We start from the raw sequence: 57,671 nt of genomic DNA on the forward strand, positions 1-57,671 counted from the left end.
CCCCCAACTGATCTCATCCAAGCCCATCAATTGTTCCATTGGAACTCCATCTTTAAGGAATGGGGAAACCGTCTGGTGGGTCCTCAATAAAGTAGAGGTATAAATCTTGTCAAAAGGGATATCTTTATAAGCATCATAGAAAGCTTGGGCTTGCTTAAATCCATTTTCATTTAATGGACTGTCCACACCTCTGCCCTGCACAATACCTTTTAGATTTAAATCGGTTTGACCGTGACGTATAAAATAAAATGTTTTCTTCAATTTAACTCCGACTTATGAATTTACGACAGGCAAAGAATAATATTGTTTCTTTGGATTGGTTTCTTCAAATACAAAATCTTTATAATCTGTGACCACATTATAAAGAGTATCACGTTCGATCGGATGACGACCAACATTCTTGATCAATTCAACCAGTTCTTTCGTACTCATGGCAGGAGTTTGTTCCTCTGCGCCAGCCATACTATAGATCTTGGTGGTATCATCTAAAGTTCCATCGATATCATCTACTCCAAAACTTAAGGCCATCTGTGCCGTATTTCTAGAGATCATCGCCCAATATGCTTTGATGTGGGCGAAATTATCCAAATAAATCCGCGCAATGGCGTAATTCCTTAAGTCTTCAATTACCGATACTTCAGGGACATGATCCATTTGGTTATCCTTATTCCTAAATTTCAAAGGAATAAAAGTTTGGAATCCACCGGTTTTATCCTGTAATTCCCTTAAGCGTTCCATGTGGTCCACGCGGTGCCAATATTCTTCAATATGGCCATATAACATGGTAGCATTGGTATGCATCCCTAGTTTATGCGCCTGTTCATGAATATCCAACCATTGTTCGGCATTACATTTATCATTGGCAATTTTCTCGCGAACTTCAGGATGAAAGATCTCAGCTCCTCCCCCGGGCATGGAATCCAAGCCACAGGATTGCAAGAATTTCATGCCATCGTAATGGCTTAATTTTGCTTTCTTGAAAATGTAATAGTATTCTACTGGGGTCAGACCCTTGATATGCAGTTCAGGACGATGCTCTTTGCAACGTCTAAAAAACTCGGCATAAAAATCAAGATTTTGTTTAGGGACAACTCCCCCTGTGATATGGACTTCGGTAACTGGTTCATCATCATATTTCTTTACGATGTCCAACATAGCATCTACATCCATTTCCCAACCATCAGTCCTATTCTTGACTAATCTCGAATAAGAACAAAATTTACAGTCATAAACACAGACGTTGGTGGGTTCTATATGGAAATTACGATTGAAGTAGGTGTAATCTCCGTGTTTTTTTTCTCTGATATAATTTGCTAATACGCCTAAATAGCCTAATTCCGCGTTTTCATAAAGGTATACCCCCTCTTCAAATGTAATACGCTCGGTATTAAGTACCTTCTCTGCAATTAGCTTTAATTCATTCGATAAATTTTTGTCGTTCAATAAAAACGATAATTTTTCTGTTGCTTCCATTTCGCGGTCCTTACTATACAAATGTAGGAAAACATACCCGAAAAAGCTAAATTTTGGAGGCCTAAGCTTCTACAAATTGTTGCATATCAATCAGGCGTTTGTAAAGACCATTTTGTGCGATCAAATTCAAATGTGAACCAACTTCAACGATTTGCCCAGCTTCCAATACGATAATCTTATCTGCATTTTGGATCGTACTCAATCGGTGTGCAATAACAACCGTTGTCCTGTTCTCCATCAGCTTGTACAAAGAATCTTGAACCAAACGTTCAGACTCGGTATCCAAAGCTGAGGTAGCTTCATCCAATAACATGATAGGCGGGTTTTTCAATACTGCTCGCGCAATACAGATACGCTGACGTTGTCCACCAGATAATTTAGACCCACGGTCACCAATATTCGTTTGATAGCCAGCTTCCGTACCCATGATGAATTCATGCGCATTGGCAATCTTTGCTGCTTGAATTACCTGTTCTTCCGTAGCTTCGGCATTGGCAAAGGCAATGTTATTGAAAATGGTATCATTGAACAAGATAGACTCTTGGTTTACAACGCCAATGATCCTTCTGAGCGAATCTTGCTTCAAATCCTTGACATCAACTCCATCAATACAGATCGCCCCTTGCGTAGCATCCATAAATCGAGGGATTAAATCTACCAAGGTTGATTTCCCTCCTCCTGATGGACCTACAAGTGCTACAGTTTCGCCCTTATTGATCGTAAGGTTAATATTTTTCAAGACTTGGTTCTCTTCATAAGCGAAATAGACATTATTGAATTCTATTTTGCTATCAAACCTATCTATATCTAAAGCATTTGGTTTATCAGCTACTTGGTTTTTCTCATCGATCAATTGCAAAACACGCTCACCGGCAGCAATACCATTATGGATATTGCTAAAGGCATCGGTCAATGCTTTTGCTGGACGCATAACCTGCGAAAAGATAGCGATGTAGGCGATGAATTCAGAGGCTTCCAAATCACCTTGACCACTTAGGACAAGATGACCACCATATAGCAATATGACTGCAACCATGGCTACTCCCAACAATTCAGAAACTGGAGATCCCATTTGTTGACGACGTACCATCCTCCGATTGATCTTGGCATATTCATCATTCTCGGCATTGAACCTCCCTTTGATGAAATCAACAGCATTAAATGATTTGATGATTTTTATACCAGATAAAGCTTCTTCCAATAAAGTAATCATATTGGCATAAATCTTTTGCCCCTGTTGTGCCTGATGCTTTAAAGTCTTTACGATCTTGGAGATAAAAAATGCCGAAACGGGAATGACCAACAAGGAAAACACAGTCAGTTTAGCCGAAATCAAGAACAACATCACCAAATAAGCAATCAGTTGCAAAGGCTCCTTGAAAGCGACCTGCAAGGTTCCGGTAACCGAAAATTGAACTACCTGAACATCTGAAGCGATTTTGGAAATGATATCTCCCTTTCTTTGATTTGAAAAATAACCAAGGTGCAGGTTCATTACATTGTCAAATACCGATTTCCTCAGGTTTAACAAGGTATGTATCCTTAGGTTTTCCATAATCCTTTGGGAAAGGTATCTGAAAAGGTTACTGATAAAAACAGAAGCTACAATGACAATACACACATATTTCAAGGCATCGTATGCACCTAAACGATCGTTCAGGTCATAAGCATAGTAATTGAAATAACCCATTACGTCGAAGCCTTCAGGCTTGGCAACGGGTTCTATTACGGCATCTTGGGAATTAAATAAGGTATGTAATAGCGGTGCTAGTAATGCTAAATTCAAGGTGCTGAACACCACCATTATCAATGTACATATGATATAAGGAATAGCATATTTTTCTATGGGTTTCGCGAACGAGAGCAGTCTAAAGTATGTCTTCATGCAGATTACTAAGATTACAAATGTAATAAAAATTGTAATCTAAGCGGTTTTCCTATCCTAATGGGAATGAATTGTTGCAAACAAATGTCAAAAATAGAGATGACAAAAACATTCTTTCTAACCATTAAGCTCACAATATTACAGCGAATAATTCTCCTTGAATCAATAAGATTTAGTTTTCATAATATTGAAAGTTCTCCCGGGTGACAATGTCTATTGGCATATATTGTAACTTCACGACCTTTCTTTTTGCAATAAAGAACTCGTACAAGGCTAAAAAGGCTTTATAACCTTGTTCCAAAGGTTTCTGGCAGATCAAGAAATCTATGATGCCATCTTTCAGGAATTCAATGTTCTTAGTATGATAACCATTACCAACCAATTTGATATGGTCTAGGCCTCTGCTTTTGAGATAATTTGCAACGATATATGCCCTTGAATTGGTTACATAAATAAGTTTAGGGTCCTTATTCAGTAGGTAATCGTCCATGAATACCGAAAACTCGTCATTTTCATTGATTTCAATATTGAAGCTATCAATAGAGCAATTGTATTGGCTATCCAAAAAGTATTGCTCAAAACCACGGATCTTTTCCTCCAAATGCTGGATGGAATCTTTCTCACGCACCACATTTACGACTAAAATTTCATCCTTGGGCTTAATGAGATATTGACAGAGGTGCCCCACTACCCTTCCGGACTGGATCAGATCTTGGCCAATATAACTTAATGGGTGTACTTTGGGGATTTGGGATTCAATAAAGACAAACTGAATTCGACGCTCAACACATTTGGCGGCAAATTCCCTGGTTTCATTGATAAAGATGGGAGCTACAATTACCCCATCAATATGTTTGTTCAAAAGCTCTTCACTCTGTTCTATAAAACTCAAGCGGTCTTCCATATCGAAGAAATAATAGCGTAAATCCACGCCAAAATCCCCGAATTCAGAAAGCGCCTCCTTTATACCTGACACTGGAGCATTCCATTGATCTGCTTCCGAACATTCTTTGGGAATCAGGATACCAAACTTGTACACTCTTTTGGATGCTAATCTCTTAGCTAAAATGTTTGGCTTATAATCCATTTCTTTGATTATGGACAATATCTTTTCCTTAGTTTTTTGCGCTACGCCGGTTCGATTGTGAAGGACTCTATCGACTGTGGCTATGGAAACATTTGCTCTGCGAGCAATCTCTTTTACACCAGATAATTCAGATACTTTCATGCGTCTAGATAATTAAAGAAAATTTTTTACTCTTTGTTGTATTACACTATCATTTAAACGAAAATACACTTTTATATCTTTAATTATTATTTTCTTTTAAATTAATTTTCAATGAACAGGTTTTTACATATTAAAATCAAGGGTAAACCGATACTTAACAAAAATTTTGGTCTAACTTGACTAGGTTAAGTAAACATTAAATAATGGGATGAAAGCATCAGATGATAGAAAATGCTGAAATCTGAGGAAGAAAAATGAAGGAAACTTACTTAAAGTAATTAAATGTATATTGATAAGGAATACAGCAAACAAGCTGACTTTCTTTGGGTTAAAAAAATTAAGTAAGTTCGCATTTTCCTAATAATTATTTTTCAATTGAGATCCTGAGGTTTATTCGGCTTTAAGTTTATGCTTTTGGAGCATTGAATAAAATTAAAAAAGATTTAAAAAAAGTGGATGTTTAAAATACTTTTGATTTTATTGAAAAACAGTCATTAATTATTCATAAAGTAGCTTTATTATTTATCATAATTGAAATAAAACCATTAAGATTTTATAATTTTATCGCCAAATTAAATTAAATAATGGAAATAGAAGTAGCGAAACGACTTCAACGAACTGAAGAATACTACTTTTCGAAGAAGTTGAGAGAGATCGATGAGATGAACAGGAACGGTGCGCAGGTAATCAACCTTGGTATCGGCAGCCCTGACTTGCCTCCTCATCCCGAAGTGATAAAAACGCTTCAGGAGCAGGCCGCATTATCAACCACTCATGGCTATCAAAGTTATAAAGGCGCCCCTGCCCTTAGAACTGCCATGGCGGATTGGTATGCTCGATATTATCGCGTTTCACTAAATCCTAATACGGAAATCCTTCCATTAATTGGTTCTAAGGAAGGGATCGTCCATATTTGCATGACTTATCTGCAAGAAGCTGATGAGGCTTTGATCCCTAATCCAGGCTATCCTGCCTATTCAAGTGCGGTAACCATCACTGGAGCGACTCCGGTAACCTATAACTTAAAGGCAGAGAATAATTGGTTACCTGATTTCGAAGAACTTGAATCAAGAGATCTAAGTCGGGTTAAACTGATGTGGATCAATTACCCGCATATGCCTACTGGTTCATTGGCAGACCTTGCTTTCTTTGAAAGAATCATTGAATTTGGAAAGAAACACCAAATCCTGATTTGTCATGACAACCCATACAGTTTTATCCTGAATGAGCATCCACAAAGTATCATGGAGGTGCCAGGTGCATTGGATGTGGCAATTGAGCTTAACTCGCTTAGTAAGTCCTCTAATATGGCAGGTTGGCGTATCGGCATGCTGATCGCGAATGAAAACAGGATCGGACAGATCATGAGGTTCAAGAGCAATATGGACTCTGGGATGTTCCTGCCGCTTCAATTGGCTGCTGCCAAAGCGCTGAGTTTAGATAAAGAATGGTACACGCAACTGAACCAAGAATATAAGCTAAGACGTGAGAAAGTTTTTGAAATCATGGATCTTTTGGGCTGTACATACGACAGAAACCAAGTTGGCCTATTTGTTTGGGCACGGATTCCTGAAGGGTTTGAGAACTCCTATCAGCTTTGTGATGATATTCTGTATAAGGCACATGTCTTTATTACTCCTGGAGGGATATTCGGTTCTGAAGGTGAGCAATTTATCCGCATCAGCCTATGTGCAAAAATCGAGGTTTATGAAAGTGCTATTGAGCGAATCAAAAAAGCATTAGTCTAGATCTTAGACCCTTTTTATTAATTTTTGAAGAATTTGAAATGAATATAGCAATCGTCGGAATAGGTTTGATCGGTGGTTCCATCGGTATCCGACTTAAAGAAACCACACTCTTCGATAAGATCATCGGAGTAGAAAAAAGCGAGGCAAATCAGAAAAAAGCCCTTCAATTGGGCTTGGTGGATGAAATCCAAACTTTAGATCAGGCTTTAAAATCCTGTAAAGTAATTGTATTGACTGTTCCTGTTGACGCCATCATGGTCTTGCTGCCAAAGTTATTGGATATTGCCACAGACCAGGTAATCATTGATATGGGTTCGACCAAATCGAATATCCTGAATCTGATCAAAGACCATCCTAACCGAGGCAGATACGTTGCTGCCCACCCTATGGCTGGTACTGAATATTCTGGTCCTGAAGCAGCTATCCCGAATTTGTTCAAGGATAAGATGATGGTTTATGTAGAAGCCTTCCGCTCGGATGAAGATGCATTTGAATTGGCAGACAGCGTAACGGAACAGTTGGAAATGAAAACTTCTTTCATGACTGCTGAAGAGCATGATATGCATACAGCTTATGTGTCGCATATCTCCCACTTGACCTCCTTTGCCTTGGCGTTGACCGTCCTTGAAAAGGAAAAATCACAAGGTAGAATCTTTGAACTCGCTGGATCAGGTTTCCAATCGACCGTACGTCTAGCGAAATCATCGCCTGATATGTGGACCCCAATCTTCAAGCAAAACAGGACCAATGTGCTGGAAGTTTTGGAGGAACATATCAAACAACTGCAGCATATCTACGAAAAGATTGAGAACGAAGATTATGATGCAGTCCATAAATGGATCAAGAAATCCAATAAAATTAAACGTATCATTAAATAAGAGCTTATGTTGGAAAGAAAAACCTTAAGCAACGATTTGGTAAAATTAATCCCCATGATCAAGAATGATTTTGAATGGGTATTTGCTGCTGCATCTGATCCAGAAATCTGGGCGCAACATCCAGACAGCAATCGGTACACCCCGGTGGGTTTTACCAGATATTTTCAAAAACTGATTGATACTGATATCCCCTATTTGATCATTGACAACAAAACTGAACAAGTTATTGGTGCCACTTCATTCTATCATTATGATAGAAATGAAAAATCAATTGCGATTGGCTATACCTTTCTGGCCAAGGAATATTGGGGTGGAGAATACAACCAGTCTGTTAAAAACCTGATGATGGATTTCGCCTTTGAAAAAATGGACAAAGTAATTTTCCATGTCGCATCTGAAAATACGCGTTCTCAAAGAGCTTTGGAAAAAATCAATGCAGTAAAAGAGAATGAATTTGAGGAAATTGGCAGTATGAAATTTACTTACGCCATTTACAAAGACAAGAGATAATCAAAATATCAAACTGAATTTCAATCCCTTACAATAAAAAGTAGGGGATTTTTTTTATGTTTATTTCATTTCAAAAATATAATATCGTAATATTGCGATACAGAGGTTTGATATGGGAATTACTAAGAGTGAGATCTTTACAGAGGAACAAAACAAGCTGGCCAATTACTTTAAGGTTTTGGGGCATCCAGCAAGGATTGCTATACTTCAGCATATCGTGAAGCAAAAGGGCTGTATCTGCAATGATTTAGTTGACGAGCTGGGATTGGCTCAAGCCACCATATCGCAGCATCTGAAAGAGCTCAAAAGCGTAGATATCATTCAGGGTAGCATAGAAGGAAAGAGTGTATGCTATTGTATCAATGAAACGGTATGGAACGAGCTTCAAAATGTAATCCATCATTTCTTTGAAAAACCTTTTAAAAATGAAAAATGCTGTTAGCATTTTTTTTACCCTTAAGCATCGCAATATTACGATATATAAGTAAAAACAAATAATATGAAACTATCAGAAATAAAAGAAATACTTGCCACACTGGACAATGTGGAGTTTCAATTAGAAAATGGAGTCCAAGTTCCTGAACATTTCCATGTCACTGAAGTCGGAAGCATCCACAAGAATTTCATTGACTGTGGTGGAACTATCCGTAATGAGAAAGTGGTCAATTTTCAGTTGTGGAGTGCCGACGATTTCGACCATCGTCTAAAACCCGGAAAATTATTGGACATCATCAAATTATCGGAAGAAAAGCTTCTGATCGAAGATGGGGAAATTGAAGTAGAATATCAGGCAGAAACCATCGGAAAATATGATTTGGATTTCAACGGAAAGCAATTTATCCTGAAGAATAAGCAAACTGCTTGCTTAGCTGAGGATGCATGCGGTATTCCTCCAACAAAACAAAAGGTAAACTTAGCTGACCTGACTGTAATTGAGGGCTCTTGCTGCGTTCCTGGTTCGGGTTGCTGCTAAGACCAATATTTTTAAGGAACAAAAAAAAAAGAAGGAATGGCGATTAACCATTCCTTCTTTCTATTAGGACCATCAGCATCAAGCTGAGGACAAATCGTTCATCATCGACCTCCTGCTGGGTTAGTTTATTTACAGTGAATTTACGTCCAAAGAAGGAAGGTTCCTTTACAATTTCAAAGACCGGTTCATCCCGGTCATTTCGCAGGATATAAGCTGGATTGAAAACATAGCCAGAAAGTATCCCGATCAATGGAAGCTCTCCGAAAAGACCATCCCAAAACTTTACCCAAGGGTTCTTTTCCTTGATGGTATGGTCTTGTACATCATTTGAATCCATCAGATTAAATGTAGATCGCCAAAGGGATTTGATTGACTTCCTCCTCACCTTTCCAATTACCTTTCCGGTACGGTCAGAGATCGTGAAGGTTTGCTGAAAATCGATGAGCTTGTTCGAACGGAGCTCATACAGCAACTCAGCCTTGCTTTCATCCCTATAAACCATGATATGATCGCGCCAAGAGAAAATTTTCTCTCGGACATAGTAAATGCTGTTGCCATTGGCATCCTTCGCCGAGAAATCATTCGCGAGACTCGTAACACGAAATTGGAAATGTAAAGGATATTGTAAGTCTTTCATAAAATAAAAATATGGAATAGAATTGATATTTGAATATGACCATATTTCACATTTTCTTAATAGACTAAATGTTTACTTCACCTAAACCTAATTAATAAGTAATAATCCGATAACATCACCTATATATTTTTGAAAAGATTTTTGGATTCCAGATTTAAAATTGGGGTTCAACAAACAATAAATTAGCTTTTTGAACGGTTTTGAAGGCTGGGCTTCTTGGCGTCGTACTGGGATTCCAACGATAAAACCGGGACCATCTATACTTGCAAATATCCCGGTTCGTTATGTTTATTCAGACAATGAACAAAATAATCCAAGCCTATTGGATTGGGTCAATGCATATATGGGTGGAAAAATGCCTAATCAAAATGTGAAAGTTTGGTTTCAACCATAATGCTTATTTTTAATAATTACTCTTCCTATCAATAATTATTAGATAGGAAGAATTACTGTAATCAACCTTATGAAGAAATTATTCATTACCCTTAGTCTAGGAATCTGTTTGTTTTCAAACTTCAATTCCTTCGCCCAAGTTAAACCAATCGCATTTCTTCCAAATGCCCATTCCCATAACGACTATACTCGAAACAATCCTTTTAACCAAGCTTATGGCTTAGGTTTTGGATCAATTGAGGCAGATTTATTCTTAAAAGATGGAGAGCTTTTTGTTGCCCATGACCCTGAAGACATTACAAAGGAAAGGACCTTTACCAAACTGTACTTAGACCCCATCCTTGATGCTTTTAAACACAGTGCTGATGGATACCTGTTCCCTAAAAAAGGTCAATTGCAATTATTGATTGACCCTAAAACTGAGGGTGCCCCCATATTGGAACACCTTACAAAGTTGTTAAAACCGCATCGTGAACTTTTTGACAGCAAAAATAATCCTAAGGCGGTCAAGCTTGTGATAAGTGGGAACCGTCCTAAGCCTGCAGATTTCCATAAATACGATGAAATCTTCTTTTTCGATGGAACATTGAATGAAAAATACAATCAAAAAGAACTAGAAAGAATAGGATTGGTGAGCGCTAGTTTTGGTTCTTTATCAAAGTGGAATGGCCTTGGTCGATTAACTGACAAGGATTTGCAAAAGGTTAAATCTAAGGTTGATTCAGTACACAACCTGGGAAAGAAAATCAGATTTTGGGCGGCACCAGATACCAAAACTACTTGGTATGAATGGCAAAAAATAGGGATAGATTTTATCAATACAGACAAACCATTCGAGTTAAGTGAGTTCTTGGTCAATGAACCGAAAACAGCATATCAAGAAAACTCTCCATATACGCCCTATCAGATTAAAGGGAACTTCAAAACTGGTTTAAAGCCAAAAAACATTATACTTTTGATCAGCGATGGTGCTGGACTATCCCAACTCTGGGCGGCTGCCATGGCAAACAGAGGTAATTTGAATGTGCTCAACATGCCTTATACAGGTTATCTTAAAACACAGCCTACTGACAATTACCATACGGATTCAGCGGCTGGAGGTAGTGCCATTGCCACTGGACACAAAACAAAAAACAGATACATCGGCGTGGATAGTCTTGGCAATAAAGTGGCGAATTTACCTGATCGCTTAAACAGCATTGGAATGCGTACTGGTATTGTTTCCAATGATGATATCACAGGTGCCACTCCCTCTGCTTTTTTCACACATGTCAACGAAAGGGACCTTTCGGATAGTATTGCAAATGATATCCTAACCAGTAAGTTGAACTTATTTATCGGAGGCTCTAACCAATCTTTTACAAAACAAGACAGTTCACTGATTAAAAAGTTAAGATCTAAAGGTTTTGAAATAGGAACTTCTTTGGAAACCGTTCAAAATAGTTCAGCTAAGCAACTATTGGTATTCCAAGAAGATCAAGTTGACCATAAATGGAATAAATTGGACAAGGAGCAATCGGAAATCAAAACTTCATATCGCTTTATCGAACATGCCTTAGAACCTTCGATTGACTTCCTTAAAAAAGGAAACAACAAAGGTTTCTTTTTAATGATTGAGGGAGCTAAGATTGATGGTGGCGGACATAGCAATTCCACTGGATTCTCCATTACCGAATACTTGAGTTTCGATAGATTAGTTGGTCAAGCGCTGGAGTTTGCGGAGAAAGACCAGGAAACTTTAGTCATCGTCACTTCGGATCATGAAACTGGAGGAATGATTATCCTAGATGCAGATCCTAAAACAGGAAGAGTATTGGCGAATTTTGCTACTAATGACCATACTGGAATCCCAGTTCCTTTGATGGCTTTTGGACCTGCTGCTGAACGCTTCCAAGGTTTTTTGGACAACACGGATATCGCAAAGATTATTTATGAATTAAAAGGGCTAAACTAGTCGGTCCTTCAAGCATAAAAAAAGCTAGTCTTATTTGGAAACTCAACCAAAGCAGACTAGCCTATTTTTATTTATATTTCTCTTATCTCTTCAAAGAATTCGGATTAATATTTCCATTTCAATCTGTCAAATACTTTAGACCACATCCAAATCGGCCCAATCGTCAATAGGTTCAAAAATGAAGCATTTCCCTTTTTTACTTTATTGCTGCTCAGGTAAAGCCCTAGCAATCCGATGATGGCAATGATACTACATACCAAGATCACTGTTGGTCCACCGTCGCGTTCAACATATTCCAGTTGTACGATGAAATAACTCATGATCCCAATCGTGAATAATACCGCATAAGACAATGTAGGAGCTAGTTTCAAATAGCAATAGATTACGATAGCAATAAAAAACGATCCCCAGTTCAAAAAGGTATGGGCATTCATCTTCACCAGAAAGTCTAACTGCGGAAAAGGAATCATCCAGATTAAGCCCATGATCCCGAAGAAGGCCAAAAACAAAGATATGGCATATATTGCATAGTTTCCTGTTCCATAAGTTTGATCCAATTCGTAAAAATGTTTCTCTACAGGTCTGGAAAACTCTACCTTTTTATTGGTTTCATTAGCCTTTTTCTTCATGCCAGCAAAGTTAACTATTCTTCGCTAACATTTTATCCTTTCTATACGCATAATAAAACACCACTGGCAATACTGCAAAAGATAGAATCAAACAGATCAACAACCCTCCAACGATCATAATCGCTAATGGTTTCTGTATCTCCGATCCCATTCCACTCGAAAGGGCTGCTGGTAATAGTCCCATGGAACCCATTAAGGCAATCATCACAATGGATCTGATCCTACTTTTCACCCCAAGATCAATAGCTTCTAACAGTGGCTTCTTCTTCAGGTACTCTTTCATTACGGCAATCAAGATGATACCATTGATCGTATTTACACCGAACAGGATAATCAATCCAATACCGGCAGAAATCCCAAAGATGGTTCCTGTGATCCATAAGGAAAGGAATCCTCCGATAAATGCAAATGGAATGGTGATAGCAGCAATGGCTGTATCTTTCATGTTTCCAAAATTGCTATAAAGCAATATGAGGATTAAGACCAAGGAGATGGGAATAACCGTCATCAATTGCTTGGTTGCACGTTCCTTACTCTCAAATTCACCTGCCCATTCCATATAGTTCTCTTTTGGGAGTTTTATGGAACTAGCTACCACTTCTTTGGCCTCTTCAATCGTACTTCCCAAATCCCTTCCTGAAATGCTAAAACCAATACCGATATAGCGGCTATTTCCCTCGCGATAGATAAATGCTGGTCCAGTCACATAACCGATACTGGCAATTTCCTGCAATGGGATATTTTCTCCTGTGCTGGTCGGAATTAAGATATTCCCTATTTTTTCTGGTGTATCTCGATATTCTTTATTGAAACGCAGCACCACATCAAACTGTCTGTCTTTTTCATAAAACTTGGTGGCAGCCTGTCCACCGATGGTCATGGCAATTACTGCCTGAACATCCTTGGTGAAAATGCCATACTTTGCCATTTTAGAATCATGGAGTTGGATCCGCAATTCAGGCAATCCGATGTTCTTGTAAACATTGATATCAGTTATCCCCCGGACCTTTCCTATCGCATCTGAAACTTGGTTCGCATAGTCTTCCAACTTATATAGATCATCACCAAAAATCTTGATTACCAAAGAACTCTTAACGCCTGCAACATATTCCTCTACGTTATCTTGGATTGGCTGACTAAATCCGAAGTTAATCCCTGGATACTGATTCAATTTCTCTCTTAGCTCTTCAATGATCTCCTCCTTATTCAATCCTCGTTTCCAAGTATTCTGTTCGGTCAATTGCACATTGAACTCAATATTAAAAAATCCTGTAGGATCTGTTCCATCATTAGGTCTACCCGTCTGGGTTAAGATAAAATCAATTTCAGGACTGGTTTCAACCATCAATTTCTTCATCTCTTTGGTCAATCTGCTAGATTCGTCCAGATTAATGCTATTGGGTAAAGTAGCTCTAATATAGATTGCACCCTCATTTAATTGCGGCAGAAATTCAGAACCGTAATTCATGAATTTTATCGAACATAGCGCTAGGATACCAACAAATAGGACAAGCGTTAATTTCTTGAATTTTAAAGCATAGCTATAAAGGCCATAAATGGATCTGTGGAAGAATCTTGTCACTATGTTTTCCTTCTCTTCCATTCCCTTTGTAAATAGCAATTTACACATCGCTGGAACATAGGTCAAACTCAATATCAAAGAACCTAACAATGCATAGCCTAAGGTATAGGCTAATGGAGTAAACATTTTGCCTTCTACCTTTTGGAAAGAGAAAATGGGCAATAAGGCAACAATGAGAATCATTAAGGCAAAGAAAATATAGGATGCCACGCTTCCTGCACTTTTCTTGATGACCCCCATCTTGGACATCTTAGCGAACCGCTCTGGACCTACCTTATGCGACAGGGTCGCTAAAGCGACAAATACCGTTTCCACGATCACCAATGTTCCCTCCAATAATAAACCGAAATCCAAAGAGCCCATTGAAATCAAATTCGCTGGCAGCCCCTGGATCTTCAGCATTATTATGGCAAATAAGAATGAAAGCGGAATAACAGAAGCCACAATAAAGGTGGATTTCCAATTGTAAAGGAAAATAAATACGATCAGCGACACCAATAAAACACCTTCTACAATGTTTTTAGACACTGTCTTCACGGTACTGTCGACTAATTTAGTTCGGTCAACGGCTGTTTCGATCTTTACATTATCAGGTAATGTCCTGGTATTTAACTCTTCAATCTTCTCCTTTAGCAATCCAATAACCTCGGAAGGGTTCTCCCCTCTCAACATTACAACGATCCCTTCTACAACATCTTCTTGATCATTGTATCCTACGCGACCCAACCTTGGTTTATTGGAAACTACAACTTCTGCAACGTTTTTTATCAAAACGGGTGTAGAGCCATTTAATTTGACTGTAATATTTCCTATATCTTCGATCTTGTCCAATAATCCAACACCGCGCACTACATAAGCCTGATCGCCTTGTTGGATAACATCTCCACCCACATTGATATTGGATTTTGACACCGCCTCATACACATCAAGCGGAGTCAAACTGAAATTCTTTAATTCTGTTGGATTGATCTTGATTTCATAAATTTTCTCCTCACCTCCAAAACTGATTACGTTGGCAACACCCGGTACAGATAAAAGCTCCCTCTCAATCACCCAATCTTGGATAGCAGAGATTTCTTTAATGGGCAGATCACTTTTAATAATATACCTGAAGATCTCCCCAGTAGCACCGGAAGGAGGTTCGACCTCAATTTCAGTACCTTCAGGAAGATCGATGCCTGCCAATTTATTCGAAACATATTGTTGCGCATAAAAGTCATCAACCCCATCATCAAACTGAACAGTGACAACGGAGAGACCAAACAAGGAAATCGAACGGATATTAGACTTCCTCGGAATGCTGTTCATCTCCTTGGAGATTGGCAAAGTCACCAACTTCTCGACCTCCTCTGCACTTCGACCAGGCCATTGGATGATAATCCTTGCCCTAGTATTGGTAACATCAGGAAAGGCCTCAATCGCGGTATGTTTCAACGCATATATCCCAGCAAACAGGAGCGCAAAGGTTGCAAATAATATAAAAGTGGTGTTCCTTAATGAAAAGGTGACTATATTCTGAACAAACTTCTTCATTCTTACAATCCCTTAATCTGTTCAAAAATCAACAAAGCATTACTACCTATAACCTTCTCATTCTCGGCTAATTTATTGCTTACATAAGTAACCTCTTCATTACTTGAAATGACATCAAGCTTCTTCGCTTCTAATTGGCAATCTCCTTTGTAAACCACCATGAAATTCTCATTATTGCTGAAAACAAGTGATTTATTCGGAATAGCTAATGCAGTTTCTTCTGATTTGACCTTGTCGATGATGATATCGGCACTTAAGCCTGGCATCAAGTTTAGGTTTTGGTTTTCCAAAACCACCCTAGCCTTCATGACATGCTCATTGGCATCAAAAACATTGTATATTTTATCAATCTTTCCTGTATAAACCTGGTCTGGATAAGCAATGGTCCTGACCTTTACCTGATCCCCAGTTTTTATAAACCTCAGATTACTCGCATAGACATTCAACATCACCCATACTTCCTTCAGATTCGAAATAGAAAACAATGGATCGCTTTCTTGGGTGATAATCTGTCCTTGACTGATATCTTTCTGAATGATATATCCATTTTTAGGCGCTAGGATTTGAAATGTACCCTCACCTACAGCATGATAGAGCTGCAAGGATTGATTAATGCGTTTCAATTCAATCTTGGCACTTTCCAACTCATGCTCCACCTGCAACATCTCCGGTTCAGATATCATCCCATCCTTCAAGAGATCTTTCTTGGTAACCAATAGCTTTGCCAAGAGATTGATCTGGTTTTGCTGTGCATTTTTCTGTTGAAACAAGCTCTGGATTTCCGTTGATTTGATCGTCGCAAGGACCTGCCCTTTTTTGACCTGATCACCAAGCTCAAAATCGACCCTATCAACTACCCCCAATAACAAACTTCTAAAGGTCACCAGGTCATTTTCGTTATATTCAATCTTCCCAGACAAGGTTAATTGCTCTACAATGGGGCTTTCCTTGACCGTAATAATCTCTGTAGACTTCTTCAATTGATCACTGATACAGAAAGCTTTTGCGCTGTCCTGTATATCGATTTGTTGCTGCTGGCTGCTTCCACAGCCAGTGCAACATGCAATCAGGGTAATTAAACCTAAGGGTAAACTTTTAATATTTTTCATTATTATAGTTCTTGGCCAACGACATACTGTAGTTGCTCAAATGTGATTAAATAACTTTCCTGTAATTCCAGATAGGCTTGCTGTGCCTCACGAAAGGCTTGTGAGAAATCAATGAATTCAATTAAAGTAACCTGTTGGTCCTTTAGATATTTGATATAATTCTCCAGAACCTGTTGCTGAGCTTCTGTATTATTGTCTTTCCAATTCGTCAAGTTCTCCCGATATAAAGCCAGTTTATTCAATAACTTGTCGATTTCATTCCCAATCTCCAATTGTCCAGCATTTAACTGAGCCTGTCCTTGTACTACTTGTATTTTTGCAGCTTGTATATTTCCCTTATTTCTATTGAAAATGGGCAGATCAATATTGACCCCAATACCGATGAAATTACTCATCACATTTCCCCCGCGCTCATAATTCATCAATAGGTTCAAGTTTGGAGTCCTTTGTGCTTTCTCTAAGCTCAATTGCCCTTCAGAAAGCTGAATTTCATTAGCCATCGAGCGCAGATAAATATTTTGGGATTTAGCTTGATCCTTGAGGTCAGAAGATAACAGGGGCTTCTCTTCGACCTGAAACTGATCGAATGATAATTGTCCCGCATTCAAATCCGGCAAGTGGGTAAGGGTTTTTAACTGTTGGAGGATCTCATTTTTCTGGCTCTTCAAATCCAAGAGCTCCTTCTGTATACCAACCAACTCGGTATGCACCCTCAAATAGCTTACTTGGGAAACATGCTGCTTTTCAGCTTGGACTTTATATTGTTCATTCAACTTAGAAAACAATTCCAAAATGGAATGCAATTGTTGTTCTTCTAACTGAATTCTTTGCAGACTATAAAAATTGGTTCTTAGATCTAGTTTTAGCTGCCTCAGGATTTCTTCAAACTCCAATTGGGCCGAAGTCTTTTCCAAAGTTTTTATGGCAACTCGCTTCTTTCGTTTTCCAGCAGTCTCGATCAATTGTTCCAAACCCATATTGATCTGTTGCTTGCTGCCAAAATTGCCAATTATATTGGGCATGGTTTCAAAGGAACTATTTGCCCAAAGGTTTAGATTATCCACAGTAAGGTTAGGATTGGCCCACAACTTTTCCTGCACGATCAAGGCTTCCGCTTTATCAATATGAAACTTGTTCGCGATTAACTGCAAATTGTTCTTCAGAAACTGGGCTTCTAAATCCTTAAGGGAATAAGTCTGAGCTTGCAGAATAACAGCAAGGCTGCTCAATATGAAAACTAGATAGAATTTCTTCACCATTAATCTTTTCTGCAAACCTATAATTTGCAGATTAAGGTGAGTTTTAAATTAGATTAGAATTTGATTAGAATTTTAAGGAGACCTGTGTGCCGACCCCTTCACTATATAATTGCATGTCAATTTTGTGCAGCACAAAAATAATATTGGCCATAGAGAGTCCAATTCCTTTTCCTGCATATTTTCCGGTATTCTCACCACGGTAGAAATTCTCCTTGACCATATTTAGATCCTCTTGCGAAATCCCGATTCCTTGGTCAACTACCAACACCTCCAACCTTCCATGTTCTTCATGAATTACAACAGTTATCTTTTTATTATCCGAATACTTTATTGCGTTCTCAATGATATTATTGAAAGCTAAAGCTAATAATTTCTCATTTCCATCCCATTCCAATAGATTGGCTTTCTCCACCTCGATCTTCACTTCAATATCAGCTTGGTAATAAAGCACCGCATTTTCAATGACCTGCCAAATGATCTCATCGACCCTTAATTTAGAAAACTCAAAATTTGTTTTAGCACCAGAAAGCAACATCATGTTTTCCAAAGTCTCTTCTAGGTCATTGGTATATTGCTTGAGCTGTTGAATGACATCCTCGTATTCTTCCTTACTCCGCTCTCGTTGATTGGTCACTTCCAAAGTACCCAGCAATGCGGTGATAGGAGTCCTGAGCTCATGCGAAACATAATCAATGAAATTCTTCTGCACGTTAAAGGTCTGTGAAATACGATCAACAAATAAATTATAGGTATTCACCAAATCCTGGATCTCGGAATAGGAGCGATCTAAATGGATGGGTTTTTCAAAATTCTGGCTATCTCGGTCTTTGATCTGTTTGATCACATTCACGATCGGTTGGTAGGCGATATAGCCCAAGAATCTGGAGAAGAAGTAAATGATGCTTAAGCCAACAAAAAATGCAATGATCAATATATGCAACAAGGATTGCATCTGCTTATTGAAACCGTCCTTGGATTCCCTGGTGACAATCACGAAATCACCTTCATTGTCATTATAGAAGATTCCATTATAGAAGAAATGTTCTGTATTGAAGAAGGCGTTCTTTTCTGTTCTTGCTTGTTTTAAAAAGTCTTTCGAGATATCAGAAATAACAGACATATCGCCAGCCTTCCTCTTATCTAGGCTGTCAAATACGACGATATCCCTTCTTGAAATCGTCTTCTGCAGCTGCTTTTGGATATTCTCGTGGTCCAAGCTGCTCAATTCATCTCGCTCCAGATAATAGATCGCTGCCAGCAGGGATTTACTTTCCAAAGCATGCTGTTCAGACTTTTCCATCTGCACGTAATAGGCAAAATAGATGGTAACTGAAATCAGCAGTGTGACCACACTAAAAATACAGATAGAATATAAGGCTAACCTATGCTTTAACTTCATGAATCGTACTTAAACATATATCCAATCCCTTTAACGGTCTGGATAAACTTCTGATCTTGACTTTCAACTTTATTCCGCAGATAGGATATATAAACATCCACTACATTGCTATGATTGTTAAAGGTGATACCCCAAACAGCATTTAAAATTTGCATGCGGCTAACCGTCTTATTTCGGTTTTCAATCAGGTACATGAGCAATTTAAATTCCCGCGGTGAAAGATCAACCAATTCGCCCTTTAAATATACTTTATACTGATCTGTATCAATTTGCAACTCATCAAATTCCAATATCGGGTTCTTTGGCTTATCCTGCATCTGGTATTGCTTCCTTCTGCTCAATGCATTGATACGGGAAAGCAGTTCCTCAAAATGGAAAGGTTTGGTCAAATAATCATCAGCACCATAGTCCAAGGAGGTAACCTTGTCCTGAATGCTATTCAGGGCACTCAGCATCAGTACAGGCGCATACACCTGTTTATAGCGTAAGGTCTGCAATAGCTGCACCCCATCTATACCCGGCAACATGATATCCAAAACGATCACATCCCAATCCACCTTCAGGTTCTCCTCCAACAGGGCATCTTCCGCATTCTTGCAGAGGGTAACCAAAAAGCCATTTTCCTCTAATCCTTTAATCAAAAAGGAGCTTATCCGATGATCATCTTCAACAACTAATACTTGCATTTCTTTTAATTATTTCAAATTTAGCCATTTAGCCTATACCTTAATGCTATTTTATTGAATTCTAATCAAATTCTAATATCCCAAAAAAGAAAAAGCCCATCAATTGATGGGCTTTCCAATAAATTCTATTTGAATTTTATTTCGCATAAGAAACCGATCGTGTCTCTCTAATAACTGTCACTTTAATCTGACCTGGATAAGTCATTTCTGTCTGGATACGGTTTGAAATATCTGCCGCCAAGATTTCAGCTTGTGCATCAGATACTTTTTCACTCTCTACCACAACACGCAATTCACGTCCTGCTTGGATAGCGAATGTTTTCTCCACACCTGGATAAGACAATGCTAAATCTTCCAATTCTTTCAAACGTTTGATGTAACTTTCCACAACCTCACGTCTAGCTCCTGGACGAGCACCTGAAATAGCATCACAGGCTTGGACGATAGGAGAAATCATAGAGGTCATCTCGATCTCATCGTGGTGTGCACCGATGGCATTGCAAACATCAGGATGTTCCTTATATTTCTCTGCCAATTGCATTCCCAAGATCGCGTGAGGCAATTCCGGATTATCATCGGGCACCTTCCCAATATCGTGCAGCAATCCTGCTCGCTTCGCATGTTTCACATTAAGCCCCAATTCCGCAGCCATAGTCGCCGCAAAATTAGCTACCTCACGAGAGTGCTGTAATAGGTTCTGCCCATAAGAAGAACGATATCTCATTCTACCCACCATCCTGATCAATTCTGGGTGTAGACCATGAATCCCTAAATCGATAACCGTACGTTCACCGATTTCAACGATTTCATCCTCGATCTGCGTACGTGTTTTAGCCACGACCTCTTCGATACGAGCCGGGTGGATACGACCATCCGTAACCAATCTATGTAAAGATAAACGCGCAATCTCACGGCGAACTGGATCAAAGCCAGAAAGGATAATCGCTTCAGGCGTATCATCAACGATAATCTCAACCCCTGTAGCTGCCTCTAAAGCTCTAATGTTACGACCTTCACGTCCAATGATACGACCTTTGATCTCATCATTTTCAATGTTAAAGATAGAAACTGTGTTTTCAATTGCCGATTCTGTTGCAGTACGTTGGATAGTTTGGATAACTACCTTTTTAGCTTCTTTCGATGCTGTCAATTTAGCCTCATCAACAATATCCTTGATCTGCATGATCGCTTGAGAACGAGCCTCTTCACGCAATGAATTCACTAATTGTTCCTTAGCTTCCTCTGCTGAAAGACCGGCCATGCTCTCCAATTGCTTGATATGTTGGCCTTTTAACTGTTCTACCTCTTCCTTCTTCTTGTCATTGAACTCAATCATCTGATCCAGTTTCTTGGTCTTGTTATCCAAATCCTGTTTTTCACGATTTAGATTCTCCAATTTCTGGTTTAATGATTGTTCTTTTTGACGAATGGTATTCTCTTTTTGGGAGATGGTATTATTTTTTTGATTTACTTCTTTTTCATGTTCAGCCTTCAATTGCAAAAACTTCTCTTTTGCTTCTAACTGACGCTGCTTTTTTATATGGTCTGCTTGCTGCTCTGCATCCCTTACGATTTGGGCAGCCTTTTCATTCGCCGATTGCTCCTGTTTCTTGAACAACATCTGTAATAGATATCGTCCAATAAAAACACCGACAACCAGTGAAATTATTATTGATATAGTAGTGAAAAACTCCATTTGTTATTATTTATAATTTAATATGTTAATGTAATAGCATTTATTTTCCAAAAAAAAACCGCAATTAAATAAATCAGGTACCATGTATTATTAAACTTCGATTACACATGATTTGAGCGTATGATTATGACCTAGATGGCTTTCGCAAAATGGCCTATATCTTTAATTTGCTCGTGATATTGAAGCGTTAAGTTTAAAATAGTGACAACCCGAATTTAATTGCGGCAAATTCGTCGTTACAAGCTCTAAATTCTAAGAACGTAAACGTATTATTTTTTGAAGAAATCTGTCAGAATATTATCCAGTTCATGAATGGAATTTTCTAAACCAGAATCCTGGTTTTGACTGTTCCGCTCGGCCTTGATCATACCCGTGGCATATTGCAATACACACATCGACAACAAGTCTTGCTTATCACGAACCGCATAGTTATCCTGCAGTTCCTTAATTTTCTCGTTTATTAGCTTCGCGGCATACCTAATCACCTCTTCCTCCGCCGTCTCTACACGTAAAGGATATACTCGATCTGCTATATTTATTTTTATGGAAATCTCTCCCATTTTCTTTGAGCTTAATAACGTAATAAGTCTATTTTCCTACTCCCTTATCCTACTTCAATAGACTTATACATTTGTCTATTTCTCGCACAAAATCGTTAATTTTTCGTTTTGTGTCAAGTACTTTTTCATTTATAGCGTCTTTATCGATCTCCGAATTGTCTAAAGTTTTGGCAACCGCCAAGGCTTTCACCTTGTCTTCCAGCTGCTTAACCTTATCTGAACTCGTATCAAATGCAACTTGCAATGATTGAACTTCTAGCTTTAACAAGTCATTCTCCTCTTGCAAGGCTTCACACAATTGAATAAGATTTTTCGTTTTCTCAACGATAATATTCATTTGGGAAGATAATGACGCCATAGTATTTCGCAATTAATGTATAAATTTTTAGCGCACTGATGCGCCTACTTCTTTCTCAAAGTTAATAATTAATTTTTGAATAATTGCATCAATTTGTTTGTCTGTAAGTGTTTTTTCTTCGTCCTGAAGCGTAAAACTCAAGGCATAAGACTTCTTGCCCGCTGGCAATTTATCCCCCTTATAGACATCAAAAATCTGCACATCCTTCAACAACTTTCTCTCTGTCTTTGTGGCAATTAAACGCAATTGTTCAAAGGAAACCTGATCATCCAATAACAAGGCTAAATCACGTCTTACGGATGGGAATTTAGAAACTTCCTTGTAGGTGATTTTATTTTTCTTAATCACTTTAATCATCAGATCCCAGTCAAACTGCGCAAAGAATACCGGTCCATCCACATCTGTTTTCTTCAGGTTGGCTTTTGAAACCGCCCCAAAAGATACCAAGACCTTCTCTCCTTTTTTATAACTCAAGCCGTAATCAAAGTAAGTACCTGCATAATCCTCAATACGGATACCTTCTACTTTCAATCTCTTGATGATATCGTCCACAACCGCTTTGATATCATAGAAACTCACGCCTTTCGAATTATTGTTCCATTGCTCTGCTTCTTTCTTGCCTGAAAGTGCAATGGAGAACAATTGTTTTTCTACATAATTGTCATCAACGATGTTATACGATCTTCCGTATTCGAAAATCTTAAGATCTGCATTCTTACGTTTTTGATTATATCCGATGGCAATCAAAGCAGAGAACAACAAGTTCTGACGCATCACATCCAAATCACTGCTCAATGGATTCAATAACTTCACCGCGGTCTCAGCATTTTCCAAGTAATCATCCTTGGTCAATGAATTCGCCAAGATCTCCCTATAGCCATTGGCAATCAATAGATCTGCAATCTGGTTCAGCACAACTTCTTTATCTGGTTTCTCCGAAGTATTTAAAGAAGCTTTTATCTGGGTCTTCAATTCAATATTGTTGTATCCGTAAATACGCAAAACCTCTTCTACCACATCAATCTCACGGATAACATCAACCTTGTAGGCCGGAACCTTAACATCAAATCCTTCTTCGGTCTCATTTTCGATCTCAATGCCTAAGCTTAAAATGATCTCTCTAATGGTTTCCGCTGGAATATCTTTCCCGATGACACGTTGGATATTCTGATAGCTTACAGGAAACTCAAAAGGCTTAATCGGGTTTGGATATAGATCCACAACACTTGAAGCCACTTCTCCACCAGCTACCTCTGCAATCAGGATGGCTGCTTTTTTCAAAGCATCTACGGTAATATCTGGATTGGTACCACGCTCGAAACGGAAAGATGAATCCGTTTTTAAAGCATGTCTTTTCGAAGTTTTCCTTACAGTAACTGGGTTAAAGTATGCCGACTCTAGGAAAATCGAAGTTGTTCCTTCTGTTACCCCTGAGTAATCACCACCGAAAACCCCTGCGATACACATCGGTTTCTCGGCATCAGCAATCACTAGATCCTCAGAAGATAGCTTACGTTCAACACCATCCAAAGTCTTGAACAATTCACCCTCTTTAGCCTTCCTAACAATCACTTGATTTCCGGAAATCTTATCCTGGTCAAATGCATGCAAAGGTTGACCTAAATCATGAAGGATATAATTGGTAACATCGACGATATTGTTGATCGAACGAACCCCAATCGCACTCAATTTATTTCTTAGCCATTCTGGCGACTCGCCAACTTTGATATTCTTGATATTGATACCTGAATATCTTGGCGCATCAGCTTCAGATTCTACTTTCACTGCGGTTCCATTAGCGGATACAGTTTGAAAAGAACCTAAATCCAAGGCTTTTACGGTAGATCTGAAATAAGCTGCTAAATCTCTAGCCACACCTAAATGCGAAGCCGCATCGGCACGGTTTGGTGTCAAACCAATTTCATAGCAATAATCATCCTCCATCTTGAAGTATGATTTCACTAGACTGCCAATCTCCGCATCTGCAGATAGCTCAACGATCCCAGCATGGGAAGTTCCTAAGCCAATCTCATCCTCTCCACATAGCATCCCTTCAGATGCTTCACCACGAATTTTAGATTTGGTGATTTTAAATGGATCCCCTGCTGTAGGGTGACAGGTTGTACCAACCTGTGCAACGATCACTTTTAAACCTGTGCGCACATTGGGTGCACCACATACTATGTTCAATAATTCAGGCTTACCTACATTTACAGTAGTTACCTTTAGTTTATCAGCATTTGGATGTTGCTCACAAGTAATCACTTCCCCAACAACCAATCCTTCCAAACCTCCCGGAATACTCTGCTCAACCTCCAAGGATTCTACTTCTAAACCAATATCTGTCAAGATTAAGGAAAGCTCCTCTGGGGTTTTATTTATATCAATAAAATTCTTTAACCAATTATAAGAAATTCTCATCGCTACAATTTTTCAAGACACAAAGATAGGACTTTGTGACCTAAATGCACAGGTTTTTTGGACTATTATCAGGATTTACCTAATTCCAAAAGAACAGCGTCTAGGCTGCTCCATTCCCGATAAACAAAAAGCCTGTTTATTATCTAAATAAATATATTAATTCAAACTAGGTAAAGCCTTATTTATCAAGACCACACAATCGCTCTAAGTGCTGGTAATTGATACCAAAATAAGCTTTCAAACTTTTAATCTTTTCTAAGATTTCCGCTTGCTTCTTAGGATCAGTTTTCCTCTTAGAACCGACCAACATCACATTTTTAGGTGTATGCTGATCCGAAATAAATTGCATGACCCGCATTTCATAACCATAATATTCCATGATCAAAGCACGGATACTATCGGTCAACATCTCAGCATGTCGTTCCAAAAATATTCCATATTGGGTTATAAAATCCAAATCATTCTTTGCTTTCACCGCTTCCAGTTCCCTTCGGACCTGCTTATGGCAACATGGAGCCACCACAATCAGCTCAGCATCGTTTTGGATCCCTTTGTAGATGGCATCATCCGTAGCCGTATCACAGGCATGCAAGGCGATCAACACATCAATAGCCTCCGAAGGATGATAGTCCTCAATACTGCCTTCCTCAAAGCTTAAGGAATCAAAACCCGACTCCTTGGCCACCTGATTACAAAAATCAACCAAATCCTGCCTGTATTCTATCCCAACCCCGTCAACATCTTTTTCCAGACTGTTTTTTATATAATCATAGAGCGCAAAGGTTAGATATCCCTTCCCTGCCCCCATATCAACCACTTTGATCTTCTCCTTAGCAGGGAGTTCTTTTAATGAAGTACTCAACAATTCTATATAATGATTGATTTGCTTCCATTTATCCTGAGCATTCTTGAACACTTTGCCCTCAGCATCTGTTAGGTTCAACTTATGCAAATAGGCCTTACTGGAATCGCCTATTTTTCGTTCTTTCAACTTATCGTGAGATAGTGATTGTTCCTTTCTATTCGCGACAACTTCTTTTTGCAGGCGCCATTCACCTTTCTTGTTCATCTGGAAAACTAGATTCTCATTTAATTTCTGAGCATTCAGCAACCTGAAACCTCTAAAATCAACTAGCTTTTCCAGTTCCAAGATGGCATCATGAATCGAATAATTTTTGGTGATATCTTTCGTTTGATAACGATATACGAATGAAAGCATTAAATCCTGCTTGATTAACACCGGCTTTATATAGATATTCTTTAAATTAACGTCTTCGCCACGGTAATTACCTAAAGAAATTTTCTGAAGCTCTTTCTTTAGGACCATCCCTTCCATCTCCCCTAAAAAATCCTTGAGTATTGACATATTAATAATTTTTCCAAGGCAAAGATACTCATTGCTTAGAAACTAACCCCTTGTAGAATATGCAAAAACAAATATTATAGGTCATTTAAGCGTCTAAATCAAAGCTGATGTTTAGGCTAATTGCCCCAATTAACGTACCTTTGTGCATGCTAAATCCTAAAATTAAAGCCGTATTCTTCGATATTGATGGAACATTATTAAGTTTCAAAACCCATAAAGTTCCTGAGTCAACAGTGGAAGCTATTCGCCTCCTACAGACCCATGGCATAAAGACCATCCTTTCTACAGGCAGGTCCATCAACAGTATTGATCATATCAAATTTCTGGATTTTGATGGCTATATTACCTTCAACGGCGGATATTGCTTAACGCATGATTTTGAAGTGCTTTTCAAGCAAGCCATTGCCAGTCAAGATATTCAATCGGTGATCGATTACGCAAAGGAGCAGCCCCTGAGTTTCTCCTTTATGTCTGAACAAGAAATCACCATCCACGATGTGACCCCAGAAATTGCAGGTATGTATGCTCACTTGAATTTACCGGTACCTAAATTGGTAGATATGGATAAGGTAGACGTCAATAGCATTTTGCAAACCAATATATTTCTTGGACCAGAAGAGGAAGAGCATTTCATGAACACGGTCATGCCAAACTCCCTGGCCTCCCGATGGACACCATTATTTGCCGATGTGAACCCAAAAGGCTTAAGCAAAAAGGTAGGGATCGACATATTTTGCAAGCATTTTGGAATCCCTTTGGAAAATACCATGGCTTTTGGTGATGGCGGAAACGATATCAGCATGCTTAAACATGTACAGTTAGGAGTTGCAATGGGCAATGCTAATCCAGAGGTTAAAGAAATTGCCAATTATGTCACGGATGATGTTGATAATGATGGAATCTGGAATGCGCTAAAATATTTTTCGGTTTTATAAAATACCATATTCTAGGTATTGTTGGTTTCATATCAGTTAAATATATTTGGACAATCAAAACCAAAAGTTAACTCAAAATGAAAACAAAAAATTTTCTAGGACTTACTTTCCTGTCCTTAACGATCATCCTGTGCCTGACGCCAAAGCTCTCTTCAGCACAACAAAACACAGTAAAGTTCAACCTATTACCTTTAATTGGCAAAACCTTTTCTTTCGAGTATGAACGTATGGTTGCTCCAAAAATGAGTGTCAATGCTAGTGTAGGTTTTAGAGCTAAATCTTCCCTGCCCTTCAAAAAGTATTTTGATGATTTAATTGAAGATGAGAATTTCACTTCCGACGCTACATTAGATCACTTTACTTTTTCTCCTGAGTTCAGATTCTACACCAGTAAAAATGGAACAGGTGGCAGAGGTTTTTATGTGGGTCCCTTTTTCAAATATGGCAAGTACAACATAGCCACAAACTATCCTTATGAGACAGATGAAGGAAATACAGAAACTGTGCCTCTTAAAGGTGGTATTGGCACTTGGGGTTTTGGTTTTGTGATTGGATCTCAATTTAAACTCGCCAAATCCGTGTTTATGGATTTTCGTATCCTTGGACCGCATTATGGAGGTGCAAGTGGTACTATTTCAGGTAAAATGGACCTTTCCCCTCAAGAGCAGCAATACCTAAGAGAAGAGCTTGAAAATTTACAGAATGATATTGTAGATATTGAAACCACGGTAGACGCCCAAGGAGCATCCCTAAAAGCAAAAAGCCCATGGGGAGGTATCCGCGCTGGACTTTCTATCGGATATAGGTTTTAAGGGTAGTCATAAGACAAAAGAACTTTGCACCTGCCTATATAGATTGAAATATTTATAGAAAACAAGGCGCTGAGTAATTAAGATTATAATAAAACAAAAGCGGAATTCTTGCAAATATCAAGAATTCCGCTTTTGTTTATTTCCAATTCTGAAGGGGTAGTGAAGAATCTGTACGCTTACCCTCCAACAGATCTTGTCATCGTGTACCGAAGGTACAGGAACTGTACGCCAGTGCAATCTTATTTGTAAAGTTCCCAGAACCTTCCTGCGTACCATGACAGGTTTGTTAAATCTGTGTTTCTAGATATTTAGACCTATATTTCCTCTCCAGAAGAATATTTTTTTCCGGCATACATCCCCAGCGGGGATAAATTATTTTAGCATGGATGGTAAACAATATAGGGGTAATGCAAAAACGATGTTCGATTAATCGAACATCGTTTTTGCGCGACTTCCAGGCTAACGTACCATGCCAGCTAAAATAATGGAACCCCAAAAGGGGTTCTATATTTAAAAAATAAAAGAGCTAATTTATTTTCATTGCCAACATGCTGTCATCACTTTCCAATAAATTTAGCTCAAATTTTTCCTTCTCAGGGTGACAGTTTGGGATTAACCGAAGGTGCAGGAACTGTACGCCAGTGCTAACCTATTATATGTTCAAAATAAGAAGCGGGCTTATGTAATACGCCTACCGTGGATGATGATCCTGTGCCGGATCTCGACGGATATCGAGCAAAGCCGAGATGCCGCTCACCATCGGTTTGATCTTGGTCTATCCTCCTATCCCATTAATCCTGGTTCAAATATCAAAAAGAGCCTATCTAAAAAATTAGAAAGGCTCTTCATTGTAAAATATTTCAAAACACCAATTCATAAAATCTAATAGATTTCCTTTCAATCGGCGAAACAAATGATCTTATGTCTATTGTCTACCTTAAGAAAGAACTACGTCTTCCTTCGCCATTAGATAGCGTTCCGCTTCTAATGCAGACATACAACCTGTTCCTGCAGCTGTAATAGCTTGGCGGAAAACATGGTCTTGAACATCTCCACAAGCAAAAACACCAGGGATATTAGTTGCTGTACTATCGGCTTTGGTTATCAAATAACCAGTTTCATCCATATCCAAGATACCTTGGAACAATTCGGTATTCGGTTTATGACCAATCGCCACAAAGAACCCTGTAACATCTAGGTCTTGAAGGTTTTTAGTCTGATTATTGATCACGCGTACTCCGGTCACCACTTGGCCATCTCCTAAGATCTCTACTGCTTCGGTATTATACAGAACTTCAATGTTCGCGGTATTGTTCACGCGGTGAACCATTGCCTTAGAAGCACGGAATTCATCACGGCGAACCAACATATAAACCTTTCTACATAATTTAGCTAAGTAGGTCGCTTCTTCTGCAGCTGTATCCCCTGCTCCTACAATGGCAACATCTTGACCTTTGTAGAAAAATCCATCACATACTGCACAAGCAGATACACCAAATCCATTATATTTTTCTTCAGAATCCAATCCTAACCATTTTGCTGTTGCACCCGTAGCGATAATAACGGTTTCAGCCTCAACGGTCTTCACCCCATCAATCTCTACCTTATGGATCCCACCATCAGTTGAAAAATCAACTTTTGTAGCATATCCAAAACGTACATCTGTACCAAAACGCTCCGCTTGAGCACGCAAATCTTCCATCATTACCGGACCAGTGATTCCTTTTGGGTAACCAGGGAAATTATCAACTTCTGTAGTTTGGGTCAATTGTCCTCCCGGAACCATACCCGTATAAACAACAGGTTTTAAATCAGCACGTGCAGCGTAAATGGCAGCAGTGTATCCAGCAGGTCCTGATCCTATAATTAAACAGGAAATACGTTCAATCTCTTGTTCTTTATTCATCATAATATTGAATGGTTCTTTATTTTTTAAATTTATCTTGCAAACCCTTTAACATATCATTGGTAATGGGTTTACCGGGCTCAGGTTTCCTTTCCGGCTTCTTGTATTCCTTGTTAGGCTGAGTTGCCTGAACAGGATTGTTTACCCTCGCCTCTTTTTTCTTGTTTTTATGCTCGTTCCAAATCCCTTCCAATACCTTCTTGGTATACAATGGAAAATCGCCGTTTTGCATCCAAGCATAATAGCTCGGCTCTACATCAAAGACATCAACAACTTTTTTCCCTTTGTGTTTCCCAAAGTTAATCGTTGCATCACCATCTTCATCATAGACCAAACGTCCTGCAAAATCAACCGGTTTACTCAAGTTGGTAAAAGAATGCAAGGCTTCAACGTCATTTACTACAGGAGTAGAAACTACGCCATGCTTATCTTCATATTCTGCATTTTCATATTTAGATAACTGCGCTTTCAAGACTTCATAGGTTGCTCGCACATCCGCCTCGGCGGTATGGGCATTGTCAAGACTCTCATTGCAATAAAACTTATAGGCTGCCTTTAGTGTCCTTTGTTCCATCTGGTGAAAAATGTTCTGTACATCCACAAAAGATCTTCCGTCCAAGGAGAAATCAACGCCTGCACGTAGAAACTCTTCCATTAACATCGGAACATCAAACTTATTTGAATTATATCCTGCTAAATCTGCATCAGCAATAAAATCAGCAACTTCTTTCGCTCTCGCCTGGAAATTCGGCAGGTCCTTCACATCTTCATCATAAATCCCATGAAACATAGAAGACTCCGCTGGAATAGGAATCCCAGGATTCACTTTCATCGTCAATGTCTCTTCTTTTCCTCCTGGACTTACCTTCAATATAGAAAGCTCTACAATTCTATCTGTTGATACTTGGACACCCGTAGTTTCCAAATCAAAAAAGGCCAACGGGCGCTTTAAGTTTAACTCCATTATCTATTTAATATTATGCTCTTGCAAATATGACAAAAATACAAAATCTATTGTTCACAATAGACCAATTAAACCAACAATAAGTGTTTTGAATGTAAAATCAATTATTTTTGAGCAACAAAGGAATGATCGCTCAATGTTTTCAGGAAAGCGATGATGTCTGCTTTCTCTTCTTCATTCATAGGTAACCTATTTCCATTCGCTTTAAAAATAGGATCTAAATTCTCTGCATACAAAACTCCTTGGTCCATATAATCTAATACGTCTTTTAAAGTCTTAAATTGCCCAAAGCTTCCATAAGGCGCAGTAAATTCAATATTTCTTAACGAAGGAACCCGGTAGCTCATCCAATCTTTTGGATCACCAGTCACCCTTGCCCTTCCCGCCTCTTCGGTATCAGGGTTTACTGGAAACCCAATATTGCGAAAGGTCTGGTCGGTAAACAGCCCTGTGCTATGGCAACTTTTACATTTCGCTTCAAACAATCGTAAACCTCTTTCCTCTGAATCTGTAAAACGCTCCTTGGCAGCGTGCATTACCCTATCATATTTGCTATTTGCACTGATCAATGTATATTCAAATTGAACGATGCTTTTATAGATTCGGTCAGCCGTGATTTGCTCATCTCCAAAAGCCTTCCTGAACATTTCTTTATAGGTTGGATCATCCCGTAGTTTGCCAATGACCTCCATGATCGATGAATTCATCTCCTCATGCGTAATGATTGGTACCAAGGGTTGTTTCTGCAGTTGTAGGATATTGCCATCCCAGTTATAATGCCTCATAAAAGCCATGTTTTGGACAGGAGGCGTATTTCTAAGCCCAACTCGATTGTATACCCCAATGGATTTTGGATTCTCATCCGCAAATGCCTTTTCAGGCCGGTGGCAAGAAGCGCAGGAAATGGTGTTGTTTCCGCTGAACTTTTTTTCATTAAAAAGCATCTTCCCAAGTTCTACACCATACTTGGTGGGCTTATTCCCCTGAACTGAGGAATTCATCGCAGGAAAATCCATAGGGATCTCCAAGGGTAATTCAGGATTGTCAAATGGAATTTCTTCAATCTCTTCCCTGTCTTGACAGGAACTCAAAAATCCAAGCACAAAGAATAGAACGACTAACCACTTTATCTTTCTCATATTGAAAAAATAAAAGAAAGAGCCTTCCTTACTCTAGAATAAGAAAGGCTCTACTGTATTAATTTTCTACCTTGCTAATGGAGAACATACCTGAAAGGTCGCTGCTTCCATTTCCACCTAAATTATCTACGAATTTCACCATCTGCACAGCAGTATGGATGTTCGGAGTGGCATTGTCACCCATTCCTGTACCTGTAGACAAAGTAATGGTATTGGTTTTTCCACTTAATAATTTATCAAAATCAGCATTGATGGTGATTTTTGGAGATGTACGACCTACAATAGCTACTGAAGTCAGATTCAAAGAGATTTCCCTATAGGCATCTACTCCTTGGGTATAAGCACCTTCTTTACCTTCAACGGTACTTCCAGTATGGATAGACATCTTTTTATGGTCTGCACCATAAAATCCCTCTAGCTTCGTGAAACGGTAGCCTGAACCCCATTCCCACATCATTTCCGTATCATTTGCTCCTGCCGATTTATAAAAGTTAGGAAACTTGGTCTCATCCAAGGTATTCAACTCCTGTTTTACGCCTAAACCAAATTTGATCTGTTTGTACTCACCTGATGGAATATTGCTCAATACAAAATCCAAGGTTTGTGCTTTAGCTTGATTGACAACAGCTGCCCCTTTATCCAAATCATTAATGTTATATGGGATTTCCGTACCTTCTGCTTTGATCAAACGAATATTACTGATAACATACTTGATTTCTGAGAATTGATGCTCCTGCCCAGCAGCTGAAGTGTTTTTACTAGCAGTACTGCTATTGGCATCTCCCAATACAATGGTTTTACCTTTAAAGGTATTGTCAAAGTGTAAAGTAATATTATTAGCAACAGGATCTACATTATCCTTAGAACAGGATACGAACAAAGAAACAGCAAGTAAAGCAGCAATATATTTAATTGAATTTTTCATTAGAATAATTTCTTATTTATTTTTAATTATTTGATTTTTATAACATTAACTTCTCTTATATAAACTTAAACTATGCTATATATGGGTGGTGGAATAAAAATCTCCCTTAAGGGTTCCTTATAATAGACCTCCTGATAGCCTGTGATTACATCACACAACTCCGTATCGGAATCATTGACTATGAATTCAAAATCTGCAACAACGAGCATATCAACCCTCGGGTAGTTCTTGACAGTTGCGGTCTCCGAACTTTCCTGGTCTTCCAACTGCTTTTTCAAATGACACAAGCCGTGGCATTGCAACTCCGGTTTATTCTTATTCTCACAGAATTCCTTCTCAATTCTTTCTTGGTTGAGCTTAAAGTGCATAACGATAATGGCCTGCTGAAAACCAATCAGCACGGACAATAGCATTAACAAACCACTTATAACTCGAACCAACATGCTAGAAGCTCAATTTTATGGATGTAAAAATATTCCTACCCATCCTTGGGATATTCCCCCAGTCTGCATAGGTACTGTAATATTCATTAAAAAGGTTTTCAGCGCCCACCTGCAGCATAGCTTTGTATTTGCCAAATGCCAAGCTATAATCAGCTGAGACATTCCATACTTGGTAAGCTGCTGTTAGGTCTTCACCATATTCAGGGCTATAATTGCGCTGTTCCATATCACCGTTCAAGGAAGTCTGAATGCCAAACTTCTTGTACATGTAATGCAATGAGGTCTGATAACTCAATGGTCTGATGAAAGGTAGGTTTCCCCCTCTTTCATCCGTTGCACGGGCATAAGTCACATTTCCTTTCCAATGCAAATGCGGTAGGATATCATAATTTGCATTCAAACTGAAATTGAAGATCCTAGCATGATCTAAGGAGGTATAGCCTTTTACGCCTACCGATTGGTAGTTCATCGGGCTCCCTAAGCTTAAGATCCTTCCTACGATATAGTTTTGAATGTAGAAATAGTTAACCTTTGCATCGATCCCCATTCTTTCTGTCTTGAAACCGGCACTCGCATTTCCTTCGTAAGAGATTTCATTTTTCAGGTCCGGATTACCGATATAATCGTAGCGGTCAAAACTATTGTAGATATAATAACCATAACCTTCTGACACGGATGGTGCGCGTTGTCCATAACCTGTTCCTACAGAAAAATTAAACCTATCTACGCTTAGGTCATAACTGGCATGCAAGCCAGGAAGTATCCTGCTTTTTTCCTGAGGAGTACCTGGATGAAAGATCCAGTTAAATTCTACATACTTGGAGTGGTTATAGTTATAGCCTAATGAACCTCCAAAATTTACCCGGCTATTTTCCGTAAAGTCATAGGAATTGTTCATCGAAACACTTGCAAATCGACTGGTTACCCAAGGCCAACTGTAGGCAAACATGGTTTTCTTGCTACGGTCTTGAGGGTACATGGTCATTTCTGCAATCGAAAGGTTCTGATAGGCGTTCAATTGGATATCCGAACTGTAACGGCCTTCTTTCATGTTCACGCTAGAGACCAGACCAAATGTATTGCTCCAACCCGGCATATCCATATGCACAAGATTTTCTGGTCTTTTGGTATCGTCCATATAATGTTCGATGGCATTGAAATAGACTTTAGTGTCCCAGACCTTAAATATGCCCTCCTCAAACAATTGTTTATAGGCAGCTGAAGTAATAATCGCCCTAGAAAGCCATAGATCCATAGGTAATGCCGGGAAACCAACATCGTTAGCTTGGTCAAAGATGGCATCTACACGGATAGAGGACAGTTCGCTGGTCTTATAGGCCAATCCTAGAGAACTATTGAACTTCCGGTACTGCGAATGATTGACCACGTCATTATTCCCGTCCTGGTAATTCCCAGCTTTACGATATGCCACACTGGCATCAGCAACAAATTTATTGCTACTGTAGGAAAGGTTACCTAAGTTGAAAAACTGGTTATTATTGAATTCAAAACCACTTTGATAAGAACCTTTATATTGCGCAATGCTATCAAAAGCACTGCTTTTGCGTTTCAGGTCAATGCTTCCAGAGACTGTTGCACCGTGCATACTGCCTTCCTGACCCGACTTGATATCGATGGTAGACAGATTATTACTCTCCACATAAGAAGTAATAGGATCCATTTTATCGGTACAGGCACCAAAAATATGCATCCCATCGATGGTAATGGTAGATCGCTCCGAACTCATGTTGTTCAACATTGGTTCCCATGCATAAGCCCCTCTTTTGATAAAGCTGATTTTATCTGAGGAGGCCAAGAACTCATCTACCGAAACTGCCATTTTCATCTCAGTCTCAATCTTACGTTTCCTCAGGCCAGTCACTTTTACCTCCTCGATCTTTTGAACCGTATCTATTTTATTCTTTAGAGTATCCTGTGCTTGTGATTGTAGGGAAATAAGGATAAGCACGAATATGGATATGATTTTACGCATAGATTCTAGAATAAAATATCAATGAACAGTTCACTTTTTTTACCCTCTACCCCAGGTGTAAAATCTTTAGGCACTTCGGTTCCTTTAAGGATCTTTCCATTTTGGTTCATGAAAATGAAATTCAAGGTCCAGTTTCCTGTCATGGTATAGTTCACTACCCCATGATAGAATCCATCTTCTCCTTGAACTAGATCCTTATTGTTTGGCGAAGAATGGTTACCCATGGAAGGTTCGGGCATCCTTGGATCTAATTTTAGCGTAAAGCCTTTGACCTCAGAATAATTGAACTGGGTTGGATCCGGAAACGTTCCATTTGCAGGAGTCGAAGGCTTATTATACTTGTAAATCCCCGCTTGCAAATTGTTTTCAGCCACTTTTGGTGCTCTAGGACCTAATAAGGCAATAAAGTATTGTTCATCATCATTTCCGAAAAAAGAAACCATATTCAGGTTTTTATTCGTCTGCTCCTTTACCATAATAGGCTCCTTGATCAGTACCTCCTGGTTTCCAACCTTTAACCTTAAATACAGATCCCATTTGTTTTCATTGCTGCTCAGCTCCGTAAATACGGCATAGGCAGCATAGAACTTCTCTGCGGTGTTATAAACCAATTGATAGCGATGCGGACAGGAAACTTGATTGCCTTGAGCATCATTTAAAATGGGCAAGAAACCTAAGGCTGCAGAATTAATCTCTGCATTGTTGTCTTTATTGTAAACTTTTAACCTCAGCTCATTGTAGCCTTTGGTCAAAGTTCCATTCAAAGCTTGTACACTTACTTTCAAGCCATTTTTTTCAAATGAATAGGCTTCCTTAAACTCTAATTGTCCAGGTTGTTCTGTACCGATTTCGGCTTCATAATCTGTTTTTTCTTTTGTACAGGATATGAATAATAGGCACAGCGAAATAATTACTATTATTTTCTGCATTATGTAAAAAGGTATTGCTGTTTAAAATGTAATGAAGGGCAGTAAGGAAGATGGAGTTAAGCTATCGCATATAGACCAACAAACGAAAAAATCGCTAGGACGTCAATTAATCCATAAAACTCAAATAAGGGGTATCCTACTGCAAGGGATTAAGCAATCGGAGGACGGAATAGCGGATTACTGAATTCGAATCTATATTCAGAAATATAGATCGGAAGCGGTTTTTCAACAGGCTCCTCTACAGTAATAGGTTTGATCAATGTACTGAATTCTTTATGGACATAGTGAGAACTATATTCATAAACCACGAAATTCTTTTTGGACTCTTTTTTCTCTTTGTCTCTGATCTTCTGCATCAATACACACTGACCATTACAGTGTAAGTCCGGGCGGCTCTTGTTGATACAGTTGGCAATGTAATCCGGAAGATGAATCTCATACTCCATAGTCAAGATACTGCGATAAAAAGATTGCAGTGTCAAGCTCACTAAAAGGATATATGTAAAGAAGAGTTTCAAATCTGGGTTATTGTCTTTAGCAAATATGCCACAAAGATAAGGAAAGATTCTATCATAATAATAAAATTGAGGTATTATTTTGGAGAATTTGAACCAGGATGGAAGGGATGAGAGGATGGACCAAGATTTGGGTAGAACCAGGATGGAAGGGATGAGAGGATAGACCAAGATCATGGTATGAATATGGCTTCCTAGACTATATTTGTCCACAATCCCGTAGGGGCGAATCGCATTCGCCCGCTTCATATTTTGAATAAATAGTTGTATTGCATTGGCGTACAGTCTCTGTACCTGCAGTTAATCCCACACTGTCACCCTGAGAAATAAAAATTTGAGATAAATTTATCGGAAGGTGATGACAGATGTTGGCAATGAAAATCTATTAGCTCTTTTGTTTTTTTTAAATATAGAACCCCATTTGGGGTTCCATTATTTTAGCAGACATGGCACGTTAGCCTGGAAGTCGCGCAAAAACGATGTTCGATAAATCGAACATCGTTTTTGCATTAGCCCTATATTGTTTACCATCCATGCTAAAATAATTCATCCCCGCTGGGGATGTATGGCGGATTAAAAATATTCTTCTGAAGAGGAAATATAGGTCAAAATACCTAGAAACACAGATTTAACAAACGTTCATTGGTACGCAGGTAGGGTCTCGGAACTTTACAAACATTGATTGTATTAGCGTACAGTTCCGGTGCAGGCGGTTAACTCCACACTGTAACCCTGACGCAGGAAGGGTCTCGGATCAATACAAACAAAGATTGCATTGGCGTACAGTTCCTGTACCTTCGGTACAGGATGACAGGACTTGGTGGAGGAAAAACGTACAGATTCTTCACTAATCGTTCAGAATTAGAAATTCCCAGAGAGGGATTCAGAGCACAGCGAAGAATCTATTTTTTAATATTTTTAAGAATTGCCGTCATCCCGAATCGTAAGATGGGGAAACCATTTTTGATTTTAAGAAACGGATCGAAAAAAGAGTTTTATTCACCCTAATGTTTGAAATAATTACAGAAATGAATGTAGCAGGTGTATGCGATACGTCCTACGAATCTTGATAAATAGAAAGCTAGAAATTGTCATTATCTTGGTCCATCCGGTGGGTGAGTGGAGTCGAACTCCGAATCCCATCCATCCTGGTTCAAAAACATCCACAAAAAAAGAGCAATTCTCATTGCTCTTCCCTATTCCATATCTTCAGGACATTTCTATCCCAATACTGATTTCAATTTATCAACCTGAAAATCCACCAACTTCTGTAAAGGACCAGAAGCCATCATTTTCATCATCATATTCAAACCTGCTTCGATAACAAAGGTAGCACTGGTGCTATTATCAGATGAAGGTTCCAATTTCCAACGTAAAGTCAATGGAAAAGGTGCTTCCTCGATAGGTACACTTACCAACTCTTTGTTTTCTAGTCTTTCACTGATACGAAGGGACAGTTTAGCCATATTCTTGATGGTAAATCTTGCCTCATCGGCTGTTGAGCTCCAGTTAACAATGTTTTCTGGCATCAACTGCTCGTGATTGTTCATATCCGAAAGAAAATTATAAACCTCTGCAACGGGTTTATTGATTTCTACAGTGTTTTGAATAATAGTCATAGTTTATGATTCTGGGTTCCAGTTTGCTGGATCAATTTTCCATTTCTCCAAAAGTTCGATATCCGATTCTAAGATATAGCTATTAGAAGCGGCAACATGAATTAGGGCATCGTAGTTACACAAACTGTGGAAAGTACATTTTGCTTCTTCAAAGTTCTTGCGTGCAACTTCTAAACCGTAAGTAAAGATCGATACTAATCCCACAACATTACAACCTGCCTCGCGCAATGCTTTCACGGCCTGTAAACTGCTTTTTCCGGTAGATACCAAATCCTCAATGACAACAACACGCTGACCTGAGATTACTTCACCCTCAATCAGGTTCTGACGACCATGATCCTTAGCACTGCTGCGAACATAAGAAAAAGGCAAGCCTAAATCTTGTGCTACCAATACGCCCTGAGGGATCCCTGCTGTCGCTACTCCCGATATCATATCAACCGAACCAAACTCCTCTTGGATCAATTGTGACAACTTTTGACGAATGTAAGTACGGATAGCTGGATGCGATAACGCAACACGATTATCACAATAAATTGGTGACTTCCATCCAGACGCCCAAGTAAAAGGGTTTTTAGGTTGTAATTTTATTGCTTTAATTTGCAATAAGGATTCAGCAACTTTTTGTTCAACCTCATTTAAATAATTCATGGCACAAATTTATAAAATTTATATGAACCAATCTCTGTTAATTTTGGCAGATTTTACCCCTCATATTAAAGAAAACGTTCAAACAATTGGTTTACAAGACATTGATCTGGAAAAACTTTTCAACGAGTCCGCCCACAGCACAGATAAAACTGTGTACCTATACATACACCCTAATATCAGAAAAGTTTTTAAAAAGATATTATCTACAACCCGTATCGTTAAAGCAGCCGGTGGATTAGTTACCAATGGAAATGGCGAATACCTATTTATCCATCGCCTTGGAAAATGGGACCTGCCTAAAGGGAAAGTGGAAGAAGGTGAAAAAATGAAAGATGCCGCCCTCAGGGAAGTTGAAGAAGAATGCGGAATCGAGGTCGATTACCTAGGTAAAAAGCTGGCAACAACCTACCATACTTATTATATGCGAAACAAATTCGTATTGAAGCAAACCAAATGGTACCAAATGGGAGTTAACAAAATCCCTAAGCTGACACCACAACTGGAAGAAGACATTGATCAGGCAGAATGGCTAAAGGCTTCTGAATTGAAAAAAGTTAAGGAAAACACCTATCCTTTGATCATGGAAATCGTTGAGACCATCAAAAAATAAATAAAAAGGGGAGCTGAAAATCAGCTCCCCTTATATTTTCTGTTTTTTTGATTCTATCCAAAGAACTTTTCTGGGTCGAAACCATATTGCTTCAAGACATCAGCCGGCACACCATTCCAAACACCTGGCTTGTTACCAACGTATCCGATATCCTTTACCCCCATTTCACTGGTAAAAAATCCAGTTGAGGTCAAGTCACGCATCAAGGAAAAGAAGGCTACCCCCTGAGCCATCTCTGGCTTAGCTTTTTGCGGATAGGCAATCTCATCGACCATGGCAATCTGTTCATCCTTTTTACATTTCACAAAGGCATTTCCATAGGTCTTTTGACATTGAACGTCAAGCCATTTCAAGCCTCCACGTAAAGGTGTCTGATAGCTTGGGATATCTTTGGACATGAATTCGATAAAGGCCGGTACTCCAGCTTCTGACGCACTGCCAGAGACATCATCTTTTGGGATAATGATATCTGCCAAAACCGTAATGGTCGCTAATTCATGATCTGTAAAGAACTTCTCGGCCATTAAGGCTTCAGTCCGTTTATATTCAAATTCCTGTACCCCGGGTAATTTTTCAGAACTGCCTGCGGCAGCTTTCCCGGCTTGCCCTGAGCTTTTATCATCTTTACAGGATGCTGCCAATACGCCAGACCCTGCTGCAAGTAGCCCTAAGGCTTTAAGTGAATCTCTTCTGTTCATCGCTTTTGGGTTATGCTAATTTTTTGTTTTCTTCTAATATATATTCTGCTGTACGCATGGACAAAGCCAAGATGGTCCATGTCAAGTTTTTATCGCCCTGTTGCACGAACGGACCTGCATCCACTACATACACATTCTTGCAGTCATGCGCTTGCCCCCATTTATTCAATACGGAAGACTTCGGATCATTCCCCATTCGGGTAGTACCCCCTTCATGGATAATCTTTCCTGGAGCTTCTAAGCCATAAAGGGTATCCGCACCTGGGATATTGGAGGTAATAATTGCCCCCATCTCATGCATAATGGATTGGAAGGTATCTTGCATGTGCTTAGCTTGTGCAATTTCCTCGTTGGCCCATTTATAGTGGAAGCGCAATACCGGGATACCAAACTTATCCACTTTCGTAGGATCGATCTCACAATAATTGTCTTTCCTTGCCAAAGCGGTACCACGACCTGCCATCCCTACGTTTGCACCATAGAAACGACGGTAATCATTTTTCAGTCCAGCTCCATAGCCACCCATATCCTTTTTAGCCCCATCTGCTCCGGGAACCATACCATTTACGTTTGGCACCCAGTTCATAAAGCCATAGGATGGCATGTGCAAGCCACCACCGTATTCAATATGGTAACCTCTCGGGAAATTCAACTTCTTGTTGTCCTCCCACCAAGGCGAATAGATATGAACACTTCCGGTACCATCCTCATTATATCGTTTTCTATCCAATAGCTCAGGAATGAAACCACCTAAACTAGCGCCAGTAGAATCATGTAAATATTTTCCAACTAGACCACTGCTGTTTCCGATTCCACCTGGATGTGCTTTGGATTTTGAATTTAATAGCAACCTGGCACTTTCGCAGGCACTAGCCCCTAAAATCACCTTCTTACCTTTTACAGAATATTCTTGCAGATCTGTAGTGTTTACATAAGAAACCCCAATAGCCAATCCCTCGTCATTGGTCAGAACCTCACGGACCATGGCATTATCGATCACTTTCAAATTACCGGTTTTCATCGCAGGGATTACCAAACAAGAAGAAGAGGAGAAATCTCCGTATACCTTACATGAACGGCCACATTGTCCACAGTAGAAACAAGTTCCCCTACCCTTGATCTCAGGAGAAGCCTCCGTCAATACAGCACCACGTCCCGGAATTACAGGTACGCCTGCCTTTTTAGCACCTCTATGGATAAACAGTTCATTTAACCTAGGTTTTGGTGGTTTCATAAAGATCCCATCCGGCTCATTATGGATGCCCTCAACCGTTCCATAAATACCGATCATACGGTCTACACGGTCGTAATAAGGTTTGACCTCATCATACGTAATCGGCCAAGCATCGGTAAGCCCATCAGTAGGTTGGAAATCATCCGGTCCCATCCTTAAGGAAATACGGCCCCAGTGATTTGTCCTTCCGCCAAGCATCCTTGCTCGGAACCATTCAAATTCAGTACCGGCAACTTTGCTATAAGGTTCACCATCTAATTGCCAACCGCCATAAGCCGCATCAAAATCACCAAAAGGTCTTGTGACACCTGCCCCTCGTCGTGGAGACTCCCATGGCCATCGCATTTGCAATGCATCCTTCGCAGGATCAAAAAACGGACCCGCTTCCAGCATGAGGACCTTTAGCCCTGCATTTGCCAAAATATATCCTGCCATACCGCCTCCAGCTCCTGACCCCACAACTATGGCATCAAAAACCTCAGGGTTTTCTTTAATTTGAAAAACACTCATAAACTTTTGTGATCTTGATTTAAATTCGGTTTAAATGAAAGCATATTCTTGCTTATACTATTTAGCAACACTAAATATAGCAATTCTATCGCCCAATCCAAGTATCATTAGATAAAATTTTTGATACGTAATGATCAATATTTCTTCATAAAGGTAAATTTTTCTCTAGCAAAAACTCAGGCAAAGTGAAGTAGAATCCCAAACTCAATCCATGAAATAAGCGAGCAATTTCTCCCTAGCATGTTCGAGACTCATTCGAGACATATTCGGGAAAGCTTGCAGAATCTATCGAAAATTGAAGCCGTAATATGGAGTACATTTTGCGAAATTTCCGAATGTGTCTCGAATGAGTTCCACTTAAACTCCCAGAAATATAAAGAGGCAAGAATTTTAGCTGCTCTGATCCACATTCAAATCCATGGAAGGAATTGCATGGTAATAAAATTTTAGGGGTTCACAAAGACTATACAATTAATCCCTTGCTCATACTAAGATACAAACTGATCGATAAGGGGAGAAGCCTTAAAGATTCTTTAAAAATAAAAAGGGACTGAATTTCTTCAGTCCCTAAAAAAAAATAAAAAAAATATCTATCTGTACATTTCTTCACGTTGAGCTTTTACAGCTTCAGAATTAATGTACTCATCATAAGTCATCAACTTATCGATAATACCATTTGGCGTAAGCTCGATGATACGATTAGCTACGGTTTGAGTTAACTCATGATCTCGAGAGGTAAATAACACCGATCCCTTAAAGTCATTGATACCGTTGTTCAATGCCGTAATGGACTCTAGATCCAAGTGGTTGGTAGGTTCATCGAAAATCAAGAAGTTAGCACCTTGAAGCATCATCCTTGAGAACATACAACGCATTTTCTCACCCCCTGAAAGCACCGAACATTTCTTAAGCACTTCTTCGCCAGAGAAAAGCATCTTGCCCAAGAAACCACGGATAAATTGCTCATCAGCATCTGGTTTAGTGGTATAATCTCTTAACCAGTCTACCAAGTTATCTGTTTTTCCTTCGAAAAATTCAGCATTATCAATAGGCATGTCGGCAGGTGTAATGGTTACCCCCCATTTAAATTCACCAACATAATCTTGATCGCGTCCAGCAAGAACATCATAAAAAGCAGAAGTAATCAAGTTATTTTCTGCCAATACAGCGATCTTGTCCCCTTTATTGACCATAAAGCTGATATGCTTGAAGTATACTTCGCCATTCACGGTCTTGCCTAAATTCTCTACGGTCAAGATTTGATCTCCCGGATCTCTGTCCATCATATTGAACATAATAGCAGGATATTTTCTGTTTGAAGGTTTGATGTCTTCAATGTTGATCTTATCCAAAGCTTTCTTACGGGAAGTCGCTTGTTTTGATTTAGAAGCATTGGCAGAGAATCGACGGATAAATTCCTGTAATTCCTTCACCTTATCTTCCATTTTCTTGTTTTGGTCAGCACGCTGTTTCAATGCCAATTGTGAAGACTCGTACCAGAACGTATAGTTACCGGAATAGATAGTCATCTTACCAAAGTCAATATCGACGATATGTGTACATACCGCATCAAGGAAGTGACGGTCGTGTGATACGACCAATACAATTGCTTCATAGCTAGCAAGGAAATCTTCTAACCAAGCAATGGTATTGATGTCCAAGTCGTTGGTAGGCTCATCCAGGATCAAGATATCCGGATTACCAAACAAAGCTTGCGCCAATAGGACACGAACTTTTTCATTACCATCCAACTCCTTAACTAATTTATAGTGAAGTTCTTCTTTAATCCCAAGGTTGCTCAATAGGGTCGCTGCATTGCTTTCCGCATTCCAGCCATCCATCTCTGCAAATAGGCTTTCCAGTTCACCAGCTCTTTCACCATCAGCATCAGAGAAATCTTCTTTCATGTAGATTTCATCCTTTTCCTTCATCACCTTATACAGCTCTTGATTACCCATCATGACCGTTTCGATAACTGAGAACTCATCAAATGCGTAGTGGTTCTGATTTAATACAGACATTCTCTCCCCTGGAGTAAAAGCAACGGATCCAGAAGTAGGATCTACTTCTCCAGAGATAATTTTTAAAAAAGTCGATTTTCCGGCACCATTCGCTCCGATAATACCGTAACAGTTTCCAGGAGTGAACTTTAAGTTGACATCTTCGAATAGGACACGTTTGCCATAACGAAGAGATAAATTCGAAACGTTAATCATGTCGCAAAGATACAGTTATTTATTGAGTTTGGGAAGGTTGTAAGCAGCCCTTTTTATCGCTTGTTCTTGACTAATTTTTATGCAACTAACTCAGTTTCATTTTGTTTCGAGAACATTCTGAAATAGCAGGTTAATTTTATTGAAATTTTTTAAAAAATACTCTTAAACCTTTCATAAATTGCGATGTCAATATGATATACTTTAACAATTATTAATTAAATTAACATGAAAGCAGTATTTTTAATTGCCTTGTCCTTTGTTGTTTTGTTTACAAGCTCATGCGGAACTATTTTTACCGGAACCAAGCAAAATGTGATGATCAAATCGTTTCCAAGTGGAGCTAAAATCCAGGTGGATGGCGTCGACCGAGGAGTCACTCCTGCTACGGTATCCCTGAAGAAAGGTTTTAACGGTCCGGTCATTACCTTGACCAAAGATGGTTATGAAAAATACCAATTCAATCCTGAAACTACCTTCAACACGGTTTCTATTTTAAACTTACTAGGTATGGTAGGTTGGGCCGTGGATGCTGCCACTGGGGCCATGATGAAATATGACCCTAAATTCTATGAATTGGAACTGAAACCAGCAAATCCATAATTTTTAGAATTTTGAGAAAAAGCCATGCTTCATTGCCATGGCTTTTTTTATAATCTTTCCAATTCGGCAGAGAGCGCTTTTAAATCCTGCTTCATCAAATTGATATTTGATTCCAATTGATCATACATATCTGCCCTATTTTCCAACTGCTCGCTCGTATACTCGCCCCCTTCGCCAAAATAGAGATCCAACATCTCTTCTTCTGATGATTTGGTAATCTGCCCGAAGCTGCTCCATTTCTGAACGATTTGTTCCCTTAAAGAAGACTTGATTCCATTTTCAGGACTGGAATAGTTTAAATAGTACCAAACCGCTGCTGGGAAGTTCTTCGAAGTTGCTGCACCGAACCAAACATCGCGCAAGGCATTTCTCTTATGGAAGAAATCGGTCTTTTCATCATTCAGCAACATCATCACACCGAATGAAGCCTCAGCAACACCCGTGGAGATACCTACCACATGGCTAGCCCCTTCATCCTTGACAACACCTTCCGTCAAGATAGCACCCAAGGCACCAACCACGATAGCTGCCACCGTGAGTTTAGATTCTTTATCTCGAATTTTTCCTTCAAGGTAGTTGGCGACTTGGCTGGTCCGCTCCTCTTCACAGTCCATTTCTGAAGAAATGGCTGAAATTTCTAGAGAAGAACTATTGATCTTCTGATCGATCGCCTGCTTTAACTCCAACAGGTCCAATCTATATTTCAGATCATCGGGAGCTGGGTTTTGCTTTAATTCCGCATATTTTGAGACGGTCTTCAGAATGCCAATCGCATTGGCCATATTAAGGCTATTGAAGGTCAATTTACTTTGCAATAAAGGGGATACCGATTGTTCGTGCAGGGGAATTGGTAGACTGTCCACATCATATTCATACACATTTTGCTGATTACAGTTGCTATGGTGCAACAGGTCCCTAATCTCAAGGTTTTTGACAGAAGCGCAGGAATTCAGCAAGATAGTTCCTATAAGCAGGAGGAATGAGAAATTTAACCTTTCCATAATTTTGTTGGAGCAAATAATAGTCGTGTAATAATTAGACAATATTCTAGCTTGAAATCGATAATTCCAAGTAAATTCGAAAATTTTCGCGAACTGAAAATCAATTAACCCGAGGATGGAGGGAGGATTTCAAGGATAATCTTCACAGAATTTATTTGTGATATTTTCTAAAAAAAACCTTTACTTTACACAATAATTAATGGCTAATAACTATTTAAACCAAATTAATGGATAATATTATCTCCTCGATCTCCAATCTAGTATGGAGTGAAGTTTTAATTTATTTGTGCTTATGCACAGGGCTTTACTTCTCCATTCGAACAGGATTCCTTCAAGTTACATACCTAAAAGACATGATCAGGCTACTCTTCGCCAAGAAGAAATCTGACGAAGGTATCTCATCTTTTCAAGCCTTTGCTTTGGCAATTTCAGGCCGTGTCGGTACAGGGAACATTATAGGTGTGGCGACCGCCATATTCTATGGTGGGCCAGGCGCCGTATTCTGGATGTGGGCAATTGCCTTTTTAGGTTCTGCATCAGCTTTTGTGGAAGCGACTTTAGGTCAATTGTACAAACAAAAAGAAGGCAATGAATTTAGAGGAGGTCCAGCCTTCTATATCGAAAAAGGTCTTGGCGTAAAATGGTATGCCGCAATATTTGCTATTCTTACCATTGTAAGCGCTGGTTTATTGCTTCCTGGTGTGCAAAGTAATGCGATTGCATCCTCGGCATTCAATGCCTATCAAATCGACCCATCCTATACAGGAATTGCCATTGTAGGATTATTGGTCCTTATTATTTTCGGCGGTGTAAAAAGACTAGGAACTGTAGCCGAGTTTGTGGTGCCATTTATGGCTGGTGGTTATATATTGATGACCTTGATCATTATTGGAATTAACTTCCAACAAATTCCTGAGGTATTTGCACTTATCTTTAAAAGTGCCTTTAGCTTAGATGCTACTTTTGGTGGTATTATCGGTATGGCGATTGCATGGGGTGTAAAACGCGGAATCTACTCCAACGAAGCTGGACAAGGTACTGCACCTCACGCAGCTGCAGCGGCAGATGTATCCCATCCCGCTCAACAAGGATTGGTTCAGGCATTCTCAGTTTATGTAGATACCTTATTTGTTTGTACCGCAACAGCCCTGATGATTTTATTTACTGGCATGTACAATGTAACAAATGTGGATGCTGCAGGACAACCTACGACATTGTTGGTAGAAAACCTGCCAAATGTAGATTATAATGGCTTTACGCAAGCAGCAGTATCACATCACTTCCCTGGATTTGGAAATGGCTTCGTTGCTATTGCCCTCTTCTTCTTTGCGTTTACTACAATTATGGCTTATTTTTATTACGCAGACACCAACGTTGCCTATTTGGTAAAAAGTGAAAAAGCCAGAAAAATCATTGGCTGGATCTTTAAGATTGTCTTTTTGAGCACGGTTTATTTTGGAACGGTAAGGACAGCAGACACAGCATGGGCGATCGGTGATATCGGTGTAGGTTTAATGGCATGGACCAATATTATCGCCATCTTGCTATTGAGCAAACCAGCGATGAAGGTTTGGAAAGATTATAAAAGTAAAAGAAAACAAGGAATAGAAGACCCTTCGTTTGACCCTAAGGCTATTGGAATTAAAAATGCCGAGTATTGGGAAAACAATCAGGATTAAAACCAAGCTTCTGAATACAAAAAAGCGAGATTTGAGTGCGTTATCAAGTCTCGCTTTTTTAGTTAATGAATCCCGAAGCAGGTAGTAGCAAACACTAAAACGAATGCCACTAATAACAACAGAATTAAAGTTGTCAATGGGGTCCTTTTCATTTCCTTTGCTTTATGTTTATTCTGGTGATTGTAACTAAAGTTACACAATATTTCCTATTAGCAAAGCATCAAGGCTTTGGAAATCAGTTTTTAATGGTTAAAAATATGGCCTAATAATGCCAAAGTATAGATTCTCTATCCACGAAAGATTTGATTGTCTGAATAATATGCTAATTTTGGGAAATTTTTTTCATTTAATCTAAGCTTATGAATAAAGGCAATTTCTGGGCCTTATTACCGCTAATCCTGTTTGTCGTGATATACTTTGCAGGATCATTTATACTAGGGGATTTTTATGCCTTACCTGTCCTTGTTGTATTTGTGCTTTGTCTTTTTGTTGCATTTTTTCAATTTCCTAAGAAAGCATTCAATGAAAAATTAGTCCATTTTGCTCAAGGAGCGGGAAACGAGAACATCTTGATCATGATCTTGATTTTCCTTTTGGCAGGCGCCTTTGGCGAATTATCCAAAAACATTGGGGCCATCTCCTCCACCATCAATTTTGCCTTAACCTATATACCGGCTCAGTATGTGATAGCAGGACTGTTTTTGGTTTCCTGTTTTATATCCACCTCTTTAGGGACATCTGTAGGGACGATTGTCGCCCTTGCACCCATTGCTGTTGGTTTGGAAGAGAACATTAGCGGTATCATGCCTATTGCCTTGGCGGCTGTCATAGGCGGGTCCATGTTCGGAGATAACCTATCTTTTATTTCGGATACCACCATCGCAGCGACCAGAACGCAAGGCGTTGGTATGAAAGAAAAATTTAAAGTGAACTTTAAGATGGTACTCCCTGTAGCCATTATCGTGATGATCATCTATGCGTTCCAGGGTAACCAGATGCTGCATAATACCACCAATATGAATGTGGGAGATTTTGAATTGGTCAAGATCCTGCCTTATGTATTGGTGTTTATTTTGGCCTTGTCTGGCCTGAATGTGATCTGGACTTTGGGAATCGGTATCTTAAGTGCAGCAGTCATCGGATTGAGCACAGGTTCCATCGACTTCCTAAAAGTCTTAAAATCCATTAATGATGGATTTGCAGGCATGTTCGAATTGAGTATCTTATGTTTGATCATCGGTGGTGTTGTGGGTATAATACGATACAATGGAGGTATTGACTATTTGTTGAATACGGTGACCAAGCGCATCAATTCGAAGAAAAGAGCTGAACTGAGTATTGCTTTTTTGGTTAGTTTGGTCAATTTGGCTATTGCAAACAACACGATTACCATTGTTATTGTTGGTCCAATAGCAAAGGATATTTCAGATGAAAATGGATTGGAAGGAAGCCGGGTAGCCAGTATACTGGACACGATTTCCTGTTTTATCCAAGGGTTGGTTCCTTATGGAGCGCAGATATTAGCAGCTATGGCGGCAGCAAATGTGGTGCTATCGGAGGAAGGAAAGGCATTGCTCTCTCCAATAGATGTGATGCAATATCTTTATTATCCTGTTTTGATGGGTATCGTGGCTTTCTTGTTTATTGTCTTCAGAAAGGACAAACCACAGTTACAGGTTGCATAAGCTACATCCGGATGCTGTTACAGCATCCTGCCTTTCATGTCCAACTTCTTGATCAGATTGGATTTTACGATGGCATATAGGCTATCCTTGGCCTCAGCGAAAGATATTCCATAACGCCTTGTTTTTGGATGTAATTCATCAGGGAATCTAGCCAATAGAGCATCATAATATGCATCTAATCCAGCTTGGTCGGGCATTTCATACTGGATCCTGATCTGGAACCTTCTGATCAAAGCGCTGTCAATAATGTTCACATGGTTGGTTGCACAGATCAACAGGACATCAGCGGGTAAATAATCGATTTGTTGGATTATGGAATTGACCAAGCGGCGCATTTCTCCTACATCATTATCATCATCTCCCCTCGCCTTCCCCAGTTGATCAAATTCATCTAAAAACAGAACAGCTTTATCACGTGCTGCACGATCAAAAACCTGCTTCACATTTTGGGAGGTCTCCCCGATCCTTGAATTGATGACATTACTCAGATTCAGGATGATCAATGGCTTGCCTAAGCTGTTTGCTATGGCTTTGGCGGTGGTCGTTTTCCCACAGCCTGAATGTCCGAACAGGAGAACTTTATTGCTTACGGGCAGACCATACTCATGGAGTTCCTCAAAATACCGATGCTCTTTAATAAGCTGATCGATCTTTGAGCGATTTTCTTCACTCAAGAACACATCATCAAGTAATACAAGGTCTTTATCCTTAATAATAAGGTCCTGGATATTCATAGTTTCAAACGACTGTTTAGACCGCAAATATAAGGCTTAAATGGAAATATGAGACAATAAAAAGCCGCTCAATTCATTTTGAGCGGCTGATCTATTAAACCTTTTTTCGGTTATTTCCAGAATCGGTATCCAATAACTTATAATTCGGATCGACCCCTACCTCTACTGGTTTTTTATCGACCGTGATCTTCAGCTTATTGTTGATCTTATCGATCTTTACCTTTTTCAGGTATAGGATATTATCTACCTTAAAGCCATTCTTTTCGATAGGATCGCCAAGGACTGCAACCTCTACATAATCCTGCAAAGGCAAGGATTGGACGGTGTTTTTACCGTTTTTAATTGTTAAGGCTGTTCCTTTGGTATCTTCATAGCTCTTTTTGCCCAAAGGGTCAGTCCTATATTTTGATACTTGGAAATCAATATCCACTTCGTATTTACCGTTTGCCAGCTTCTTAACCTTGGCATCCTTGACCTCATTGTCGTAAATCGTAACGGTTTCAAACAAGTCTTTAATCAAATATTGCAAAGAATCTGGAACTACGGGTCTCAGCATATTGACAAACTCAATGGAGGTGGTATATGGCGGATTCTGGAACTTCACTTTCTTGTTATAGCTTTTTAGGAATTCGTTGAATTTCTTCTCCCCTAAATAATCGCTCATGGCATACATCACCAAGGAACCTTTGTTATAATGGATGTAGCCTTGGTTTTCATTGAACATCAATGGATTTTCACGGATCTTTTCTTGAGCTCTTCCCAATAGATACTGATCTAAGGCATCCTTCAGGAACCTAAACATCTGTTCTTTGCCATAGGTATGTTCCAAGACCTTTAAGGAACTGTATTCTGCCAATGATTCAGACATCATGGTTGTACCCTGGGTATTGGCACCGATCACCTGATGGGCCCACCATTGATGGGCAAACTCATGGGCAACCACGGAATATGGATAATCTACTGCATCTGGGTCATCCTCATCTACTTTGGCAATGAAACCTATACCTTCTGAAAAAGGCACGGTATTGGCAAATGCCTGCGCAAATGTCCCCATCGAAATTGGAAACTCAATAACTCGCATTTGCTTGAACTGATAAGGCTCATAATTGGATTCATAATAGTCCAAGGATTTCTTCATGGATGCCATCATCCTATCGAGGTTATACTCATGTCCTTTATGGTAATATATCTCCAAATCCACCCCATTATGCTTTTCTTTTTTGGTCTCATATTTAGCAGACATAAAAGAGTAGAAATTCAAGATCGGCGTATCCATCTTATAATGGAAGTAACGTTTATCTCCACTGGTCCATTCTTTTTGCAAATAGCCTGGAGCAATGGCAATCTGATCTAGGTTAGTGCTTACAATGGATTCATAATTGATCCAATCGGCATCGTTGGAAATGTACGTATTCCCTAGTTTGCTTGAGTCTCGAGGGTCTGCCATCCTGTTTTTATCAGGTAAGCCATATTTCTTACGGACCCTATTATCGGAAAGCTCTGCAGCTTCAGAATAAGTTAGGGTTGGAAACATCATATTGTTCAGGAATGTGCCATTCTCCAATACCGGGGAACGATCGAACAAGAAACCATTCTCTTTATTTTTGATGGTATAATCAATCCGCAAGGTATCTCCAGGATTTAAAGGTTTAGCCAGGGTATAGATATCAACCGCCAAAACCGTGTCTCTTAAGAACAACTTGGCTTCCTCTTCAAATTCGATATCGATGAGGTTATTATCGCTTTTATTCATAAAGATGGTATCGATAGGTTCCTTCGTTTTATTCAAATAAGTGAAAGAAGCCCCTGCCTCGAAATTTCTGTTTTTTGGATCTATGTCCAATTGAACAGATACATCAATCAATCGAGGTATGACCCTATCCGCATACTTTTTGTATTTCTTTTCATAGTCAACCAACTGCATCTCTCTTTCAAGCGCGCTATAACGAGGCTGTTTTATATTATTTTCTACATAGATCGCATAGCCTAACCCGATAAAGCCAACAAAGGCTAGTAGCATTGGGATAAGCAATGCTGGTTTAGATCGTTTGAAGAGAAGGTTGATTTTCTCTTTGATATTGGAAACGATTCCTCGTCTCCAGAACAACAGCGTTATGCCGAAAAGTCCCAGTCCAAAAAGGATCCAATAGATTCGATAATAGATAAAATGGCGGATATCGGCATAGCCATTCATATCTGAATATTGAAACGATGCCCCCTCTCCTGGTTTGAAGATTGCTTGTTCGATTCCAATCTTGGATAAATAGGGAATGGTGAAGAACAAAATCAAGCAAATAATAAATCCTATAAAATAATTCTTGAAGAAATTATGGATGAATAAGGAGAATAGGATCAGGAAAAGGAACTGTAAAGGATATAAGACGAAGAGTTCAAAGGCATAGTGCCCAAGCTCGAAGTTATAGAAACCTTTATAGGTTTGATATACAATACCATTGATCAAACAAACGAGCATAACCAAGTACACCAATTTTATCATGGCCAAGACCTTTGAAAGCAGTAATACCCAGTTAGGAACTGCTGTAGCCTCAATCAAGAGGAACATATTGCTCTGTCTGGATCTTTGGATCAGCATCCCCGCAAATAGGAAGATCATGATGTTCAGGAAGAAAGTATAGATACTTCCCATGGCTACCAGCACTTGCCAGGTTACGGGATAGGTATAGGTTCCAAACAATTCGCCGGAGACTGAAATCACGATCAAGACAAACAAAAAGGCTATGCAGAGTAGAATGATAAAGGTCCAGTTCTTGATCAAGAACTTAAAGTCCTTATTGGAAAGGCTCCAACTAAGTTTGAGGTTTGCAAGGAAGCCATAATCTTTTTTAACTTTTGGCAATGCAATTTTCAGTATGCTCCCAAAGTTATCTTTTGTCATCCTTTCGGATTCTTTTGGCTTCTTAAAGGATATGCCTAGCTGAGAAAAACTGAATTTAAAGTAAACCAAGCCTAAAAACAAGAGTGAAACGGCTAACCAGATTAACCTATTGTAGATCAAAACACCCTTGATCGGTAATAGATTGGTATTCTGCTCATCTACACTCCAATAGCGGCTATAGTATTGAATGGGTTCAAATCCGAATGGATCTAACAATGCTACCAAATAGCGATTGTCTACATTTCTGACTGCTGTATCAAATAGGGATTGCAACAGGAACAAAATAAGGACGAAAACAAATCCTACATAGATATTTCTGCTGAAGGTAACTAGGGCAAAAATAATGCTCCCGAAGAGGATAAAGTTAGGCAGAACGGTTATCAGGAAACCTACGATATAGGCCATTGGATTATTGGGTCCCAATAACTCTGGATTAATCCCTGGATAGAACTGCCCTGCGTAATAGCCTATACCACAAATAATAGCTATCAGCGTAACTACGACAAAAGAACTCAGAAATTTTGCTGAAAGGTAATTCAGCTTATCCAGTGGATAGGAAAACAGTAAGGTATGTACGTTATACAGATAATCCCGATAGACCGATGCGCCGATGATAGTCGGTAGCAGGAAATAGATCAGGGTTGCAAAGCTATTGAAGAAGCTAGCGATCCTGATTGGGGAATTTAGGTATACAGGTGTCGAGGTTGTGCTCGTCACAGCATCAAATGCTCCCAAATTGGATATAGTTGTTAAGAAAGCTAGGCCAAAATAAATAGCACAGTACACATAGAACACTGGTTGCTTCAACCAACGCTTGATCTCAAAGAGAAAGATGGTCTTAAACATTTACCTTATCGCTCTTAAGGGTTACGAAATAAACATCTTCAAGGATCGGAGTTGCCGGACTAAAGGATTCGTGTGGCTGTTGTTCTGCATATACCCGGATATTTAAGCTATTATCCTGGTTGTAATTGGAAGAGATCACATTATAGATGCTGTTTTCCTTCTCAAAATCAGCGCGATCAATTTTCTTCTTCCAGATCTTTCCAACTAGGCTATCGGTACCTTCTTGGGTACTTCCACGGAAAAGGACCTTCCCACCATTCATAATAGCGAGTTCATGGCAAAGCTCACGTACATCATCGACGATATGCGTGGAAAAGATTACCGTATGTTGTGCGCCGATTTCTCTTAAGACATTTAAGAAACGATGTCTTTCGGCAGGGTCTAAACCGGCAGTAGGCTCATCAACAATGATCAGTTTGGGGTCGTTTAGCAGCATTTGAGCAATACCGAAACGTTGCTTCATACCACCTGAATAGCCACTGACACTCTTGCTTCTAAAATCGTATAGGTTCGTGATTTCTAAGGCATTGGATACAATCTTCTTGCGGTCTTGTTTATTACTGATGCCCTTTAATTCCGCGAAATAGTTCAGCAGGTCCTCAGCGGAAAGGTTGGGATATACACCAAACTCTTGCGGTAGGTAACCGAGAATACGCCTCAAGGCATTGTTGTCCTTCAGGACGTCAATATCTCCGAACTGTATACTTCCACTATCAGGGCTTTGTAGCGTAGCGATAGTCCGCATTAGAGAAGATTTACCGGCACCATTTGGCCCCAATAAACCAAACATCCCTGCTCCGATTTCTAAATTAACATCATCAAGTGCTTTTACACCGTTGTTATATGTCTTCGTTAAATTACTGATCTTAAGTTCCATTTATAATTGATTGTTGTTTTCATAAATTAGTACGTTTTTGTTAAAAAAAGTAACAGAAAAATTAAAATATTTTTTTCTGTTACTTTTTTTAAGACTTAAAACTGTTAGGCATTAGACCTAAGACCTATGGAAAAGGAACAAAAAACAACGTCTAGAGATGAATATTAATACCTAGTACCATTTGCAAAGGTCTGTTGTCTTATCTCGTTTGTCTCTTAGTCTAAAACCAAGAAAGCCGACAATTTCTTGTCGGCTTTCTTGGTTTTATATTAATTTTTATTTTTTGTAATACTTCATGGCTTCAGGAACCATTGCTTGCAATTGGCTAATACGTCTAGCATCACTAGGGTGAGTACTTAACCATTCAGGGTTCCCTCCTTTTTTGCCTTGGGACATTCTTTCCCAGAATGCTACAGCTTCTTCTGGATTGTAACCTGCCATTGCCATCAAGATAAGACCAGCTTTATCAGCTGCTAATTCATCATTTCTTGAGAACTTCAATGATCCTACTTGGTATCCAATACCATAGATCTGGTTGAATAGACCTGTATATCTGCTATTACTGATTGTTCCAGCAGCATTTAATAATTGTGCACCGAACTGTGCCGCCATAGCATTTGAAACTTGAGATACCGAATGCTCTTCGATGGCGTGTGCAATCTCATGGCCCATTACTGTAGCCAATCCTGCATCATTCTTAGCTATCGGTAAAATACCCGTATAAACTGCCACTTTACCTCCTGGCATACACCAAGCATTCACTTGGTCACTTTCAATTAGGTTGAATTCCCAGTTGAAGTTGAATTTATCAGCAGCCCCAATCTGCCTCAAATATTCATTTGTTGCCGCAGCAATTCTGTTACCCACTCGTTTTACTTGCGTAGCAGCAGCAGAACCTGTTTCAACTTTTGAGCTATTTTTACTTAAAAAATCTTTATAAGCCAATGCAGCTTGGTTATTGATAGTCTGAGAGTCTACCAGTTTTAGATACTTTCGCCCGGTTATGGCGGAAGTGGCACAACCTACCAATGTAGCTCCTAAGAGCAGCATGGAGGCGTATTTTGTTATTCGTTTCATAAGTGTTCTTGATTTAGTTTATCTAATACATTTAAATTATCTTGAAGTATTAAACAAAACTTGTACCCAAAAGTTTAATCCTGTGTTTTTTTCTTGAATAAATATATTTTGGATTCTTTGCCTTTGAGCAGTCTCTCTATGTTTTTCTGGTGAGTGACTAAAATTAGGGCACAAATTGCGATTCCATATAAGAGAATGGAAGGTACGGTGGTCTTAAAAATAAATGCTACACTAAATGGGAAGGCGAAGCCAGCCATAATGGAGCTGAGGGATACATAATGCGTGACTAGGAGTACGACTAGGAAAACTGATACACATACCAGCGCTGCAGGCCAATGGATCGCAAGGACCATCCCGAATAAGGTCGCCACACCTTTACCGCCTCTAAAGCCAGCAAAAACGGGAAATAAGTGTCCTAAAACAGCGATTACCCCCAATGCCAATTGAACATTGACAAATTGAGGAGCATCATGGTTTCCTACAATCGTGGCATCTAATAAATAAGGTAAATTGGTTGCAGTCCATCCTTTCAAAATATCGACGAACATCACAATGGAACCAGCCTTTTTGCCTAATACCCGGAAGGTATTGGTGGCACCAGCATTTCCACTTCCATATTCACGTACATCAACTCCATAAAATGCCTGCCCAAACCATACCGCAGTAGGGATCGAACCGAAAAGATATGCTAATATGACAATTCCAACAAGGTATATTGATATCATTTACAGCAATTTACTAAATAAGTTTTGCTTTTAAGCTTAAATCCAGACTTTTGACGGAATGCGTCAATGCCCCTACAGAGATAAAATCTACCCCCGTTTTTGCATATTCAGCAATCGTATCCAAAGTGATCCCGCCAGAAGCCTCCGTCACCAATCTATCCCCAACTAAATCAACGGCCTCCTTCACTTGAGCAGGACTGAAGTTATCTAACATAACACGATCCACAGCCTGTAGTTTTAGGACTTCGGTTAATTCTTCAAAATTCCGGACTTCTACTTCGATCGCAATATCTAATTGGTTTTGTTTTTTGTAATCAAAGGCTGCATTTACCGCAGCTGAGATACCCCCAGCATAATCCACATGATTATCTTTGATCAAGATCATATCATATAGACCAAAACGATGGTTGGAACCTCCTCCGATTTCAACAGCTTTCTTCTCCAAAAACCTTAATAAAGGCGTTGTCTTCCGGGTATCCAATACCTTTGCAGCAGTTCCAGCTATGGCCTGCACATATTGGGCAGTTTGGGTAGCAATACCAGACATGCGCTGCATGATATTGAGCACCAAACGTTCACCTTTAAGAATAGTATGGATTTTACCTTTTATTTTGAAGGCGATGTCTCCGTATTTTACAGAGCTGCCATCAGCGATAAGCTGTGTAAATTCTATGGATGGGTCAATTTGAGAAAATATTTCTTTAGCCACTTCCATCCCTGCAAGGACACCCTCTTCTTTGACTAATAATTGAGCCTCTCCTAATTGTTCTTCTTTTATCGTAGATAATGAGGTATAATCCCCTGCTCCTACATCTTCAACAAGGGCTTCTTGAACAAAATGTACTAGTTTATCTTTGAATTCTCTCTCCATTTACAATTTAAAATTAAGCGAAGATGAATAAAAATATATTTATATGGAAACTTAAATACGAAAAACTAAACATTATTCTATCCGAAGTTCATTGATTTGGGCATCTCCCCCCGACTGAACTAACTTGACAAAAACACGGTAAGAACCTTGATTTGTCTTGATCTGATAGACTATATAAAAACTGTTGTTACTGCTGTTAGTTCGTTGAACCTGTTTAACTTCGGAGGTTTTGGTCAACCGGAAAAAGTCGCTCAATATCACTTCAGCTTGGAACTTTGAATAATAACCTGAATCATTCTTGATG

The 57,671-nt window shown here is 39.3% G+C and carries 50 protein-coding genes (2 of these 50 cut by a window edge); 13 read left to right on the forward strand and 37 right to left on the reverse strand.

Annotated elements, in window-relative coordinates; all coding sequences use genetic code 11:
- From ACK2WI_RS03345 to ACK2WI_RS03360, 4 genes are all read right to left on the reverse strand, one after another.
- Positions 1-261 carry the 5' end (the start) of a histidine phosphatase family protein gene (locus ACK2WI_RS03345; protein ID WP_409149766.1) on the reverse strand. 366 nt of this gene lie to the left of the window's left edge, so 261 of the gene's 627 nt are visible here — the first part of the coding sequence; it begins with the start codon at positions 259-261; its stop codon lies off the left edge, out of view.
- A gap of 12 nt (positions 262-273) precedes the next feature.
- On the reverse strand, positions 274-1,473 hold the full coding sequence (gene mqnE / locus ACK2WI_RS03350) for an aminofutalosine synthase MqnE (protein WP_409149767.1): 1,200 nt from the start codon (positions 1,471-1,473) through the stop codon (positions 274-276).
- A 61-nt stretch (positions 1,474-1,534) separates the two neighbouring features.
- A complete protein-coding gene (locus tag ACK2WI_RS03355) occupies positions 1,535-3,358 on the reverse strand; it encodes an ABC transporter ATP-binding protein (protein WP_409149768.1) in 1,824 nt (607 codons plus the stop codon).
- A 172-nt stretch (positions 3,359-3,530) separates the two neighbouring features.
- Entirely contained in the window at positions 3,531-4,586 is a 1,056-nt protein-coding gene (locus ACK2WI_RS03360) for a substrate-binding domain-containing protein (RefSeq protein WP_093095949.1), read from the reverse strand.
- Between the two features lie 584 nt (positions 4,587-5,170).
- Between ACK2WI_RS03360 and ACK2WI_RS03365 the strand changes: the two genes are divergently transcribed.
- From ACK2WI_RS03365 to ACK2WI_RS03385, 5 genes are all read left to right on the forward strand, one after another.
- Positions 5,171-6,334 (forward strand): pyridoxal phosphate-dependent aminotransferase, encoded by a 1,164-nt coding sequence (locus ACK2WI_RS03365; RefSeq protein ID WP_409149769.1) that lies wholly within the window; start codon positions 5,171-5,173, stop codon positions 6,332-6,334.
- A gap of 38 nt (positions 6,335-6,372) precedes the next feature.
- The gene (locus tag ACK2WI_RS03370; protein ID WP_093095945.1) at positions 6,373-7,212 is read left to right on the forward strand and encodes a prephenate dehydrogenase; all 840 of its coding nucleotides are present in this window, start codon (positions 6,373-6,375) and stop codon (positions 7,210-7,212) included.
- Positions 7,213-7,218: 6 nt separating this feature from the next.
- A complete protein-coding gene (locus tag ACK2WI_RS03375; RefSeq protein WP_409149770.1) occupies positions 7,219-7,722 on the forward strand; it encodes a GNAT family N-acetyltransferase in 504 nt (167 codons plus the stop codon).
- Between the two features lie 112 nt (positions 7,723-7,834).
- The gene (locus ACK2WI_RS03380; RefSeq protein ID WP_312697695.1) at positions 7,835-8,164 is read left to right on the forward strand and encodes a metalloregulator ArsR/SmtB family transcription factor; all 330 of its coding nucleotides are present in this window, start codon (positions 7,835-7,837) and stop codon (positions 8,162-8,164) included.
- Between the two features lie 57 nt (positions 8,165-8,221).
- Positions 8,222-8,695, forward strand: a complete 474-nt coding sequence (locus ACK2WI_RS03385) for a DUF6428 family protein (protein WP_409149771.1) — start codon at positions 8,222-8,224, stop codon at positions 8,693-8,695.
- 43 nt (positions 8,696-8,738) lie between these two features.
- Here the strand turns inward: ACK2WI_RS03385 and ACK2WI_RS03390 are convergent, their stop codons facing one another.
- Positions 8,739-9,332 carry a hypothetical protein gene (locus tag ACK2WI_RS03390; RefSeq protein ID WP_093095938.1) on the reverse strand — a complete coding sequence of 198 codons (594 nt, stop codon included), beginning with the start codon at positions 9,330-9,332 and terminating at the stop codon, positions 8,739-8,741.
- Between the two features lie 190 nt (positions 9,333-9,522).
- Here ACK2WI_RS03390 and ACK2WI_RS03395 point away from each other — a divergent pair, with 190 nt between their 5' ends.
- Together ACK2WI_RS03395 and ACK2WI_RS03400 are read left to right on the forward strand one after the other, a co-directional pair.
- Positions 9,523-9,726, forward strand: a complete 204-nt coding sequence (locus ACK2WI_RS03395; RefSeq protein WP_409149772.1) for a hypothetical protein — start codon at positions 9,523-9,525, stop codon at positions 9,724-9,726.
- A gap of 69 nt (positions 9,727-9,795) precedes the next feature.
- The gene (locus tag ACK2WI_RS03400) at positions 9,796-11,679 is read left to right on the forward strand and encodes an alkaline phosphatase (RefSeq protein ID WP_409149773.1); all 1,884 of its coding nucleotides are present in this window, start codon (positions 9,796-9,798) and stop codon (positions 11,677-11,679) included.
- Between the two features lie 104 nt (positions 11,680-11,783).
- On the opposite strand, the gene ACK2WI_RS03405 is transcribed toward ACK2WI_RS03400, so the two are convergent.
- The 11 genes from ACK2WI_RS03405 to ACK2WI_RS03455 all read right to left on the reverse strand — a co-directional run bounded on the left by ACK2WI_RS03405 (position 11,784) and on the right by ACK2WI_RS03455 (position 26,277).
- A complete protein-coding gene (locus ACK2WI_RS03405) occupies positions 11,784-12,308 on the reverse strand; it encodes a hypothetical protein (protein WP_409149774.1) in 525 nt (174 codons plus the stop codon).
- Positions 12,309-12,318: 10 nt separating this feature from the next.
- Entirely contained in the window at positions 12,319-15,423 is a 3,105-nt protein-coding gene (locus ACK2WI_RS03410) for an efflux RND transporter permease subunit (protein ID WP_409149775.1), read from the reverse strand.
- A gap of 2 nt (positions 15,424-15,425) precedes the next feature.
- Positions 15,426-16,532, reverse strand: a complete 1,107-nt coding sequence (locus tag ACK2WI_RS03415; protein WP_409149776.1) for an efflux RND transporter periplasmic adaptor subunit — start codon at positions 16,530-16,532, stop codon at positions 15,426-15,428.
- A gap of 2 nt (positions 16,533-16,534) precedes the next feature.
- Positions 16,535-17,806 (reverse strand): TolC family protein, encoded by a 1,272-nt coding sequence (locus tag ACK2WI_RS03420; RefSeq protein WP_409149777.1) that lies wholly within the window; start codon positions 17,804-17,806, stop codon positions 16,535-16,537.
- Positions 17,807-17,855: 49 nt separating this feature from the next.
- A complete protein-coding gene (locus tag ACK2WI_RS03425) occupies positions 17,856-19,190 on the reverse strand; it encodes a sensor histidine kinase (protein WP_409149778.1) in 1,335 nt (444 codons plus the stop codon).
- On the reverse strand, positions 19,187-19,876 hold the full coding sequence (locus tag ACK2WI_RS03430; protein ID WP_409149779.1) for a response regulator transcription factor: 690 nt from the start codon (positions 19,874-19,876) through the stop codon (positions 19,187-19,189). Before ACK2WI_RS03430 ends, ACK2WI_RS03425 begins: the two co-directional genes overlap by 4 nt.
- 136 nt (positions 19,877-20,012) lie before the next feature.
- Positions 20,013-21,572 (reverse strand): ribonuclease Y, encoded by a 1,560-nt coding sequence (gene rny, locus ACK2WI_RS03435; protein ID WP_313367413.1) that lies wholly within the window; start codon positions 21,570-21,572, stop codon positions 20,013-20,015.
- 269 nt (positions 21,573-21,841) lie between these two features.
- Positions 21,842-22,132: a cell division protein ZapA gene (locus ACK2WI_RS03440; protein WP_093095922.1), complete on the reverse strand. Its 291-nt coding sequence runs from the start codon at positions 22,130-22,132 to the stop codon at positions 21,842-21,844.
- A gap of 49 nt (positions 22,133-22,181) precedes the next feature.
- Positions 22,182-22,490, reverse strand: coding sequence for a hypothetical protein (locus ACK2WI_RS03445; RefSeq protein WP_093095920.1), 309 nt, complete (start codon positions 22,488-22,490; stop codon positions 22,182-22,184).
- A gap of 27 nt (positions 22,491-22,517) precedes the next feature.
- Positions 22,518-24,911 carry a phenylalanine--tRNA ligase subunit beta gene (gene pheT, locus ACK2WI_RS03450; RefSeq protein ID WP_409149780.1) on the reverse strand — a complete coding sequence of 798 codons (2,394 nt, stop codon included), beginning with the start codon at positions 24,909-24,911 and terminating at the stop codon, positions 22,518-22,520.
- A gap of 178 nt (positions 24,912-25,089) precedes the next feature.
- Positions 25,090-26,277 carry a class I SAM-dependent methyltransferase gene (locus ACK2WI_RS03455; protein ID WP_409149781.1) on the reverse strand — a complete coding sequence of 396 codons (1,188 nt, stop codon included), beginning with the start codon at positions 26,275-26,277 and terminating at the stop codon, positions 25,090-25,092.
- Positions 26,278-26,423: 146 nt separating this feature from the next.
- Between ACK2WI_RS03455 and ACK2WI_RS03460 the strand changes: the two genes are divergently transcribed.
- Both ACK2WI_RS03460 and ACK2WI_RS03465 read left to right on the forward strand, forming a co-directional pair.
- Positions 26,424-27,212 carry a Cof-type HAD-IIB family hydrolase gene (locus ACK2WI_RS03460; protein ID WP_093095911.1) on the forward strand — a complete coding sequence of 263 codons (789 nt, stop codon included), beginning with the start codon at positions 26,424-26,426 and terminating at the stop codon, positions 27,210-27,212.
- 77 nt (positions 27,213-27,289) lie between these two features.
- Positions 27,290-28,024: a DUF3575 domain-containing protein gene (locus ACK2WI_RS03465; protein ID WP_409149782.1), complete on the forward strand. Its 735-nt coding sequence runs from the start codon at positions 27,290-27,292 to the stop codon at positions 28,022-28,024.
- 937 nt (positions 28,025-28,961) lie between these two features.
- On the opposite strand, the gene trxB is transcribed toward ACK2WI_RS03465, so the two are convergent.
- The 10 genes from trxB to pyrE form a co-directional block, all read right to left on the reverse strand.
- On the reverse strand, positions 28,962-29,930 hold the full coding sequence (trxB, locus tag ACK2WI_RS03470; RefSeq protein ID WP_093097732.1) for a thioredoxin-disulfide reductase: 969 nt from the start codon (positions 29,928-29,930) through the stop codon (positions 28,962-28,964).
- Between the two features lie 19 nt (positions 29,931-29,949).
- Positions 29,950-30,894, reverse strand: a complete 945-nt coding sequence (locus ACK2WI_RS03475; RefSeq protein WP_093095906.1) for a 3'-5' exonuclease — start codon at positions 30,892-30,894, stop codon at positions 29,950-29,952.
- 104 nt (positions 30,895-30,998) lie between these two features.
- Positions 30,999-32,033, reverse strand: a complete 1,035-nt coding sequence (locus tag ACK2WI_RS03480; RefSeq protein WP_409149783.1) for a cytochrome c peroxidase — start codon at positions 32,031-32,033, stop codon at positions 30,999-31,001.
- A gap of 58 nt (positions 32,034-32,091) precedes the next feature.
- The gene (locus ACK2WI_RS03485; protein ID WP_409149784.1) at positions 32,092-32,958 is read right to left on the reverse strand and encodes an MbnP family protein; all 867 of its coding nucleotides are present in this window, start codon (positions 32,956-32,958) and stop codon (positions 32,092-32,094) included.
- A gap of 65 nt (positions 32,959-33,023) precedes the next feature.
- Positions 33,024-33,401, reverse strand: coding sequence for a hypothetical protein (locus ACK2WI_RS03490; protein WP_409149785.1), 378 nt, complete (start codon positions 33,399-33,401; stop codon positions 33,024-33,026).
- 1 nt (position 33,402) lies between these two features.
- Positions 33,403-35,394, reverse strand: a complete 1,992-nt coding sequence (locus ACK2WI_RS03495; RefSeq protein ID WP_409149786.1) for a TonB-dependent receptor — start codon at positions 35,392-35,394, stop codon at positions 33,403-33,405.
- A gap of 5 nt (positions 35,395-35,399) precedes the next feature.
- Entirely contained in the window at positions 35,400-36,323 is a 924-nt protein-coding gene (locus ACK2WI_RS03500; protein WP_409149787.1) for a hypothetical protein, read from the reverse strand.
- Between the two features lie 149 nt (positions 36,324-36,472).
- A complete protein-coding gene (locus tag ACK2WI_RS03505) occupies positions 36,473-37,087 on the reverse strand; it encodes a hypothetical protein (RefSeq protein ID WP_409149788.1) in 615 nt (204 codons plus the stop codon).
- Between the two features lie 971 nt (positions 37,088-38,058).
- Positions 38,059-38,457, reverse strand: a complete 399-nt coding sequence (locus ACK2WI_RS03510) for an SRPBCC family protein (RefSeq protein WP_093095891.1) — start codon at positions 38,455-38,457, stop codon at positions 38,059-38,061.
- Between the two features lie 3 nt (positions 38,458-38,460).
- On the reverse strand, positions 38,461-39,108 hold the full coding sequence (gene pyrE, locus ACK2WI_RS03515; RefSeq protein WP_093095889.1) for an orotate phosphoribosyltransferase: 648 nt from the start codon (positions 39,106-39,108) through the stop codon (positions 38,461-38,463).
- 22 nt (positions 39,109-39,130) lie between these two features.
- On the opposite strand from pyrE, the gene ACK2WI_RS03520 reads away from it, so the two are divergent.
- Complete coding sequence (locus tag ACK2WI_RS03520) at positions 39,131-39,718, forward strand: NUDIX domain-containing protein (RefSeq protein WP_312696150.1); 588 nt, start codon at positions 39,131-39,133, stop codon at positions 39,716-39,718.
- A 53-nt stretch (positions 39,719-39,771) separates the two neighbouring features.
- Here ACK2WI_RS03520 and ACK2WI_RS03525 read toward each other — a convergent pair whose 3' ends face one another.
- The 3 genes from ACK2WI_RS03525 to ACK2WI_RS03535 all read right to left on the reverse strand — a co-directional run bounded on the left by ACK2WI_RS03525 (position 39,772) and on the right by ACK2WI_RS03535 (position 44,376).
- Positions 39,772-40,416, reverse strand: a complete 645-nt coding sequence (locus ACK2WI_RS03525; RefSeq protein WP_313367403.1) for a gluconate 2-dehydrogenase subunit 3 family protein — start codon at positions 40,414-40,416, stop codon at positions 39,772-39,774.
- A 10-nt stretch (positions 40,417-40,426) separates the two neighbouring features.
- Positions 40,427-42,160, reverse strand: coding sequence for a GMC family oxidoreductase (locus ACK2WI_RS03530; protein WP_409149789.1), 1,734 nt, complete (start codon positions 42,158-42,160; stop codon positions 40,427-40,429).
- Between the two features lie 590 nt (positions 42,161-42,750).
- Positions 42,751-44,376, reverse strand: a complete 1,626-nt coding sequence (locus ACK2WI_RS03535) for an ABC-F family ATP-binding cassette domain-containing protein (RefSeq protein ID WP_093095882.1) — start codon at positions 44,374-44,376, stop codon at positions 42,751-42,753.
- A 225-nt stretch (positions 44,377-44,601) separates the two neighbouring features.
- Here ACK2WI_RS03535 and ACK2WI_RS03540 point away from each other — a divergent pair, with 225 nt between their 5' ends.
- Positions 44,602-44,976: a PEGA domain-containing protein gene (locus ACK2WI_RS03540; protein WP_093095880.1), complete on the forward strand. Its 375-nt coding sequence runs from the start codon at positions 44,602-44,604 to the stop codon at positions 44,974-44,976.
- A gap of 47 nt (positions 44,977-45,023) precedes the next feature.
- On the opposite strand, the gene ACK2WI_RS03545 is transcribed toward ACK2WI_RS03540, so the two are convergent.
- Complete coding sequence (locus ACK2WI_RS03545; RefSeq protein WP_409149790.1) at positions 45,024-45,977, reverse strand: hypothetical protein; 954 nt, start codon at positions 45,975-45,977, stop codon at positions 45,024-45,026.
- Between the two features lie 227 nt (positions 45,978-46,204).
- On the opposite strand from ACK2WI_RS03545, the gene ACK2WI_RS03550 reads away from it, so the two are divergent.
- Together ACK2WI_RS03550 and ACK2WI_RS03555 are read left to right on the forward strand one after the other, a co-directional pair.
- A complete protein-coding gene (locus tag ACK2WI_RS03550) occupies positions 46,205-47,656 on the forward strand; it encodes a sodium:alanine symporter family protein (protein ID WP_093095876.1) in 1,452 nt (483 codons plus the stop codon).
- 359 nt (positions 47,657-48,015) lie between these two features.
- On the forward strand, positions 48,016-49,341 hold the full coding sequence (locus ACK2WI_RS03555; protein WP_409149791.1) for a Na+/H+ antiporter NhaC family protein: 1,326 nt from the start codon (positions 48,016-48,018) through the stop codon (positions 49,339-49,341).
- A 17-nt stretch (positions 49,342-49,358) separates the two neighbouring features.
- Here ACK2WI_RS03555 and ACK2WI_RS03560 read toward each other — a convergent pair whose 3' ends face one another.
- From ACK2WI_RS03560 to ACK2WI_RS03590, 7 genes are all read right to left on the reverse strand, one after another.
- Complete coding sequence (locus tag ACK2WI_RS03560; protein WP_409149792.1) at positions 49,359-50,075, reverse strand: AAA family ATPase; 717 nt, start codon at positions 50,073-50,075, stop codon at positions 49,359-49,361.
- Positions 50,076-50,169: 94 nt separating this feature from the next.
- On the reverse strand, positions 50,170-53,817 hold the full coding sequence (locus ACK2WI_RS03565; RefSeq protein WP_409149793.1) for a M1 family aminopeptidase: 3,648 nt from the start codon (positions 53,815-53,817) through the stop codon (positions 50,170-50,172).
- Positions 53,810-54,694: an ABC transporter ATP-binding protein gene (locus tag ACK2WI_RS03570; protein WP_409149794.1), complete on the reverse strand. Its 885-nt coding sequence runs from the start codon at positions 54,692-54,694 to the stop codon at positions 53,810-53,812. The genes ACK2WI_RS03565 and ACK2WI_RS03570 overlap by 8 nt, the downstream gene beginning before the upstream one ends.
- A 276-nt stretch (positions 54,695-54,970) precedes the next feature.
- The gene (locus ACK2WI_RS03575; RefSeq protein WP_093095867.1) at positions 54,971-55,771 is read right to left on the reverse strand and encodes a M48 family metallopeptidase; all 801 of its coding nucleotides are present in this window, start codon (positions 55,769-55,771) and stop codon (positions 54,971-54,973) included.
- A 74-nt stretch (positions 55,772-55,845) separates the two neighbouring features.
- Entirely contained in the window at positions 55,846-56,496 is a 651-nt protein-coding gene (plsY, locus tag ACK2WI_RS03580) for a glycerol-3-phosphate 1-O-acyltransferase PlsY (RefSeq protein WP_409149795.1), read from the reverse strand.
- A 13-nt stretch (positions 56,497-56,509) separates the two neighbouring features.
- Positions 56,510-57,367 carry a carboxylating nicotinate-nucleotide diphosphorylase gene (gene nadC / locus ACK2WI_RS03585; protein ID WP_409149796.1) on the reverse strand — a complete coding sequence of 286 codons (858 nt, stop codon included), beginning with the start codon at positions 57,365-57,367 and terminating at the stop codon, positions 56,510-56,512.
- 72 nt (positions 57,368-57,439) lie between these two features.
- A protein-coding gene (locus tag ACK2WI_RS03590) for a DUF4783 domain-containing protein (protein ID WP_175486280.1) crosses the window boundary here: on the reverse strand, positions 57,440-57,671 show its 3' portion. It continues 173 nt past the right edge of the window; the window shows 232 of its 405 coding nt (coding positions 174-405); its start codon lies off the right edge, out of view; its stop codon occupies positions 57,440-57,442.

The organism is Sphingobacterium sp. BS-2 (assembly GCF_046161205.1).
GTDB classification, from domain to species: Bacteria; Bacteroidota; Bacteroidia; order Sphingobacteriales; family Sphingobacteriaceae; genus Sphingobacterium; species Sphingobacterium mizutaii.

What these genes read in the sequence shown, in the direction of transcription:
- plsY (WP_409149795.1), bottom strand. Translation starts at nt 56,496, where the DNA reads ATGATATCAATATACCTTGTTGGAATTGTCATATTAGCATATCTTTTC.
- ACK2WI_RS03570 (WP_409149794.1), bottom strand. Translation starts at nt 54,694, where the DNA reads ATGGAACTTAAGATCAGTAATTTAACGAAGACATATAACAACGGTGTA.
- ACK2WI_RS03535 (WP_093095882.1), bottom strand. Translation starts at nt 44,376, where the DNA reads ATGATTAACGTTTCGAATTTATCTCTTCGTTATGGCAAACGTGTCCTA.
- trxB (WP_093097732.1), bottom strand. Translation starts at nt 29,930, where the DNA reads ATGAATAAAGAACAAGAGATTGAACGTATTTCCTGTTTAATTATAGGA.
- rny (WP_313367413.1), bottom strand. Translation starts at nt 21,572, where the DNA reads ATGGAGTTTTTCACTACTATATCAATAATAATTTCACTGGTTGTCGGT.
- nadC (WP_409149796.1), bottom strand. Translation starts at nt 57,367, where the DNA reads ATGGAGAGAGAATTCAAAGATAAACTAGTACATTTTGTTCAAGAAGCC.
- ACK2WI_RS03355 (WP_409149768.1), bottom strand. Translation starts at nt 3,358, where the DNA reads ATGAAGACATACTTTAGACTGCTCTCGTTCGCGAAACCCATAGAAAAA.
- ACK2WI_RS03445 (WP_093095920.1), bottom strand. Translation starts at nt 22,490, where the DNA reads ATGGCGTCATTATCTTCCCAAATGAATATTATCGTTGAGAAAACGAAA.
- ACK2WI_RS03440 (WP_093095922.1), bottom strand. Translation starts at nt 22,132, where the DNA reads ATGGGAGAGATTTCCATAAAAATAAATATAGCAGATCGAGTATATCCT.
- ACK2WI_RS03375 (WP_409149770.1), top strand. Translation starts at nt 7,219, where the DNA reads ATGTTGGAAAGAAAAACCTTAAGCAACGATTTGGTAAAATTAATCCCC.
- pheT (WP_409149780.1), bottom strand. Translation starts at nt 24,911, where the DNA reads ATGAGAATTTCTTATAATTGGTTAAAGAATTTTATTGATATAAATAAA.
- ACK2WI_RS03410 (WP_409149775.1), bottom strand. Translation starts at nt 15,423, where the DNA reads ATGAAGAAGTTTGTTCAGAATATAGTCACCTTTTCATTAAGGAACACC.
- ACK2WI_RS03405 (WP_409149774.1), bottom strand. Translation starts at nt 12,308, where the DNA reads ATGAAGAAAAAGGCTAATGAAACCAATAAAAAGGTAGAGTTTTCCAGA.
- ACK2WI_RS03540 (WP_093095880.1), top strand. Translation starts at nt 44,602, where the DNA reads ATGAAAGCAGTATTTTTAATTGCCTTGTCCTTTGTTGTTTTGTTTACA.
- mqnE (WP_409149767.1), bottom strand. Translation starts at nt 1,473, where the DNA reads ATGGAAGCAACAGAAAAATTATCGTTTTTATTGAACGACAAAAATTTA.
- ACK2WI_RS03565 (WP_409149793.1), bottom strand. Translation starts at nt 53,817, where the DNA reads ATGTTTAAGACCATCTTTCTCTTTGAGATCAAGCGTTGGTTGAAGCAA.
- ACK2WI_RS03530 (WP_409149789.1), bottom strand. Translation starts at nt 42,160, where the DNA reads ATGAGTGTTTTTCAAATTAAAGAAAACCCTGAGGTTTTTGATGCCATA.
- ACK2WI_RS03560 (WP_409149792.1), bottom strand. Translation starts at nt 50,075, where the DNA reads ATGAATATCCAGGACCTTATTATTAAGGATAAAGACCTTGTATTACTT.
- ACK2WI_RS03575 (WP_093095867.1), bottom strand. Translation starts at nt 55,771, where the DNA reads ATGAAACGAATAACAAAATACGCCTCCATGCTGCTCTTAGGAGCTACA.
- ACK2WI_RS03475 (WP_093095906.1), bottom strand. Translation starts at nt 30,894, where the DNA reads ATGGAGTTAAACTTAAAGCGCCCGTTGGCCTTTTTTGATTTGGAAACT.
- ACK2WI_RS03500 (WP_409149787.1), bottom strand. Translation starts at nt 36,323, where the DNA reads ATGCAGAAAATAATAGTAATTATTTCGCTGTGCCTATTATTCATATCC.
- ACK2WI_RS03460 (WP_093095911.1), top strand. Translation starts at nt 26,424, where the DNA reads ATGCTAAATCCTAAAATTAAAGCCGTATTCTTCGATATTGATGGAACA.
- ACK2WI_RS03465 (WP_409149782.1), top strand. Translation starts at nt 27,290, where the DNA reads ATGAAAACAAAAAATTTTCTAGGACTTACTTTCCTGTCCTTAACGATC.
- ACK2WI_RS03385 (WP_409149771.1), top strand. Translation starts at nt 8,222, where the DNA reads ATGAAACTATCAGAAATAAAAGAAATACTTGCCACACTGGACAATGTG.
- ACK2WI_RS03525 (WP_313367403.1), bottom strand. Translation starts at nt 40,416, where the DNA reads ATGAACAGAAGAGATTCACTTAAAGCCTTAGGGCTACTTGCAGCAGGG.
- ACK2WI_RS03550 (WP_093095876.1), top strand. Translation starts at nt 46,205, where the DNA reads ATGGATAATATTATCTCCTCGATCTCCAATCTAGTATGGAGTGAAGTT.
- ACK2WI_RS03365 (WP_409149769.1), top strand. Translation starts at nt 5,171, where the DNA reads ATGGAAATAGAAGTAGCGAAACGACTTCAACGAACTGAAGAATACTAC.
- ACK2WI_RS03425 (WP_409149778.1), bottom strand. Translation starts at nt 19,190, where the DNA reads ATGAAGTTAAAGCATAGGTTAGCCTTATATTCTATCTGTATTTTTAGT.
- ACK2WI_RS03555 (WP_409149791.1), top strand. Translation starts at nt 48,016, where the DNA reads ATGAATAAAGGCAATTTCTGGGCCTTATTACCGCTAATCCTGTTTGTC.
- ACK2WI_RS03430 (WP_409149779.1), bottom strand. Translation starts at nt 19,876, where the DNA reads ATGCAAGTATTAGTTGTTGAAGATGATCATCGGATAAGCTCCTTTTTG.
- ACK2WI_RS03400 (WP_409149773.1), top strand. Translation starts at nt 9,796, where the DNA reads ATGAAGAAATTATTCATTACCCTTAGTCTAGGAATCTGTTTGTTTTCA.
- ACK2WI_RS03485 (WP_409149784.1), bottom strand. Translation starts at nt 32,958, where the DNA reads ATGAAAAATTCAATTAAATATATTGCTGCTTTACTTGCTGTTTCTTTG.
- ACK2WI_RS03455 (WP_409149781.1), bottom strand. Translation starts at nt 26,277, where the DNA reads ATGTCAATACTCAAGGATTTTTTAGGGGAGATGGAAGGGATGGTCCTA.
- ACK2WI_RS03415 (WP_409149776.1), bottom strand. Translation starts at nt 16,532, where the DNA reads ATGAAAAATATTAAAAGTTTACCCTTAGGTTTAATTACCCTGATTGCA.
- ACK2WI_RS03370 (WP_093095945.1), top strand. Translation starts at nt 6,373, where the DNA reads ATGAATATAGCAATCGTCGGAATAGGTTTGATCGGTGGTTCCATCGGT.
- ACK2WI_RS03360 (WP_093095949.1), bottom strand. Translation starts at nt 4,586, where the DNA reads ATGAAAGTATCTGAATTATCTGGTGTAAAAGAGATTGCTCGCAGAGCA.
- ACK2WI_RS03495 (WP_409149786.1), bottom strand. Translation starts at nt 35,394, where the DNA reads ATGCGTAAAATCATATCCATATTCGTGCTTATCCTTATTTCCCTACAA.
- pyrE (WP_093095889.1), bottom strand. Translation starts at nt 39,108, where the DNA reads ATGAATTATTTAAATGAGGTTGAACAAAAAGTTGCTGAATCCTTATTG.
- ACK2WI_RS03380 (WP_312697695.1), top strand. Translation starts at nt 7,835, where the DNA reads ATGGGAATTACTAAGAGTGAGATCTTTACAGAGGAACAAAACAAGCTG.
- ACK2WI_RS03505 (WP_409149788.1), bottom strand. Translation starts at nt 37,087, where the DNA reads ATGAAGCGGGCGAATGCGATTCGCCCCTACGGGATTGTGGACAAATAT.
- ACK2WI_RS03390 (WP_093095938.1), bottom strand. Translation starts at nt 9,332, where the DNA reads ATGAAAGACTTACAATATCCTTTACATTTCCAATTTCGTGTTACGAGT.
- ACK2WI_RS03510 (WP_093095891.1), bottom strand. Translation starts at nt 38,457, where the DNA reads ATGACTATTATTCAAAACACTGTAGAAATCAATAAACCCGTTGCAGAG.
- ACK2WI_RS03490 (WP_409149785.1), bottom strand. Translation starts at nt 33,401, where the DNA reads ATGTTGGTTCGAGTTATAAGTGGTTTGTTAATGCTATTGTCCGTGCTG.
- ACK2WI_RS03545 (WP_409149790.1), bottom strand. Translation starts at nt 45,977, where the DNA reads ATGGAAAGGTTAAATTTCTCATTCCTCCTGCTTATAGGAACTATCTTG.
- ACK2WI_RS03520 (WP_312696150.1), top strand. Translation starts at nt 39,131, where the DNA reads ATGAACCAATCTCTGTTAATTTTGGCAGATTTTACCCCTCATATTAAA.
- ACK2WI_RS03480 (WP_409149783.1), bottom strand. Translation starts at nt 32,033, where the DNA reads ATGAGAAAGATAAAGTGGTTAGTCGTTCTATTCTTTGTGCTTGGATTT.